At 63.3% G+C, this 49,579-nt stretch carries 38 protein-coding genes and 1 pseudogene; 24 read left to right on the top strand and 15 right to left on the bottom strand.

What is annotated here, in order from left to right; all coding sequences use genetic code 11:
* The coding region (locus tag AACY45_RS24925) for a retention module-containing protein (RefSeq protein WP_339548009.1) at positions 1-985 on the bottom strand (985 nt) is incomplete at its 3' end.
* 357 nt (positions 986-1,342) lie between these two features.
* Between AACY45_RS24925 and AACY45_RS24920 the strand changes: the two genes are divergently transcribed.
* The 8 genes from AACY45_RS24920 (at position 1,343) to AACY45_RS24885 (ending at position 12,353) form a co-directional block, all read left to right on the top strand.
* Positions 1,343-2,695 (top strand): TolC family outer membrane protein, encoded by a 1,353-nt coding sequence (locus AACY45_RS24920; protein WP_339548007.1) that lies wholly within the window; start codon positions 1,343-1,345, stop codon positions 2,693-2,695.
* 40 nt (positions 2,696-2,735) lie between these two features.
* Complete coding sequence (locus AACY45_RS24915; protein ID WP_339548005.1) at positions 2,736-4,892, top strand: type I secretion system permease/ATPase; 2,157 nt, start codon at positions 2,736-2,738, stop codon at positions 4,890-4,892.
* Positions 4,882-6,249, top strand: coding sequence for an HlyD family type I secretion periplasmic adaptor subunit (locus AACY45_RS24910; protein ID WP_339548003.1), 1,368 nt, complete (start codon positions 4,882-4,884; stop codon positions 6,247-6,249). Before AACY45_RS24915 ends, AACY45_RS24910 begins: the two co-directional genes overlap by 11 nt.
* Before the next feature lie 256 nt (positions 6,250-6,505).
* On the top strand, positions 6,506-7,156 hold the full coding sequence (locus AACY45_RS24905; RefSeq protein WP_339548001.1) for a TonB family protein: 651 nt from the start codon (positions 6,506-6,508) through the stop codon (positions 7,154-7,156).
* 55 nt (positions 7,157-7,211) lie between these two features.
* Positions 7,212-8,141, top strand: a complete 930-nt coding sequence (locus tag AACY45_RS24900; RefSeq protein WP_339547999.1) for a LysR family transcriptional regulator — start codon at positions 7,212-7,214, stop codon at positions 8,139-8,141.
* Positions 8,142-8,246: 105 nt separating this feature from the next.
* Complete coding sequence (locus AACY45_RS24895) at positions 8,247-9,785, top strand: MFS transporter (RefSeq protein ID WP_339547997.1); 1,539 nt, start codon at positions 8,247-8,249, stop codon at positions 9,783-9,785.
* A 25-nt stretch (positions 9,786-9,810) separates the two neighbouring features.
* Complete coding sequence (locus AACY45_RS24890) at positions 9,811-10,881, top strand: HlyD family secretion protein (protein ID WP_339547995.1); 1,071 nt, start codon at positions 9,811-9,813, stop codon at positions 10,879-10,881.
* Positions 10,878-12,353 carry an efflux transporter outer membrane subunit gene (locus tag AACY45_RS24885; protein WP_339547993.1) on the top strand — a complete coding sequence of 492 codons (1,476 nt, stop codon included), beginning with the start codon at positions 10,878-10,880 and terminating at the stop codon, positions 12,351-12,353. Before AACY45_RS24890 ends, AACY45_RS24885 begins: the two co-directional genes overlap by 4 nt.
* Before the next feature lie 15 nt (positions 12,354-12,368).
* Here AACY45_RS24885 and AACY45_RS24880 read toward each other — a convergent pair whose 3' ends face one another.
* Both AACY45_RS24880 and AACY45_RS24875 read right to left on the bottom strand, forming a co-directional pair.
* Positions 12,369-13,127 carry a slipin family protein gene (locus tag AACY45_RS24880; protein ID WP_339547991.1) on the bottom strand — a complete coding sequence of 253 codons (759 nt, stop codon included), beginning with the start codon at positions 13,125-13,127 and terminating at the stop codon, positions 12,369-12,371.
* Between the two features lie 2 nt (positions 13,128-13,129).
* Positions 13,130-13,687 carry an NfeD family protein gene (locus tag AACY45_RS24875; protein WP_339547989.1) on the bottom strand — a complete coding sequence of 186 codons (558 nt, stop codon included), beginning with the start codon at positions 13,685-13,687 and terminating at the stop codon, positions 13,130-13,132.
* Positions 13,688-13,877: 190 nt separating this feature from the next.
* On the opposite strand from AACY45_RS24875, the gene AACY45_RS24870 reads away from it, so the two are divergent.
* The 14 genes from AACY45_RS24870 (at position 13,878) to AACY45_RS24805 (ending at position 29,170) form a co-directional block, all read left to right on the top strand.
* Positions 13,878-14,339, top strand: coding sequence for an aminoacyl-tRNA deacylase (locus AACY45_RS24870; protein ID WP_339547987.1), 462 nt, complete (start codon positions 13,878-13,880; stop codon positions 14,337-14,339).
* Positions 14,340-14,362: 23 nt separating this feature from the next.
* Complete coding sequence (locus AACY45_RS24865; RefSeq protein ID WP_339547986.1) at positions 14,363-14,608, top strand: DUF2789 domain-containing protein; 246 nt, start codon at positions 14,363-14,365, stop codon at positions 14,606-14,608.
* 302 nt (positions 14,609-14,910) lie between these two features.
* Entirely contained in the window at positions 14,911-15,339 is a 429-nt protein-coding gene (locus tag AACY45_RS24860) for a MarR family winged helix-turn-helix transcriptional regulator (RefSeq protein ID WP_339547985.1), read from the top strand.
* The gene (locus tag AACY45_RS24855) at positions 15,336-17,417 is read left to right on the top strand and encodes an FUSC family protein (RefSeq protein ID WP_339547983.1); all 2,082 of its coding nucleotides are present in this window, start codon (positions 15,336-15,338) and stop codon (positions 17,415-17,417) included. The genes AACY45_RS24860 and AACY45_RS24855 overlap by 4 nt, the downstream gene beginning before the upstream one ends.
* A complete protein-coding gene (locus tag AACY45_RS24850) occupies positions 17,414-17,623 on the top strand; it encodes a DUF1656 domain-containing protein (protein ID WP_093426042.1) in 210 nt (69 codons plus the stop codon). Before AACY45_RS24855 ends, AACY45_RS24850 begins: the two co-directional genes overlap by 4 nt.
* Positions 17,620-18,510 (top strand): HlyD family secretion protein, encoded by an 891-nt coding sequence (locus tag AACY45_RS24845; protein WP_339547979.1) that lies wholly within the window; start codon positions 17,620-17,622, stop codon positions 18,508-18,510. The genes AACY45_RS24850 and AACY45_RS24845 overlap by 4 nt, the downstream gene beginning before the upstream one ends.
* Positions 18,507-19,955 carry a TolC family protein gene (locus tag AACY45_RS24840; RefSeq protein WP_339547978.1) on the top strand — a complete coding sequence of 483 codons (1,449 nt, stop codon included), beginning with the start codon at positions 18,507-18,509 and terminating at the stop codon, positions 19,953-19,955. The genes AACY45_RS24845 and AACY45_RS24840 overlap by 4 nt, the downstream gene beginning before the upstream one ends.
* 83 nt (positions 19,956-20,038) lie before the next feature.
* Positions 20,039-20,674, top strand: coding sequence for an NADH:ubiquinone oxidoreductase subunit N (locus AACY45_RS24835; protein WP_339547977.1), 636 nt, complete (start codon positions 20,039-20,041; stop codon positions 20,672-20,674).
* A gap of 198 nt (positions 20,675-20,872) precedes the next feature.
* Positions 20,873-22,384 (top strand): YdgA family protein, encoded by a 1,512-nt coding sequence (locus tag AACY45_RS24830; RefSeq protein ID WP_339547975.1) that lies wholly within the window; start codon positions 20,873-20,875, stop codon positions 22,382-22,384.
* A gap of 232 nt (positions 22,385-22,616) precedes the next feature.
* Positions 22,617-25,085, top strand: coding sequence for a poly-beta-1,6 N-acetyl-D-glucosamine export porin PgaA (gene pgaA, locus AACY45_RS24825; RefSeq protein WP_339547973.1), 2,469 nt, complete (start codon positions 22,617-22,619; stop codon positions 25,083-25,085).
* A 12-nt stretch (positions 25,086-25,097) separates the two neighbouring features.
* Complete coding sequence (gene pgaB, locus AACY45_RS24820; protein ID WP_339547972.1) at positions 25,098-27,098, top strand: poly-beta-1,6-N-acetyl-D-glucosamine N-deacetylase PgaB; 2,001 nt, start codon at positions 25,098-25,100, stop codon at positions 27,096-27,098.
* A gap of 1 nt (position 27,099) precedes the next feature.
* On the top strand, positions 27,100-28,458 hold the full coding sequence (gene pgaC / locus AACY45_RS24815; protein ID WP_339547970.1) for a poly-beta-1,6-N-acetyl-D-glucosamine synthase: 1,359 nt from the start codon (positions 27,100-27,102) through the stop codon (positions 28,456-28,458).
* The gene (gene pgaD / locus AACY45_RS24810; protein ID WP_339547968.1) at positions 28,455-28,898 is read left to right on the top strand and encodes a poly-beta-1,6-N-acetyl-D-glucosamine biosynthesis protein PgaD; all 444 of its coding nucleotides are present in this window, start codon (positions 28,455-28,457) and stop codon (positions 28,896-28,898) included. The genes pgaC and pgaD overlap by 4 nt, the downstream gene beginning before the upstream one ends.
* A gap of 89 nt (positions 28,899-28,987) precedes the next feature.
* Positions 28,988-29,170: a hypothetical protein gene (locus AACY45_RS24805; RefSeq protein WP_339547966.1), complete on the top strand. Its 183-nt coding sequence runs from the start codon at positions 28,988-28,990 to the stop codon at positions 29,168-29,170.
* Between the two features lie 3 nt (positions 29,171-29,173).
* Here the strand turns inward: AACY45_RS24805 and AACY45_RS24800 are convergent, their stop codons facing one another.
* Positions 29,174-29,746 carry a transglycosylase SLT domain-containing protein gene (locus AACY45_RS24800; RefSeq protein ID WP_339547965.1) on the bottom strand — a complete coding sequence of 191 codons (573 nt, stop codon included), beginning with the start codon at positions 29,744-29,746 and terminating at the stop codon, positions 29,174-29,176.
* Positions 29,747-29,968: 222 nt separating this feature from the next.
* Here AACY45_RS24800 and AACY45_RS24795 point away from each other — a divergent pair, with 222 nt between their 5' ends.
* Positions 29,969-30,973 (top strand): DUF4434 domain-containing protein, encoded by a 1,005-nt coding sequence (locus tag AACY45_RS24795; protein ID WP_339547963.1) that lies wholly within the window; start codon positions 29,969-29,971, stop codon positions 30,971-30,973.
* Between the two features lie 19 nt (positions 30,974-30,992).
* On the opposite strand, the gene AACY45_RS24790 is transcribed toward AACY45_RS24795, so the two are convergent.
* The 11 genes and pseudogenes from AACY45_RS24790 to wecB all read right to left on the bottom strand — a co-directional run bounded on the left by AACY45_RS24790 (position 30,993) and on the right by wecB (position 46,541).
* Positions 30,993-32,120 (bottom strand): acyl-CoA dehydrogenase family protein, encoded by a 1,128-nt coding sequence (locus AACY45_RS24790; protein WP_339547961.1) that lies wholly within the window; start codon positions 32,118-32,120, stop codon positions 30,993-30,995.
* An 8-nt stretch (positions 32,121-32,128) separates the two neighbouring features.
* The gene (locus AACY45_RS24785) at positions 32,129-32,794 is read right to left on the bottom strand and encodes an alginate O-acetyltransferase AlgF (RefSeq protein ID WP_339547959.1); all 666 of its coding nucleotides are present in this window, start codon (positions 32,792-32,794) and stop codon (positions 32,129-32,131) included.
* Positions 32,791-34,263 carry an AMP-binding protein gene (locus AACY45_RS24780; RefSeq protein ID WP_339547957.1) on the bottom strand — a complete coding sequence of 491 codons (1,473 nt, stop codon included), beginning with the start codon at positions 34,261-34,263 and terminating at the stop codon, positions 32,791-32,793. The genes AACY45_RS24785 and AACY45_RS24780 overlap by 4 nt, the downstream gene beginning before the upstream one ends.
* A 35-nt stretch (positions 34,264-34,298) precedes the next feature.
* Entirely contained in the window at positions 34,299-34,544 is a 246-nt protein-coding gene (locus AACY45_RS24775; protein WP_339547955.1) for an acyl carrier protein, read from the bottom strand.
* 25 nt (positions 34,545-34,569) lie between these two features.
* Complete coding sequence (locus tag AACY45_RS24770) at positions 34,570-36,150, bottom strand: MBOAT family O-acyltransferase (protein WP_339547953.1); 1,581 nt, start codon at positions 36,148-36,150, stop codon at positions 34,570-34,572.
* Entirely contained in the window at positions 36,140-37,255 is a 1,116-nt protein-coding gene (locus AACY45_RS24765) for an alginate O-acetyltransferase AlgX-related protein (RefSeq protein ID WP_339547952.1), read from the bottom strand. The genes AACY45_RS24770 and AACY45_RS24765 overlap by 11 nt, the downstream gene beginning before the upstream one ends.
* A gap of 3 nt (positions 37,256-37,258) precedes the next feature.
* The gene (locus AACY45_RS24760) at positions 37,259-38,254 is read right to left on the bottom strand and encodes an alginate O-acetyltransferase AlgX-related protein (protein WP_339547951.1); all 996 of its coding nucleotides are present in this window, start codon (positions 38,252-38,254) and stop codon (positions 37,259-37,261) included.
* A gap of 26 nt (positions 38,255-38,280) precedes the next feature.
* Complete coding sequence (locus AACY45_RS24755) at positions 38,281-41,100, bottom strand: NfrA family protein (protein ID WP_339547949.1); 2,820 nt, start codon at positions 41,098-41,100, stop codon at positions 38,281-38,283.
* A 53-nt stretch (positions 41,101-41,153) separates the two neighbouring features.
* Positions 41,154-42,797 (bottom strand): annotated as a pseudogene (locus AACY45_RS24750) (glycosyl transferase family protein); the annotation flags it as partial.
* Positions 42,798-42,815: 18 nt separating this feature from the next.
* The gene (locus AACY45_RS24745) at positions 42,816-45,023 is read right to left on the bottom strand and encodes a hypothetical protein (protein ID WP_339547947.1); all 2,208 of its coding nucleotides are present in this window, start codon (positions 45,021-45,023) and stop codon (positions 42,816-42,818) included.
* A 354-nt stretch (positions 45,024-45,377) separates the two neighbouring features.
* Positions 45,378-46,541: a non-hydrolyzing UDP-N-acetylglucosamine 2-epimerase gene (gene wecB / locus AACY45_RS24740; RefSeq protein WP_339547945.1), complete on the bottom strand. Its 1,164-nt coding sequence runs from the start codon at positions 46,539-46,541 to the stop codon at positions 45,378-45,380.
* Between the two features lie 909 nt (positions 46,542-47,450).
* On the opposite strand from wecB, the gene AACY45_RS24735 reads away from it, so the two are divergent.
* Positions 47,451-49,579, top strand: a 2,129-nt coding sequence (locus AACY45_RS24735; protein ID WP_339547943.1) for an Ig-like domain-containing protein, incomplete at its 3' end; no start/stop codon positions are given.

Below are 49,579 nucleotides of genomic sequence, written 5' to 3'. Positions count from 1 at the left end.
CGACCACCACGGTACCGGTGGATTTACCGGCTTCGATGGTGATGACCGAGCCATTGCTCAAGGTCACGGTCACCGGCGTCTGTGCCGGGTTGGTCAAGGTCGCGGTGTAGGTGATCTGGCCGCCTTCAGTGATTGTCGGTTCCGCGGTCAGTGTGGCCGTGGTCGTGTCGATGGTGTCGGTGACCTGGGTGACGGCAGGCGTCGGGTCGACGGTCAGTACCAGGCCGCCGCCACCGGTGGTGCCGGTCACGGTGACGGTAATCTGCGACGGGTCGGTGTAGACGCTGTCGTTCGGGTCCAGGGGAACGTTGATGCTGCCAGTGACCTGGCCAGCAGGGATGACAATGATCGCGCCATTGGACAGGGTAATGGTCAGGTCGCTCAGGGGCGCCTGGGTCACGTTCGCGGTGTAGACCAGTACGCCGCCCGCTTCGGTGATGGTCGGCGTGGCGCTCAGGGTCAGGGTCGAGCCACGCAGCAGATTGTCGTTACTGCGGTTGTCCTGGCCGCCGGTGGTGTCTTCCACGGCGGTGAAGGCTGAATTGATGCCAGCCGTCGGAAAACCAATGGTCGGATCAACCCGGCCAGCGGTGGCATCCAGCATCACAAAGCTGTGGCCACCCCCAGCGGCGCCCCCGGTACCTGCGGCGCTTTGGCCGGCTGCGGTGGCTTCCAGTTCGGTGGTCGGGTCGGCGCCCGCGACGATGGCTTGCTGCAGTTCTTCTACCGACGGTGCGGCCTGCGCGGTGGCTTGTGCCAGATCGGTACTGGAGTCCGGAGCGCTGCCGCTCCATTGGCTGTCGCGGCCCAGGTCCAGCAGGCGGCCGTCAGCCAGCTCCAGGGTCACGGCGCCCGCCGGGCCTGTATCCAGCTGGTCGCCTATGAACAGTCGATCACCTTCAACCAAAATGCGTCGGATGCCCTCTGGGGACACCGCGAAAACTTGACCGACAATGCTTTTGACGATGGCAACAACACTGCTCATTAAGGACTCTCCGGTGTTCCGTTCAGTAGGCTTTCCATAGACCTGAAAGGGCGTTTTGCCGATTCAGCCTGGACGTACATAAAAATAAAAGACGTACAAATGACGCGCTTTTTAGTCAATAATTTGGCTATAACTTTTCGCAATTAACTTAATGCCAAACTATTGACCTTCTTCAGGGCATCCTAAACAATTGGCCCGGTAATGTCACATTGATATTTACGCGGCGACCTGTCCTGCAGCGTGTGATCCAGTTCCTGTTTCGAGCTATCTGACATACGGCCATTCCGGTTGCCATTTTCCGCCGCAGCATCTGCTTTTGCTGTGATTTGAGACATGAAGTCCTGGGAAATCTTTTTTATGCTTTCGCACCTGTTCAAGGCTCTACCGTTTGCTCTCGCCGCCAGTTTTGTAAACGCCCAAACCCTGCCTCAAGCCATGCAACAGGCTCTGGATGTCCACCCGGAAATTCAGGCCGGTGTGAACAACCGCCTGGCCGCTGATTATCAACTCAGAGCAGCAGAAGGTGGATACCTGCCTAAGGTCGATCTGCTAGGCGGTTATGGTCGCGAAGGCACTGACAGCCCGAGCACCCGTGCGGGTACTGGCCGCAACGATTGGGAAACCTTGAGCCGAGGCGAGTCGAGTTTGCGCCTGCAACAAATGGTTTTTGACGGTTTTGCGACGTCCAGCGAAGTCGGGCGTCAACAAGCCACCGTCAATTCCCGTGCCTATTCCTTGCTGGGGACCTCCGAGCGCACCGCGCTGACCGTGGCCCAGGTTTACCTCGATGTGTTGACCCGTCGCGAGTTCGTGCAACTGGCCGAAGACAACCTGCGCAATCACGAGCGCATCTTCGATCAGATCAAACTGCGCACCGAGCGCGGTGTTGGCCGTACCGCCGACCGTGACCAGGCAGAGGCGCGCCTGGCCCAGGCCCGCAACAACCTGATCACCGAGCAGACCAACCTGGCCGATGCCCAGACCAATTACCTGAGCTCCGTGGGCCAGCTGCCGGACCAACTGGAGCGTCCTGCGCCGTTCCTGGCAATGCTGCCAGCCGACCTTAATGAAGCGCGCCAGCAGATGCTGGACAACAGCCCTATCCTGCGTTCCGCGGAATCGGACATCGTTGCCGCCGAGAAGCAGTACGACACCGCCAAGTCGGCGTTCTACCCGCGTTTTGATGCGGAGCTGGGCCGCAGCGCCGACAACGACCTGGACGGCCAGAACGGTCACAGCAATGAATGGCAGGCAATGTTGCGCATGCGCTTCAACCTGTATGCCGGCGGCAGCAACAAGGCTGACCTGGAATCCAAGGCCTACCAGTCCAACCAGGCACTGGATATCCGCAACAATGCCCTGCGGGTGCTGAACGAGGAGCTGGGCCTGGCCTGGAACGCCTTGAACAACGCCAATGCCCAGGTGCCGATTGCCCAGAAGTATGTCGACTACAGCACCAGCGTGCGCAGTGCCTACCAGCAGCAGTTCAGTCTTGGCGAGCGGACCCTGCTCGACCTGCTCGACAGTGAGAACGAATTGTTCAGCGCTTCCCGCCGCCTGGCGGAAATCAAGAACATTCAGTTATTTACTCAGTATCGAATCAAGGCGACCATGGGCGAGTTGCTCAAGAGCCAGGGAGTGGTCGCACCAATGGCCTCCGTCGTGCAGAACGACGTGAAGCCAAAAGTCCAGCTACCTGGCATGAATTGAGCTTTATTTAATGTTCAATTGATAGCCAAGAGTACCGAGCGTGGAATCAGAAGCCAGTCGAGTTCATCTCAGTCATGATCCACGCGCGATGCACGATGATCCGTTGCTCGACGGATTATTGGCGCTATGCGCCTTGCACCAGAAACCCGCCAGCGCAGCCATGCTGACCACCGGGTTGCCATTGCCCAAGCAGCGCCTGAGTGTCGATCTGCTGCCCCGTGCCGCGGCGCGTGCCGGCCTGCAAGGGCGGGTACTGCAACGCAAGCTGGACAAGATCCCCGCGATTGCCATGCCGGCGCTGTTGCTGCTCAAGGATGACCGCAGTGCGGTCCTCCTGGGCTGGCAGGGCGAGGACCAGGCACGCTTGCTGCTCAGCGAAAGCGATGGCGGCGAAGTACTGGTCAGCCGCGAAATGCTCGCGGACGATTACACCGGGCAGGCGTTCTTCGCCCAGCCCCAGCATAAATTCGACGTGAACCACGGCACCCTGATCCCGCGTGCCCGCTCCTGGTTCCGCGACACCCTCAAGCGATCGCGCTGGCTGTACGCCGACGCCATCGCCGCCAGTTTCCTGATCAACATCATCGCCATGGCCGCGCCGCTGTTCGTGATGAACGTCTACGACCGTGTCGTGCCCAACCAGGCTGAAGCCACCCTGTGGGTGCTGGTCATCGGTATCACCGGCGCCTACCTGTTCGACCTGATCCTCAAGAGCCTGCGCAGCCTGTGCCTGGACCTGGCCGGCAAGAAAACCGACCTGATCATCTCCGCCACCCTGTTCGAGCGGATCGTCGGCATGTCCATGAAGTACCGCCCCGCCCGGGTCGGCAGCTTTGCGCAGAACATCCATGAGTTTCAGAGCCTGCGCGACTTCCTCGCCTCGTTGACACTCACCAGCCTGATCGACCTGCCGTTCACCCTCCTGATTTTCCTGGTCATTGCCTTGCTGGGTGGGCATCTGGTGTGGATTCCGATGCTGGCCTTCCCGATCGCCCTGTTGATCGGCTATGTCTTGCAGAAGCCGTTGCAGGCGACCATGGAACGCACCATGGCCCTGGGCGCAGAGCGCCAGTCGAGCCTGATCGAAACGCTGGCCGGCCTGGATGCGGTCAAGGTCAACAACGCCGAGAGCGAACGCCAGTATCAGTGGGAGCAGACCATCGGCACCCTCAGCCGCCTGGAACTGCGGGTAAAAATGCTCTCCGGGTTGTCGATCAACATCACCTTGCTGATCCAGCAACTGGCCGGGGTGATCATGATTGCCTTCGGTGTGTACCAGATCATCGCCGGCAACCTGAGCATGGGCGGCCTGATCGCGTGCTACATGCTCAGTGGCCGGGCACTTAGCCCGCTGGCCTCGCTGTCCGGCCTGCTGACCCGCTATCAACAGGCGAAGGTCACCATGGGGTCGGTCGACCACATGATGGAGCTGCCACAAGAGCGCAACTTCGAAGAGCGCCCGCTGAGCCGCCGGGTGGTGCAGGGCGCCATCGAATGCCGCCAGTTGAACTTCACCTACCCGGGGCAACAGAACCCGGCGTTGAAGAACATCAACCTGGTGATCAAGCCGGGCGAGAAAATCGGCATCATCGGCCGCAGCGGCTCGGGCAAAAGCTCCCTGGCCAAGCTGCTGGTCGGTCTGTACCAGCCGGGTGACGGCGCCTTGCTGGTCGATGGCGTGGACATCCGCCAGATCGACGTCAGCGAGCTGCGCCACAACATCGGCTACGTGCCGCAGGACATCCAACTGCTGGCCGGGACCCTGCGCGACAACCTGGTCTCCGGTGCCCGCTACGTGGAAGACGAGATGGTGCTGCAGGCGGCCGAACTGGCGGGCGTGCACGAATTTGCCCGTCTGCACCCGCAAGGTTACGAGCTGCAAGTGGGCGAGCGTGGGCAAAACCTTTCCGGCGGCCAGCGGCAGAACGTGGCCATGGCCCGTGCGCTGCTGCTCAATCCGCCGATCATGCTGCTCGACGAACCGACCAGCGCCATGGACAACACCGGTGAAGAACGCTTGAAACAACGCCTGCAAGCCGTTATCGAGAACAAGACCGTGTTGCTGGTCACGCACCGGGCCTCACTGTTGTCGCTGGTCGATCGGTTGCTGGTCATCGACCGTGGGCAAATTCTCGCCGATGGTCCAAAAGCCGTGGTCATGGAAGCGTTGAAGAAGGGGCAGATCAGTGTTGCTTAAGTCCGGTATGCGCGACTCGATCCGTCGTTATTTCAAAGGCTCCGACTCACTCGATGGGCAACCCCTGCCCGAGGTCAAGAAGGCGCTGATCGAAGACGCCCCGCGCGTGGTGCGATTGACCATCTGGGGCATCATCGGCTTCTTCGTCTTCATGCTGGTCTGGGCCAATTTTGCGGTGATCGATGAGGTCACCCGTGGCGACGGCAAGGCGATTCCCTCGTCCAAGCTGCAGAAGATCCAGAACCTGGAGGGCGGGATCGTTGCCGAGTTGTTCGTTCGCGAAGGGCAGATCGTCGAAGCCGGCGCGCCGCTGATTCGCCTGGACGACACGCGTTTTGTGTCCAACGTCGGCGAAACCGAAGCCGATCGGCTGTCCATGCTGCTGCGTGTGGAACGCTTGAGCGCCGAGGTCGATGACCGCCCGCTGGCCTTCCCGGAAGACGTGATGAACGCCGTGCCGGTGCAAGCTGCTAGCGAAGAGTCCTTGTACATCAGCCGCCGCCAGCAACTGAACGATGAAATCGGCGGCTTGAAGGAACAACTGATCCAGCGTCAGCAAGAACTGCGCGAGTTCACCTCCAAGCAGGCGCAGTACCGTCAGGCCCTGGGCTTGCAGCGCCAGGAAATCAACATGTCCGAGCCCCTGGTGGCCCAGGGCGCGGTGTCTCCGGTGGAAGTGTTGCGCCTCAAGCGGGCGGAAGTCGAAACCCGTGGCCAACTGGATGCCACCACCCTGGCGATCCCCCGTGCCGAGTCGGCGATCAAGGAAGTACAGCGCAAGATCGACGAAACCCGCGGCAAATTCCGCAGTGAGGCGCTTACCCAGCTCAACGAGGCGCGCACCGACCTGAACAAGGCCCAGGCAACTGGCAAGGCGTTGGAAGACCGCGTCAGCCGCACCCTGGTGACCTCGCCGGTGCGAGGCATCGTCAAGCAATTGCTGGTCAACACCATCGGTGGGGTGATCCAGCCCGGCAGCGACATGGTGGAAATCGTCCCGCTGGACGACACCCTGCTGGTCGAGGCGAAGATTCGCCCGCAAGACATTGCGTTCCTGCACCCGGGCCAGGAAGCCATCGTCAAGTTCACCGCCTATGACTACACCATCTACGGTGGCCTCAAGGCCAAGCTGGAGCAGATCGGTGCCGACACCATCACGGACGAAGACAAGAAAACCACCTACTACATGATCACCCTGCGCACCGACCGCAGCCATTTGGGCACCGATGAAAAGCCGTTGCTGATCATCCCGGGCATGGTGGCTTCGGTGGACATTATCACCGGCAAGAAATCCATCCTCAGCTACCTGCTCAAGCCGATCATCAAGGCCCGGGCCGAGGCGTTGCACGAGCGCTGATCGCCAGGCTTGCGCTTGACTTGTAGGAGCGAGCGCCCGCTTGCGGCTTGCTCGCGATGGACGTCAACGATGACGCGTTAAGCCTGGTGCACCGCGCCGTCCTTGCGTCCTTGCGTCCATCGCGAGCGAGCTCGCTCCTACAATGGGTTTCGATCGCCCACCCCATCCCGTGGGTAAAGATGAGAATGGTTGTCCTTTGCCAAGGAGGTGCGCGACAATCGTTGCCCCTGTTCTGGCGCCTCTAAAAGGACTTTCCATGCGTCTACTCCTGCTCGGTGCAGCCCTGCTGTGCTCGTTCAACGCGGTGGCGGCATTCCCTCCATCCTCAGACACGGCCTACATGCCCAAACCCGAGTACCCGGCGGAACTGGCCAATGTGGTGGGGGATGCGCGGATCAGTCTGAACATTCATAACGACGGTGCTGTCACCGACGTAAAAGTCCTCAGCGCCACCCACGAGGCGTTTGGCGTGGCGGCGAAAGCGGCGGCCGAGCAGTGGCGGTTCCAGCCCTGGAAGGTCACGGCGAACACGCCGGCAGTGGTCGATGCACAGAACACCATGATCTTCTCGCCGGCGCTTACGCCGGATCCGTTCCCCGATGCCCAGAGTGTCATGCACAACATGCTGTTCCAGCCGTGCAGCGCGCTGAACGAGGAGTTGGCGCTGTTTCGCAAGAGCTATCCCAAGCAGCCTTTGAGCAGCGCCCCGACGTTCGCCAAGACCAGTGCGGCGCTGCTGCTCCCGGTATTCGCCAGCGAGCCCGAGTCGCAGGAAGGCATGAAGCTCAACCGTCAGTTGATCGATGCATTGCCGGATATCGTTCGGCGCTGTCAGGAACAGCCGGCAAGGATGTACAGCAGTGTGCTGCCCAAAGACCTGCAAAAGGTCTTTGGCATACCCGGGTAGCAAAGGCTGCTAGCATTGCGTCTGACTCAACTCTGATCAGCCATGAGTGCTTAGCATGCAGCTACCGGACATGAACCTCTTGGTCGCCCTCGATGCCCTGCTCGACGAAGGCAGCGTGGTGGGCGCCGCGCGGCGGATGAACCTGAGCCCGGCGGCCATGAGCCGGACCCTGACCCGGGTTCGTGAAGCGCTCGGCGACCCGATCCTGGTGCGTGCCGGGCGTGGCCTGGTGCCGACACCCAAGGCCCTGGAACTGCGGGCCCAGGTGCGGGATCTGGTCGAGCAGGCGGCACTGCTGTTCCGCTCGGCTGATGAGGTGGACCTCGGCACCCTGCGCCGGCGCTTCAGCGTGCGCGCCAATGATTTTTTCGTGGGGGTCTATGGCGGTCGCCTGATCGATACGCTGAATCACCAGGCGCCCCACTGCGAGTTGCGTTTTGTGCCTGAGGGCGACGGCGACGATGAGGCGCTGCGCGAAGGACGGATCGACCTGATGATCAGCAACACCCGCCCGCGCACCCCGGAAGTGAAGGTACAGAACCTGTTCACCACGCACTTTGTCGGGCTGGTGCGCGAAGGCCATCCGCTGCTGGAGGGTGAGATCAGCGCAGAGCGCTACGCCAGTTTTTCCCACATCAGCATATCCCGGCGGGGTATTGCCCGCGGGCCGATCGATACCGCGCTCAACGCCTTGGGGCTGGAGCGTCGAGTCGCCTTGATCGCGCCGAGCTTCCACGCGGCGATGTTCGTGCTGCCCGATTCCGACCTGATTCTGCCGGTACCCAAGGAAGCCTTGCTCAGCATCTCGCGCCTGGGCTTGCGCCTGCGCTCGTTTACCCTGCCGATCGCGCTGCCGACCCTGATGCTGACCCAGGCCTGGCACCCGCGCTACGACAAGGACCCGGCCCATCGCTGGTTACGCGAAACGGTGAAAGCCAGTTGTGCCGACACCTGGCGGGCAGCCCAGCCCCCACCGGAAACATAATTGCTGCGTCTGATGCACTTATAAGCTGTCGATAAGTCAGTTTTCGTCAGCTTTCGGTGTTTCTAAACTGCTCCGGTGTTTCTGTTATCCGGAGCTGTTCCTGCCATGACTTCCCTCGCTGTTCCTGCCCCGCTCGAGGCGGCCAGCACCCCCAAGGTAGTGGCGCCGCCGACATTCGGGCCGCGCATCATCATCGGCCTGGTTGGCGTGTTGCTGGCCGTGCTGGTCTCGGGCCTGAATGAAATGGTGACCAAGGTCGCCCTCGCCGATATCCGGGGCGCCATGGCGATCGGTTACGACGAGGGCACCTGGCTCGTCGCCAGCTATAGCGCGACCTCCGTGGCGGCGATGGCGTTCGCCCCCTGGTGCTCGGTGACCTTTTCCCTGCGTCGTTTCACCTTGTGTGCCATTGGCCTGTTCACCTTGTTGGGGTTGCTGATCCCCTTCGCCCCCACTTATGAAAGCCTGCTGGTGCTGCGCACCGTGCAAGGCCTGGCCGGTGGTGCGTTGCCGCCGATGTTGATGACCGTCGCCCTGCGGTTCCTGCCGGCCAACGTCAAACTCTACGGCCTGGCCGGTTACGCCCTGACGGCCACCTTCGGCCCCGGCCTGGGCACGCCGCTGGCGGGCCTGTGGACCGAGTATGTGAGCTGGCACTGGACCTTCTGGCAAATCATCGTGCCGAGCCTGCTGGCGATGGCGGCGGTGGCCTATGGTCTGCCGCAGGACCCGCTGCGCCTGGAGCGCTTCAAGCAGTTCAACTGGCGTGGCCTGCTGCTGGGTTTTCCGGCCATCTGCATGCTGGTGATCGGCATCCTGCAAGGCAATCGCCTGGACTGGTTCGAGTCGAGCCTGATCTGCTGGTTGTTGGGGGCGGGCGTGGTGTTGCTGGTGCTGTTCCTGGTTAACGAATGGTCGCAGCCGGTGCCGTTTTTCAAGTTGCAGATGCTCGGCATCCGTAACCTGAGTTTTTCCTTGCTGACCCTTGCCGGGGTGTTGGTGGTGCTGCTGGCGGTGATCATCATCCCCTCCAGCTACCTGGCACAGGTGCAGGGCTACCGGCCGATCCAGACCGCCCCGGTGATGCTGCTGATGGCCGCCCCGCAACTGATCGCACTGCCCTTGGTCGCGGCGCTGTGCAACCAGCGCTGGGTCGACTGCCGCTGGGTGCTGGGCATCGGCCTGGGCATGCTGGCGCTGTCCTGCATCGGCGGTTCGCAGTTGACCTCGGTGTGGATCCGCGACGATTTCTACCTGCTGCAATTGCTGCAGATCTTCGGCCAGCCGATGTCGGTGCTGCCGTTGCTGATGCTAGCGACCGGCAGTATCAGCCCGATGGAGGGCCCTTTCGCCTCGGCCTGGTTCAACACCGTCAAAGGCCTCTCGGCGGTGCTCGCCACCGGCTTGCTGGAAACCCTGACCACGGTGCGCCTGCATTTTCACTCGACGATGCTGGTGGACCGCCTCGGCAACTCACCCCTGGTCGATGGCGATAGCGCCAGCCTGGCGCGACGCCTGCACCAGCAAGCCGTGGTGTTGACCTCCTCGGACTTGTACCTGTGCATGGCCGGGATCGCGCTGGCGCTGATCCTGCTGATTTTCTGGCTGCCGACGCGGATGTATCCGCCGCGCGCGCCGACTTGAATGTTGACTGAAACAGAAGGTTTTTATGACGATCTCTAGCAAGCAAAAACTCATTGGCGCAAGCGCCGCGGTGTTGGCAGTGGGCGTACTGGTTTACCTGCTGGCCCCTGGGGTGTTCGGCAAGAAGCCGCAGCAGAGCACCAACGACGCGTTTGTCAGTGCCGACTTCACCCTGGTGGCACCGCGCGTCGCCGGATTCATCAAGGAGGTGCTGGTCGAAGACAACCAGCGAGTCCAGGCCGGGCAATTGCTCGCGCTGATCGATGACCGCGACTTTCGCGCCGCCGCGCAAGCCGCCGATGCCGATACGCTGGTGGCCAGGGCGCAACTGCAAAACGCCCGGGCAACCCTCGAGCGCCAGGCGTCGGTGATCGCCCAGGCCCAGGCCACGGTGGTGGCCGCCAAGGCGGAACAGGCCTTCGCCGAACATGAACTGAATCGCTACAACCACCTGGCGGGTGTCGGGGCCGGTACGGTGCAGAACGCCCAGCAGGCACGTACCCGCATCGACCAGGCAGGCGCCCGCCTGGCCAACGCCACGGCGGCACTGGCGGCGGAGCGCAAGCAGGTGGAGATCCTCACGGCCCAGCGCGACGCCGCTGAAGGCAGCCTCAAGCGGGCGCAGGCGGCCCTGGAAATGGCCAGCTTCCAGCTGTCCTACACGCGCATCGTCGCCCCCGTGGACGGCATGGTCGGCGAACGCGCGGTGCGGGTTGGCGCCTACGTCACCCCGGGCAGCAAGATCCTCGCCGTGGTGCCACTGGCGCAGGCCTATGTGCTGGGCAACTTCCAGGAAACCCAATTGACCGATGTGCAGCCGGGGCAGGACGTCGTGGTCCACGTCGACAGCCTGGGCGGCGAAACCCTGACCGGCCGGGTCGAGAGCATTGCCCCGGCCACTGGGGTGACCTTTGCGGCCGTCAAGCCGGACAACGCCACCGGTAACTTCACCAAGGTGGTGCAGCGCATTCCGGTGAAAATCATCCTCGACCCGGGCCAGCCCCTGGCCCAGCGGTTGCGCGTCGGGATGTCGGTGGAGGCCAGCATTGACACCACAAGCTCGCAAACCAGCGTGCGCGAGGTGACGCAGCGATGAGCCATGGCATTCCCCACAAACACCTGTTACTCGCCCTTGGCTTGCTGTCATTGAGCGCTTGCACCCTGGGCCCGGATTTTGTCCGGCCGCAGGCACCCCAGGTCAAGCAGTGGTTGAAAGCGCAACAGGCGGCGGCCAGCGAGGCGGTGAGCAGCGAAATGGATGAGCGCTGGTGGGAGGTGTTTGCTGACCCACAACTGTCCGCCCTCAGTCGCCGCGCACTGACCGACAACCTTGACCTGCAGCTGGCCAGCAGTCGCCTGCAACAAAGCCTGGCGGTGCGGCAGGTGGTCACGGCCGAGCAGTACCCCAGCACCGCTGCCACGGGCAGTTATGCCCGTAAACGCAACAGCGGCGAAGGGCTGAGCGACCCGTCCGGGCATAACGGCCACTCAGCGTTCAGTGTGTGGGAGGCGGGTTTCTCTGCTTCCTGGGAGCTGGACTTCTGGGGCCGCGTGCGGCGGCAGACCGAAGCCGCCGACGCCACCCTGGAAGTGGCGCAAAACGATCGCCGCGGCGTACTGCTCTCGGTGCTGGCGCAAACCGCCCAGGACTACATCCAGTTGCGTGGCGTGCAGAGCACCCGCGCGGTCACCGAGCAAAACCTCGAGGTGGCCCGGCATAGCTTGAAGTTGTCGCAACTGCGCCTGGCCGACGGCGTGGCCACCGACCTGGACGTGGCTGAAGCGGCCGCCCAGGTGGCGGCCATCGAAGCGCGCCTGCCGGCGTTGCAACAGCGCCAGGCGCAGTTGATCAACGCCTTGAGCCTGTTGCTGGGTGAGCGGCCGCAAGCCCTGCAGGCCGAGCTGGCGCACGACGGCCCGGTGCCGCAGACCCCGCGCCAGGTGGCGATCGGCTTGCCGTCGCAACTGGCCGAGCGTCGCCCCGACATCCGCCAGGCCGAGGCCCGCCTGCACGCCGCCACGGCCAGCATCGGTGTGGCCAAGGGCGATTTTTACCCGCGCATCACCCTGTCCGGCAACTTCGGCTCCCAGGCCATGCAATTGAGCGATTTCGGCTCCTGGGGCTCGCGCCAGTTTGGCATCGGGCCGCAGTTCAGCGTGCCGCTGTTCGACGGCGGTCGCCTGCGCGGCATGCTTGAGTTGCGCGAGGCACAGCAACAGGAAGCGGCACTGGCCTACCAGCAAACCGTGCTGCGCGCCTGGCATGAAATCGACGACCAGTTGACCCGCTACAACGCCAGCCAACTGCGCCGCGACAGCCTCGCCGAAGCGGTGCGGCAGAACCAGATCGCCCTGCGCACCGCGCAACAGCAGTACGTCGAAGGGGTGGTGGATTTCGTCAACGTCCTGACCGTGCAAGGCGAACTGCTGGCGACCCAGGAACAACTGGTGGACAGCGCCACCAGCGTGTCACTGGCCATGGTCGGGCTGTACAAGGCGCTGGGCGGTGGATGGCAGTCGGTGTATCCGCTGGCGCAGGTCGAGGCTGCCGGCCACGGGCGTGGCTGAGTCAAAACGGGTGACTCAGTCCTTGGGGGACAAGTCCGCCATGCCCTTGAGCAACTCGATCGGCAGCGGAAAGACAATGGTTGAACTCTTGTCCCCGGCAATCGAACTCAGGGTCTGCATGTAGCGCAATTGCATGGCACCTGGCTGGCGACCGAGCATTTCGGCGGCCTGCATGAGTTTTTCCGAGGCTTGCAGTTCGCCTTCGGCGTGGATCACCTTGGCCCGGCGCTCCCGCTCGGCTTCGGCTTGCTTGGCGATGGCGCGGATCATCGATTCGTTGAGGTCGACGTGCTTGATCTCGACATTGGCCACCTTGACGCCCCAGGCATCGGTTTGCGCGTCCAGCACCTGCTGGATATCGACGTTCAAGCGCTCGCGTTCGGCCAGCAACTCGTCCAGCTCATGTTTGCCCAGCACCGCGCGCAGGGTGGTCTGGGCCAATTGGCTGGTGGCCATGAGGAAGTCTTCGACCTGGATAATGGCTTTCTGTGGGTCGAGCACACGAAAGTACAGCACCGCATTGACCTTCACCGAGACGTTGTCGCGAGTGATCACGTCTTGCGCCGGTACATCGAGCACCACGGTGCGCAGGTCCACGCGAACCATCTGCTGGACCACCGGAATCAGCAGGATCAGCCCCGGCCCCTTGACCTGCCAGAAGCGTCCGAGCTGGAACACCACCCCACGTTCGTATTCACGCAGGATGCGAAAAGTCGACCCCGCCAATGCAATCAGCAGCACCAGCAGCGCGGCAAAACCCAGTTGCAGGCCCATGGTCATTCTCCCTGTGGCGCCGCGTCAGTTGCGGCCACTTCCAGCGTCAGCCCCTTGCGCGCCACCACTTGCACCCGTTGCCCCGGTTGCAGTGGTGTCGTGCTGCGCACCTGCCAGCGCTCGCCCTGCAGATGGACCCAGCCGTGGTAGACGCTGCCGGGTTGCAGGGCAATCACCGGGGTGATGCTGCCAAACAGTTCGGTATCGCCGCTGACCGTGTGCCGCGGTCGGGTTTTCAGGGCGTGGATCAGCAAGGCCAGCAACAGCAGGGCGCTGATCAGTGCCAGGCCGATGATCAGCGGCGTCGGCACCTCGTTGTTGCCCAGCATCACCGCACCGATCACGAACATCAGGATGCCGCCCAGGCCGATCACGCCGTAATTGGGCAGCAGGGCTTCGGCCACCAGAAAGGCGATGCCAACTATCATCAACCAGACCGCGAACGGGTTGGTGGCCAGCACCATGACCGCGTCCGCCGCGAACACAGAACTGCTCACGCCCGCCACCCCAACCACCGCACACCAACCACCGATGTTCACTTGACCCTCCGGGAGAGCCATCCGTCCGCGAGCCTCACGCAGGCCCTGTCTACAGTCTAGTTGAGCCTCGGGTTGAACGAAATCTGAGCAGTGCAGGTCGACTGCTCCAGTGGGCAGATTTTCCTTCGCTACTTGGCAGCCGACCTAGACTTTGAAGTGAGAACAGAAGGTTTAACCATGGTCCGCCAGACTGCGGACACCGAGGTGCATCATGCGTATGGCAAGAACCCTACAGCGCAGCCTGGAAGAGGCGCACTGTGAATTTGACGTAGTGTCTCACCCGCATTCGGCCAGCAGCCTGGAAACCGCCCGGGTCTCGGGCATTCCAGCCGAGCGCGTGGCCAAGTCAGTGATCCTTGACGACCGCCACGGGCACTACCTGATGGCGGTATTGCCGGCCAGCCGGCACCTGGACCTGAGCAAAGTGCGCGGCAGTGGCGAATGGCAGGTCACCCGCGAAAGCACCCTGGCCCACCTGTTCAATGACTGTGAGCGTGGCGCCGTGCCGGCCCTGGGCGAGTCTTATGGCCTGGCCATGGTCATCGACCCCTTGTTGACTCGTCAGAAAGAGATCTACGTTGAAGCCGGCAACCACAACAACCTGCTGCACATGAGCATGGAGCAGTACCTGAAAATGGTGCCCCATGCCGAAGTTTGCGAGCTCAGCCATTAACCCCCTTCACCAGGAGAGTCCCCATGGAAGCACCGACCCACAGCCTGCCCAGCTTGTTCAAGCAACTTGGCCTGGAGAATGACGCCGAGAGCATCGACAAATTCATTGCCAGCCATTCCCCCCTCAAACCCAGACTGCACCTGGCCGACGCCTATTTCTGGAGCGAAAGCCAGGCGCAGTTCCTGCGTGAAGAAATTCGCGACGACGCCGATTGGGCAGAGGTGGTCGACCAGTTGAGCGTGCTGCTGCACAAGGGCCGCGGGGCATAACCCTGTAGCAGCTGCCGAGCCCGCGAGGCTGCGTCCGACTGCGAAGCAGTCGCAGAAGTCGACTAAGGTGTACCTACCCATAAAGTGCGCGAGGACGTTGTCCTCGGACGCAGCCTCGCGGAGCTCGGCAGCTGCTACAGGCTAACGCGAGGGTGAAGGTGAGCGCCGGAGGAGTGAATTTCGCTGCTCATCAGCAAATTGTTTCAAAACTTGACTGAATTTCCTTTCCGATGCGATATTGATAGTTAGCAAACTAACAGTGTGCGAATTCTCCTGTGCCCCAGACCCTCGACGCCCTTCAAATGAACATCAGCAGTGCCATGGTGGTGGCCGCGCGGCATTGGCGCAAAATCTGCCAGACCACGCTGGTTAACGTTGGTATCTCTGAAGCCTGTGCGGTCCCGTTGTTGATGATCGGGCGCCTGGGTGAGGGGGTGCGCCAGGTGACTGTGGCCCAGGCCGCCGGGATGGAGAGTCCTTCACTGGTGCGCCTGCTCGACCAGTTGTGCCAGGCCGGGTATGTCTGCCGGACTGAAGACGCCCACGACCGGCGCGCCAAATGCCTGAGCCTGACCGACTCCGGTCGTGAGCTGGTGCAGGCGGTGGAGGTGGAGTTGGTGCGCCTGCGCCGTGAGGTGCTCGAAGGGATCGATCCGGCGGACCTGGAAACGGCGCTGCGGGTGATTCGCGCGTTCGAGACCGCCGAGCAGGCAGCGGTGACTCCATCTTGAACGGATTTTTTGCTGGCATGCCGCCAGCCCGCGACTGGTTCTATGGGGTACGGACGTTCTCGGCGTCGATGATTGCGCTGTACATCGCCATGCTCATGCAGATGCCGCGGCCGTACTGGGCGATGGCCACGGTCTACATCGTTTCCAGCCCGTTCGTCGGGCCTACCAGCGCCAAGGCCCTGTACCGCGCCATCGGCACCTTTACCGGCGCGGCGGCGGCCTTGCTGTTCGTGCCGATGTTTGTGCAGAGCCCCTATGTGCTGGTGGTGGTGATTGCGTTGTGGACCGGCACCCTGTTGTTCCTCTCCATGCACCTGCGCACCGCCAACAGCTACGCGCTGATGCTCGCCGGTTACACCTTGCCGCTGATCGCCCTGCCGGTGGTGGATAACCCGCTGGCGGTGTGGGATGTGGCAGAAGCGCGCACCGAGGAAATCTTTCTCGGCATTGTCTGCGCGGCGGTGGTGGGCAGCCTGTTCTGGCCCCGGCGCCTGGCCCCGGTATTCGATGACGCGGTGAGCAAGTGGTTCGCCAGCGCCGTGACCTACAGCCAGCGCTTCCTCAGCCGTGAGGTCCAGCCTGGGGAAATCAGCACACTGCAGGCATCGATGGTTGCCACCTTCAACTCCCTGGAGCTGATGATCGGCCAACTGCCCCACGAAGGTGCCCGGCCGCAAACCGTGCGCAACATCAAGGAACTGCGCGGGCGGATGATCCACCTGCTGCCGGTGATCGATGCCCTGGACGATGCGCTGTACGCCTTGCAGCGACGTACCCCGGAGTGGGTCGACAAGTTTGCGCCGATCCTCACCGCATCCCTGCAATGGCTCCAACACAGCGATGCCTCGGTCGAGCGCTGGGAGGCCTTGCGCGCGCAACTCCAGGCCCTGCAACCCAGCGCGCAAGCCCTGGATGATCGCAAGCAACTGCTGTTTTCCAACGCGCTGTACCGCCTGGGCGAGTGGATCGACCTGTGGCAGGACCTGCGCAGCCTGCAATACGCGATTCACACCGACAACCAGGACAACTGGCGGGCGGTCTACCGGCACTGGCGTCTCGGCCGCCTGACACCCTTCCTCGACCGGGGGTTGATGCTGTACTCGGCGACCTCCACCGTGCTGGCGATCATCGTGGCCTCGCTGCTGTGGATCGCGCTGGGCTGGCCCGATGGCGGCAGCGCGGTGATCCTGGCGGCGGTGGCGTGCAGCTTCTTTGCGGCGATGGACGACCCGGCGCCACAGATCTACCGGTTCTTCTTCTGGACCGCCCTGTCGGTGGTGTTTGCCAGCCTCTACCTGTTCCTGATCCTGCCCAACCTGCATGACTTCCCGATGCTGGTGCTGGCGTTCGCCGTGCCCTACATCGTCGTCGGTACCCTGACGGTGCAGCCGGCGTTCTACCTGGGCATGCTGCTGACCATCGTCAACACCTCGTCCTTCATCAGCTTGCAAGGCGTCTACGACGCGGACTTCCTGAGCTTCGTCAATTCCAACCTGGCCGGCCCCATCGGGTTGTTGTTTGCCTTTGTCTGGACCCTGGTGGCGCGGCCATTCGGTTCGGAGCTGGCGGCCAAGCGCCTGACCCGCTTCAGTTGGCACGACATCGTCGGCATGACGGCGCCGGCCAACCTGGCCGAGAGCCGCAAACTGGGGGTGCAGATGCTCGACCGCTTGATGCAGCACCTGCCGCGTCTGGCCATGACCGGCCAGGACACCGGCATCGCCCTGCGCGAAGTGCGGGTGGGGCTCAACCTGCTGGACATCCTGGCCTACGCGCCACGGGTGCTGGGGGTGCCCAATGTGTTGTTGCGCCAGGTGGTGGCCGAGGTCGGCGAGTACTTCAAGGCGTGCCTGAAGGCCGGCGAACGTTTGCCGGCGCCGGCCTCGCTGCAGATGACCATGGACCGCGCCCGGCGTGCGCTCAATGGCCAGGGCCTGCAAGGCGACGATGACACCCGCCTGAACCTGTTGCATGCCCTCAGTGGCTTGCGCCTGGCGCTGTTGCCGGGCGTGGAATTCCTCGGCACGGGGGCGCTGGAAGAAGCGCTACCCCATGGCATTGATGGAGCGCCTTTATGATCGGTGACCTGGACGTCAGCGGGGTGTTCCTGCCCACCCTGCTGGTGCTGATGGGCATTACCTACGTGCTGTACCTGCTGGTGCACGGGGTGCTGACGCGCTTGCACTTTTATCGCCTGGTCTGGCACCGGGCGTTGTTCAACGTGGGCCTCTACGCCTTGCTGCTCGGCGCCGTGGACTCACTCAGTCGATACCTGATGACATGAAAAAACCTTTTTTGACCCTCGGCCGCGTGGTGCTGACCCTGCTGATCGTGACGCTGGCCGTGTTCGTGGTGTGGCGCATGGTGGCGTACTACATGTTCGCCCCATGGACCCGTGACGGCCACATCCGCGCCGACATCGTGCAAATCGCCCCGGACGTTTCCGGGTTGATCCAGCAGGTCGATGTGCGCGACAACCAGCCGGTCAAGCGCGGCCAGGTGTTGTTCGCCATCGACCCGGACCGCTTCAAGCTGGCGCTGCGCCAGGCCAAGGCCGCTGTCGCCGACCGCCAGGAAACCCTGGCCCAGGCCCAGCGCGAAGCCAAGCGCAACCGCGGCCTGGGCAACCTGGTGCCGGGTGAGCAACTGGAAGAAAGCCAGTCGCGCGTGGCCCGTGCCGAGGTGGCGCTGATGGAGGCCCAGGTCGCGGTGGACAGCGCCCAGCTCAACCTCGACCGCTCGGTGATCCGCAGCCCCGTCGACGGCTACGTCAACGACCGCGCACCCCGGGTGCAGGAGTTCGTCACTGCCGGGCGCCCGGTGTTGTCGGTGGTCGACAGCAACTCGTTCCACATCGATGGTTATTTTGAAGAGACCAAGCTGGGCGGCATTCATGTCGGCCAGCGCGTCGACATCCGGGTGATCGGTGACAACGCGCGCCTGCGTGGGCACGTCGAAAGCATCGTCGCCGGGATCGAGGACCGCGACCGCAGCAGCGGCGCCAACCTGCTGCCCAACGTCAACCCGGCGTTCAGTTGGGTGCGGCTGGCCCAGCGCATTCCCGTGCGCATTGCCTTTGACGAGGTGCCGCAGGACTTCCGCATGATCGCCGGGCGTACCGCGACCGTGTCGATCATCGCCGACCAGCCCGCCTGGGAGCCGGCCCAATGAAGGCAGCCGGCGGATTAGTCACAGTGGGCCTGGGCCTGCTGCTGTCGGCCTGCCAGGTGGTCGGCCCGGATTACCAGGTGCCCAAGGACGCGGCGGTGCAGCGTGCGGACTTGCGGGGCAAGCTGCCGATCGATGCTCACAACGTGGTCTCGGCACCGGTGCCGGCGGACTGGTGGCGCCTGTACCAGGACCCGCGCCTGGATCAATTGGTGCAACAGGCCTTGGCCTCCAACACCGATTTGCGGGTGGCGGCGGCCAACCTGTCCCGTGCTCGCACGCAAGTCGAGCAGGCCGAGTCGGCCGGTGGCTGGAGTGCTGGGGTCAAGCTGGGCGCCCAACGCTTGCAGGAGTCCGGGGAAGCCTTCTTGCTGCCGGAAAAAGTCCCGGTGGCCAACGTCGGTGACGTGGCCCTGACCACGTCCTATCAGTTCGATCTGTTCGGCACCTTGCAGCGCGGTATCGAAGCGGCCAAGGCCAATGCCGATGCCACCCAGGCCGCGGCCGATACGGCACGCATCACCGTGGTCGCCGATGTGGTGCGTGCCTACACCCAGGTGTGCGCGGCCAACGAAGAGCGCGAGATCGCCGAGCATTCCCTCGACCTGCAAAGCCAGAACACCCAGTTGATCCAGCGCCTGCGCGATGCCGGGCGCGGCGACGAAACCCAGGTCACCCGCTCGTTGACCCAGTTCAAGTCCTTGCGCGCGGAAATGCCGCGCTATGAAGCGGCGCGCCAGGCGGGCTTGTTCCGCCTGTCGATGCTGCTGGCCAAGCCGGTCGACCAGTTGCCGGCCGGCACTGCCAGTTGCCATGAACTGCCCAGGATCACTCAACTGCTGCCGGTGGGCGATGGTGCCACCCTGCTCAAGCGGCGCCCGGACGTGCGCCAGGCCGAGCGCCGGCTGGCGGCGGCGACCGCGCAAATTGGCGTGGCCACCGGTCAGTTGTACCCGGACATCAGCATCGGGGCGACGGTCGGTACCGTCGGGATCCTCGATCACCTGGGCGAGTCCCAGACCAATCGCTGGGGCTTCGGCCCGTTGCTGACCTGGAGCGTACCGACCAACGGCGCCCGGGCGCGCGTGCATGAGGCCGAGGCCCTGAGCCAGGGCGCGCTGGCGCACTTCGACGGGGTGGTGCTCAACGCCATTCGCGAAACCCAGACCGGCCTCACGCAGTACGCCGCGCTGTTGCAGCGCCGCGATGCCCTGGCCGACGCCGAGCAATCGGCGCAAGTGGCGGCAGACCAGACGCACCGCTTCTTCCAGGCCGGTCGGGCATCATTCCTCGCCGACCTGCAGGCCACCCGCACCTACACCGACGTACGGGCGCAAGTCGCCATGGCCAACACCCAGGTAGCCATGAGCCAGATCGATCTGTTCCTGGCCCTGGGCGGCGGCTGGGAAAGCGGACGAACGCAAGCGGCAAAACCGACGAAACCCTGAGGCCGTTGCTATGCTTTGACATGTCGGATCCGCGCGGGCGGGTCCGGCGATCAAGGCTCGCACAGGTCATGGGGAGTCCAATAATGAAAAACCCTTATGCTCCCGGCTTCTGGTGCGCGATCGCCGCACTGGTGTTGCTGTCTGCTACCTACTTTTATGGCGTCATGCTGGCTCACCAGCTCGACAAAGCCCTGCTCTTTCTCGACAGCGCCAGCGCGATGATTGGCGTGCTGTCGATCGCGGTGGTCGCCTGGGCCTCGCTGCAAGGCCAGCGGATCAAGAAAAAACAACTCCAACAAGGCAAGACCCTGGTGCAGATCTGGGACACCAAGGTGGCGTTGCGCCGGGTCGAAACGGTGTTCGATCGGTATTTCTGGGGCAGCTACTGGCAGCCGGGCCGTACTTTCCAGGAAGTCATGGGCGAGCTGACCGGCACCCCGCTGGAAAAAAGCCTCGAAGCGCTCAAGGTGCAATGCCGGGCCCTCGACCAGCAGGTGACCGGCGAAGGCTGGCACTGGCTGAACAACGCCCGGGAACTCGCTGACGTCGCCACCGCCATGGCCCGCGAACGCTACCAACTGGATGTCTGCGACCCACGTTTCGATTCACCCGACGGCACGGTAATCAATCGCGACTTCGAGGTGCTGGTGTACACCTGGACCGCGCGCCTGAAAAGCTTTGATCATCAGCTCGACGAGATGGAGATGGAATATTCCTGAGGCGCAAGCCGCTCCTGCAACGGTGCGGGCGTGGCCGCGACTTGTCGTGGTCACTGGACACTCTTTTACCCTTATTCATTGGGTTGCCATAGACAGCTAATGCTAATCTGCTGCGCAATTTGAACGAAGTCGCGCCACGGCCTGTCATGGGTTCAGGGAAGACGACCCTTTCAACAACGGACAATGATCAGGTAATTCATGAATAAATCAGCAGGTGTGCTTCTTGGAATCGTAGTGGCCATTGGTGCAATCAGCGCCGGCGGCGCGTGGTACACCGGCACCAAGCTGGAAGGGGTGTTGCAGACGTCCATCGCCGACGCCAACCAGCAGTTGCAAGCGGCCATGGTCGGCTCCAACGGCACCGCGACCCTGGAACTGGTGTCGCTGGATCGCCAGCTGTTCAGCAGCACCGCCCATTACCGCCTCAAGGGCCAGGGCGAGATGTTTGGCGAACACGCCGATGGCGTAGAACTGCTGTTCACCGACCATATCGAACACGGCCCGCTGCCGTTCTCCCGACTGGTATCGCTGAAATGGCTGCCGGTCATGGCCACCAGTCATTACTCCCTGGAAAAAACCCCGCTGACCGCCAAATGGTTCGCCGCCACCAAGGACGTGTCGCCGCTCAAGGGTGTGATCAACCTTGGCTATGACCGTGCCGTCAGCGGCACCCTTGAGTTGTCGCCCGTCGACACCGTACTCGACGACCAGTCGACACTGAAGTTTTCCGGGCTGAACCTTGAGCTCTCGGCCAGCGCCGAGGCGCAGAAGGTCAAGGCCAACGGCTACATGGACAGCCTGACGCTGACCAGCGTCGCCGAGGACCAGTCGCCGGTCAAAGTCGAGCTCAACGGCCTGACCCTGGCCAGCAACCTGACCAAAAGCACTTTCGGCTACTACCTGGGCGATAACACCGTCGAGATCAGCAGCAGCAAAACCACCTTTGGTGACAAGCAGGCGGTGCTGCACCTGAAGAAACTGGAAATGAAGACCGCCACCAGCGAATCCGGGACCAACGCGGCGGGCCGTGCCGATTACAAGATTGCCGAGATCACCCTCAACGACAAGGCGCTCGGCTCGGCCAAAATGGCCTGGAGCATGAAAAACCTCGACATCCCGTCGACACTGTCGCTGGTGCAGATCTACCAAACCAAATTGCAGCCGTACGAAGAGGCCGCCGCCGCAGCCGCTGCAGCAGGGCAACCCGTGCCGGAGCTGGAACTGAGCGACGCCGAGGAAACACAGGTCAAGGCTGACCTGGAAAAACTGCTGGCCGCCCAGCCGCAAATCGCCCTGGAGAACCTCTCGTTCACCACCGCCAACGGTGAAAGCAAGGCCAGCCTGGTGCTCGACCTGACTAAACCGAAGTCGATGGACCAGCCGACCGATCAAATGGTGCGTGAGCTGATTGCCCTGCTGGACTTCAACCTGCAGGTCTCCAAACCGATGATCACGGACCTGGTGAGTGCACAGGCCCTGGCCGACGGCCAGACAGACGCCAAGGCCATTGCCGAGGAAGCCCTGGCCACCGGCGATATGTTCAGCAGCATGGCGGTTGGTACCCAACTGGCGACGTTGGAAGGCAATAACATCGTGTCCAAACTGCACTACGCCAACAACCAGGTGGAGTTCAATGGCCAGAAAATGACCGTCGAACAGTTTGTCGCCTTCGTCATGAGCAAGCTCGGTGCCACGGGCGAAGTTCAGTAAGCCACTGGCACCACCGCCTCACCCAAACGCCCAGCCTGTGCTTACGCCCGGTTGGGCGTTTTGTTTTGTAGGACGATTCTGAAGAAATGTGCGGATTCGTCTTTTACCTACCCTCGCCATGGAAGACTGCATCGCAGGATAGCTTGGCCGTGTCATCAGGCACTGGCCGCCTGATGGTGTTGCCATCAGGGGGACCCATCGCTCCAGCTTTCCTCGTACAGGAAACCTGCGAATGTTGCGTACCCTCCATCCCCACCTGCGCCCGATTTTTCGCGTAGCGCTGTGCAGCCAGTTGCTCTGGCCGATCCTGGCGGCTGCCGACACGGCATACGATGGCCTGGTGCGCCAAGCCCGGGCGGGCAACTACGGGCCGGCATTGAGCGTGCTGCGCGAGGTTCCCGACAATCAGTTGTCCACAGGCCAGCTCAGTGATCATTTGCAGATCGCCAGTTGGGCGGGCCTCGACAGCGAAGTCGTCAACGTTTATGAGACCCAGGCCCACCAGCGCAAATTGCCCCTCCAGGCGCTGACCGCCACCGCACGTGCCTACCGCAATCTGCACCGCTGGGATGAAGCCGCAGCGCTGTATCGCAGGGCGCTGGAGCGCGACCCCGCTAACGCCGACGTGCAGGTGGGGTTGGCGCTGACTCAGGCGGATGCCGGTCAACCGAGTGAAGCGGTCAACCGCGCCAACGCATTGGTGGCCGCCAAGCCCGGGGATCCGAATCGCCGACTGGCACTGGCGTATGCCCTGACCCGGGCGGGGGCGACCTACGACGCCTTGTTCGAGTACGGCCAGGCGTTCGTCCGTGCCGGTAGCAAGCCTGAAGTCGCCCGCGAATATGTGTTCGCCCTGCAACGTGCGCGTTTGCCGGAACCGGCGCTGCGCCTGGCGCGCCAGCGTCCGGGGCTGATCGAACCGACACTGTTGCGGCGTATCGAGGGCGATGTGGCGGCCGAGCGCGTGCGCCTGGCGGAGCTGGCCACGCGCAGCGAGAAGGAGCGCTACGTGATTGCCGACCGTGCCCTGGCCGACTACGACCAGCTCATCAGGACCTGGAGCGCCGACGCCCAGGCAGACGATGACGTGCGGCGCTGGCGTATCGACCGCTTGGGTGCGCTCAAGGCGCGTGCGCGTACCGCCGAGGTTATCCATGACTACCAACAACTGATAGGTGAAGGCGTGCCAATTCCCACCTATGCGCAGCGCTGGGTGGCCGGCTCCTATCTGGATCAGCGTCAGCCGGAAGTGGCCGTCGATAGGTACCGCCATGTCCTGGCGGCACCCGATGCCGATTCGGGTGATCGCCTGGAAGACAGCACGGCGCTGTACTACGCCTTGCTGGAAAACGATCAACCGGTGCAAGCGCGCGAGCTCGCCGACAGCCTGGCCCAGAGCCAGAGTCCACGGGTCGAGCTCAAGGGCTTGGCGGTGGGCAACCCCAATGATGAGTGGATGGACGCGCAGCAACTGGCGGCCCAGGCCGGTACCTATGGTGCGGATTTACCCGGGGCTGAGCAGCGCCTGGCGGCCTTGGTCGAAAAGGGCCCGGGCAATATCGGCCTGCGCCTGGCCCAGGCAGACCTGTACCGCGCCCGTGACTGGCCACGGCGTTCGGAATCCCAGCTCAAGGAAACCGAAAGCATGGCGCCACGGGACGTGGGCCTGGAAGTCGGGCAGGGTCATACCGCGCTGGACTTGCAGGAGTGGCGGCAACTGGACGCGTTGACCGACGACGTGGTGGCGCGCTATCCGGACAACCGCCAAGTCCAGCGTCTGCAGCGTCTGCGTGAAGTTCATGACATGGCTGAACTGCGGGTCTCGGCCTATGGCGGCAAGAGCTATGGTGGCGGTGACAACGGTGCCGGCGCGGTCAGCGGCAGCCGCGACCTGGGCATTGAAACAGTGCTCTATAGCCCACCGATCGATGAGGATTGGCGACTGTTCGGCGGTGCCGGCTACGCCACCGGCGACTTTCAGGAAGGCACCGGTCACCATCGCTGGCAGCGCGTGGGTGTGGAGCGGCGGACTCGCGACATGACCCTGGAAGCGGAAGTGTCCAACCACTCATACGGCTACGGCAACAAGACCGGTGCACGCCTGGCGGCGGCTCGCGACATCGACGATCACTGGCAGTACGGCGCTAGCCTCGACTACCTGTCGGCCAATACGCCGCTACGGGCCCTGAACAGTGACATCACGGCCAATGGGGGCAGTGCTTTCCTGCGCTGGCGTGGCAATGAAAGTCGCGAGTGGCAGCTGGCGCTCAGCCCGTCGCGGTTCAGTGATGGCAATCGCCGGATCGAAGCGTTGTTGACGGGGCGCGAGGGCGTGTACAGCACGCCAGGCCTGCAAGTCGACGCGGCGGTGGAAGTGGGCAGCAGCCACAACTCGAAGAACGCCGATGTGCCGTATTTCAACCCCAAGTCCGACCTCAGCGTGTTGCCGAAGCTGAGCGCCAATCACGTGCTCTATCACCGTTACGAAACCGTCTGGAGTCAGCAGTTTCAGGCCGGTGCCGGTACCTACAGCCAACGTGATCACGGCACGGGTGCTATCGGTCTGCTCAGTTACGGCCAGCGCGTCAGTTGGAACGACGTATTCGAGGCGGGTGCCGCGTTGAGCTGGCTGAACCGGCCCTATGACGGCGATCGCGAGAGCGATCTGCGCTTGATCATCGACCTCACCTACCGCTTCTAGAAGAGTTTGCTCATGCTTGCAATCACACGTTGCATCCTGCTGCAGGGGGTCCTGTTGCTCACCGCCTGTGCCCAGCAGGCCCCAGCATTTGTGCCGCCCTCACAACGAGCGCTGGCCGCGAGTGAACAGCCCTGGCCGAAAAACCATGTGCTGGGCATTGCCTATCACGATGTCGAGGACCGCGATCCCGACCAGGCGGTGGTGGCTGTGCGCACCGAGCGCTTGATCGAGCAATTGGCCTGGCTGCGGGAAAATCACTATCAGGCGGTGACCGTCGACCAGATCATGGCGGCCCGCAAGGGTGGCCCCGAGCTGCCGGCCAAGGCGATCCTGCTGAGTTTCGATGACGGCTATTCGAGCTTCTATACCCGGGTCATGCCGGTGCTGCGTGCTTATCACTGGCCCGCCTTGCTGGCTCCGGTCGGCAGTTGGATCGATACACCGCTCAATCAACCAGTGGACTTTGCCGGCACCCCACGCCAGCGCTCGGATTTCCTGACCTGGGAGCAGATTCGCGAAGTCTCCCGTTCCGGCCTGGTGGAAATTGCCGCCCACACCGACGCCAATCACAAGGGCGTGCTGGCCAACCCGCAAGGAAATTTGCAGCCCGCGGCGGCGACCCGTCGCTACGACGCGCTGACCCAGCGATATGAGACAGAAGCACAGTTCCAGAGTCGGTTACGCAGTGACGTGGTTGCTATCTCGGAGAAAATTCGCGCGGTGACTGGTTACGCGCCAAGGGTCTGGGTCTGGCCCTACGGCGCCGCCGACGGCAGCGCATTACAGGTGGTGGGCGAGCAGGGCTACCAGATGGCACTGACCCTTGACGACGGTCTCGACAGCCTGGCTGACTTGATGAGCAGCCCGCGCTTTCTGGTGGCCTCGGACCCGGACGGCGAGCATTTCGCCAATAGCGTCGTCGGCGTGCAATCGAAGGCGCCGATGCGCGTGGTGCATGTCGATCTGGACAACGTCTACGACCCGGACCCGGCGCAGCAAGACATCAACCTCGGCAAGCTGATCCAGCGCATGGCCGACATGGGCGCGGACACCGTGTTCCTGCAAGCGTTCGCCGATCCCAAGGGCGATGGGCTGGTGCACTCGCTGTACTTTCCCAACCGCCATCTGCCGGTGCGCGCCGACCTCTTCGATCGCGTCGCCTGGCAATTGCGCACCCGGGCCAATGTCAAAGTCTTTGCCTGGATGCCGGTGCTCAGCTTTGCCCTCGATCCGGCCTTGCCACGGGTGACCCGCTGGGACCCGGCCAGCGGCCAGGCCTCGGTTGACCCCGGCCAGTATCAACGCCTGTCGCCGTTCGATCCCAATGTGCGGCGGATCATCGGTGAGCTCTATGAGGACGTGGCGCGCTTGACGTCGGTCGACGGCATTCTCTACCACGATGACGCCTTGCTCTCGGATTTCGAAGACGCCAGTCCACAAGCCTTGCAGGTCTATGCCGCCAACGGCTTGCCGGGGTCGATTGCCCAATTGCGTGGCGATCCGGCCACGATGCAGCGCTGGACGCGTTTCAAGAGCCGCTACCTGATCGATTTCACTCACGAGCTCACCGCCAAGGTCCGCGCCATTCGCGGGCCGCAGGTGCGCACAGCGCGCAACCTGTTCGCCGAGCCGATGCTCAATCCGCCGAGCGAAGCCTGGTTCGGGCAGAACCTCGACGATTTCCTGGGCGCCTACGACTGGACCGCCCCCATGGCCATGCCGCTGATGGAGGGCAAAACCCATGAACAGTCCGGTGCCTGGCTGGAATCCCTGGTGGCCACGGTCAAGTCCCGTCCCGGCGCCTTACAGCGCACGGTGTTCGAACTGCAGGCCCGCGACTGGAACCGCAGCGGTGCCAGCGCGCAATTGAGCGCTCAACAACTGGCGGACTGGATGGCGCGCCTCAAGCGCCAGGGTGCAACGAGCTTCGGCTACTACCCCGACAATTTCCTCGAGAACCAGCCGGATCTGAAAACCGTGCGCCCCGCGCTCTCCAATAAGTGGAATCCCTGACATGCTGGACAGACTGCTAGCCCTGTTGGTACTGGCGATCGTGCTGGGGATTCCCCTGGGCGTGATCTTCCTGGTCACCGGGCAATTTTTGATGGACTTCGTGTTCTTCTATCCGTTGTTCATGTCCGGACTGTGGATCGCCGGCGGCCTGTACTTCTGGCTGCACTGGGAACGTCACTGGCCCTGGGGCAAAGACACGTTGCCACCGCCACTGGCCGGTGAACCGCTGATCTCGATCCTGATCCCTTGCTACAACGAAGGTGACAACGCGGCCGATACCATTCATGCCGCGCTCGGCCAGCATTATCCGAACATCGAAGTGATCGCCATCAACGACGGCTCCAGCGACAACACCGCTGCCGTCCTCGATGCCCTGGCGGTGCAGGACTCGCGATTGCGCGTACTGCATCTGGCGCAGAACCAGGGCAAGGCGGTGGCCCTGCGCATGGGGGCAATCGCTGCGCGCAGCGAGTACCTGGTGTGCATTGACGGTGATGCGTTGCTCGCACCGGACACGGCGGCTTACCTGGTGGCGCCGATGCTGGACAACGCCCGGCTCGGTGCGGTGACCGGCAACCCGCGGATTCGCACTCGCTCGACCCTGGTGGGACGGGTCCAGGTGGGGGAGTTTTCCTCGATCATCGGATTGATCAAGCGCACGCAACGGGTGTTCGGACGGATCTTCACGGTGTCCGGGGTGATTGTTGCATTCCGTCGTTCGGCGCTGGATCGAGTTGGCTACTGGAGCCCGGACATGATCACCGAAGACATCGACATCAGTTGGAAGCTGCAACTGGATCACTGGAGCATCTTCTACGAACCGCGTGCCTTGTGCTGGATCCTCATGCCGGAAACCCTCGCAGGCTTGTGGAAGCAACGTCTGCGCTGGGCGCAAGGCGGTGCCGAGGTGCTGTTCAAGAACATCCGTGGCATCTGGCAATACCGCCATCGTTATCTCTGGCCCTTGCTGTTCGAGTACTGCCTGTCCACCGGCTGGGCCTTCACCTTCCTGCTCTCGGTGATTTTCTGGGCCGTCGGCAAATTCGTGGAAATGCCCGAAGCCATTGCCGTGCATCACTTGTTGCCACCGGCCTTCACCGGCTTGGTACTGGCGATGGTCTGCCTGCTGCAGTTCGCGGTCAGCATTCTGATCGACCGGCGTTACGAGCGGGGCCTGTGGAAAACCATGTTCTGGGTGGTCTGGTATCCCCTGGTGTTCTGGTTCATCAGCCTGCTGACGACCCTGGTGAGTTTCCCCAAGGTGCTGTTTGGTCAACACCAGCAGCGCGCGCGCTGGGTCAGCCCGGACCGTGGGATCAAACCGCTGAACGACGACGATGACGAGGTGCTCGAACAATGAAAATCATCAGAACCCGGCAACGGCCGTTCCTGGTCGTGGTCGACGCTTTTTTCACGCTGCTGGCCTGGATCGGCCTGATCTACCTGCTGGTGCGCGGCCTGTGGCCGTTGCTCAATACACACACTGGACCGCGCATTGAAGTCTCGGTGCTCGACGCCCTCGGTACGTTGCAACTCTACGTGTGGGTCGCCCTGCTCAATGCCGTGCTGCTGATTGCCTGGGCCCGTTACCAGCAGCACAAAAGCAAAGGCTTCGCGCGTCGCCGACAAGCGGCACCGGTGGTGGGCGACCATGGCTTGCAGACGTGTTTTCGCCTGAGCAACGAGCTCCTGATGCAGCTGCGTCGTCCTGGGGTCATGGTGATCCATAACGACGAGGCCGGTGATGTCAGCCAGGTGGTCACGGGTTATTTACGTCTCGATCAGCGCAATTACCCATAGATACCCGGGCAACTGAACGCACAGGGATTGGCGTCGATCGGTGAAAGCGCGCACTATCGAGTCAAATCCTGGCGAGTTGGAGGCCAGCTGTGACACAACGTATCGACCGCATTGCCCAATTGCTCAATTGCCCGGTCAAGGGCGAAGAAATGCGCCGGGCAATCACTGAAGCCCGCAAGGACTTTCTGCTGGATGACGATGAGGAGGATGACGATGACGACACGCCATCCTGCGAGCCGGACGCTGGCGATGATCCTGCCCCCCAGGCCTGATCCTTACCACCAACTGCGATTGCTCTCCAGTTCGGCCCGGCATTGCTTGAGTTGCCAGCCGTAGTTTTTCGCCTGTTGTTCGACCTTGCGTGCCACCTGCATCAGCCAGGGTTTTTGCCGGTAACTTTGGCGGCTGAACCCGCCGCGCCCCTCATGGTAGGCCAGGTACTGACTGTAGGTATCCCACTTGGAAACCCCCAGTTGGCGCTGGGTGCCGGCGGCGTACCAGCCGACGAACATCACCGCGTCATCGAAGTTGTCCCGCGAACCGCCATTGCCGGTGGCGCTCTTGTACTCGCCCCACACCGGATCCTGCGCCTGGGCATAGCCATAGGCCGAGCTGACCCGACCCCAGGGAATCACCCACAGCAAATAGTCGCGAGGGGGCAGGGCGTCCTCCACGAAGCTGCTTTCCTGCTTGATGATCGCCATCGCCACATGGGGTGGCAGGCCCCAGGCTTGCTCCATCTTCAGTGTGTCTTCATACCAGTCGGGGTACTGGCGGTAGATGCTGCAGATGTTGCCCTGATCCCGCGGCGGCGTGGTCGAACAGCCGGCCAGCAGGGCCAGGGCCATGAGTACTGCGAAAAACCGTCCGTGCAAAAATCACTCAATTGGCGACGGGCCAATCCTTGTTGGTTGAAAGGTGTCGGATTCACCATCCTGTTTGGGTTCAGGCGCGATGATTGCCTGGCCCCTTGGCAAGTCTGGCAATGGCCAATCATAACCGCCTGATAGACGCTATGATGACTCCCTCTGCATACACGTGCATTTACAGCCCCAGTCAATGAGACCTCAATGTCCACTCCATTGAACCCTCCCTGCCAAGGTCGGCGGCAGCTCTTGCGGCTGGCGGCGTGTGCGCCGGTGCTGGCTTTGCTGGGTCCACTGGCAGGCTGCTCGCGCAAGCCGCAGATGGACGCCACCTTCCTGCAGATCTGGAAAAGCCACGCCGAGCTGAGTCGAGATGAGTGGTCGACGCGCATGGCGGCCATGGCTGAACTGGGCTGTGATGAGCTGGTGCTGCAATGGGTCGGGCTGCTGGGTGGGGGCGAGCCGGACTGGATGCTGCCGGATCCGGTGATGCAGACCTTAATGGACACCGCCGGCGAGCACGGGATGAAAGTGCGCATCGGCCTGCCCTATGACAATGGCTGGTGGCAGGCGCTGTCGGCCACCGACGAACCCACCCAGGCCGCATTCTTCAGCGGGTCTTTGCAGGGGGCGAGCCGCTACATGCGCGAGGCGCCGTGGTCCACGCATGGGCAGTTTGCCGGCTGGTACATCCCGTACGAAATCGAGCAGTACCACTGGAGCGAACCCGCCCGACAGGAGCGCCTGGGCAAATGGCTGACGGCCTTGTCGGGGGTGTCGCAGAACGCCGGTCATGGTGTCCCGGGCATTTCCACCTACTACAGCACCCTGCAGACCGACGGCAGCCTGGTGCAACTGTGGCAATCGCTACTGGCCCGCACCCAACTGCGGCCCATGGTGCAGGACGGCGTGGGGGTGGCGGGCTGGAATAACCTCAAGGCGATCGAGCCGCTGCTGCAGTACCTGCGCCAGCGCGGGGTGAAGTTCGAGGTGATTGTTGAATTGTTCGAGCAACTGCCGTCAGCGCGTAACGACGGCACGGACTTCAAGGCAGTCTCCGCAGACTACCCGCGGGTCCAGCGTCAGTTGGAATGGGCCCAGACCACAGGCGCGGATCGCATCATCGCGTTTGCCGTCGACCCCTGGGCGACCGGCACCGACCCCCAGGCGCAACGCTTGCGCCAGCAGTGGCTCAAGGCGCGCTCCTGAGGTTGGCGCTGCGGGGGGCTCAGAGTGAGCGCCCGATGATCTCGCGCATGATTTCACTGGTACCACCGAAGATCCGCAGTGCCCGTGCATCAGCCCAGGCGCGGCCAATGCCGTACTCGGCGCTGTAGCCATAGCCGCCATACAACTGCAGCAACTCATCGAGAATCTGCCCCTGTATCTCAGTGGCATTGAGCTTGGCCATGGCCGCGATCACTGGGTCCAGGTTGCCCTCCATCAACTGCAGCGCGCAGTCGTCGAGGAATACCCGGAGCATGGTCAGGCGTGCCTTGGCATTGGCCAGGACAAAACGGTTGTTCTGGTAGTCGATGACGCGCTTGCCGAACACCTTGCGACCCCGGGTGTATGCCTTGGCTTGTTCGAGCATGCCTTCGGTGGACGCTGCGGCCCGCAGGGCGATGGCCAGGCGTTCACGGGACAGTTCGTGACTCATGTATTCAAAACCGGCATTCAGTTCGCCGAGCAGGCAATCGGCCGGCACTCGCACTTCATCGAAGAACAGCTCGCAGGTGTCCTGGGCATGCTGGCCGATCTTGCGCATGGCCGGGCCCTTGCTGAAGCCGGGCAAGCCTTCCTCGACACAGAACAACGACAGGCCGCGAGCGCCCAGATCGGGGTCGGTGCAGGCCAGTACGATCACCAGGCCGGCGTTGACTCCGTTGGTGATGAAGGTCTTCTGCCCGCTGAGCACGAAGTCCTCGCCATCGCGTACCGCACGGGTGCGGATCGCCTTGACGTCGCTGCCGGCACCGGGCTCGGTCATGGCAATCGCGCCGATGACTTCGCCGCTGGCCATCACCGGCAGCCAGCGGTCTTTCTGCGCCTGGGTGCCGAGGTTCCAGAGATAGGGCGAAACCATGTCCGAGTGAATCGAGAAGCCGATGCCCAGGCAATTGGCCCGCGCCAGTTCCTCGATGACCACCACGGCGTGGCCGAAGTCACCGTCGGCGCCATAGGGGGCCGGCAGCGCGGAATTGAGCAGGCCTTGCTCGCCGGCCTCACGCCACAGTTCACGCGGGGTCACCCCGGCGGTTTCCCATTGGTCGTAGCGCGGCAGGATGCGCTCGGCGATGAAGCGTTGCACCTGTTCGCGAAACAGCAGGTGGTCTTCGCGGAATATCTTGCGCATGGGGAGGCCTATTTCGCGTAGAGGTCGGTGCTGCTCAGTTGCCCGCGCAGCACGGGCGCCGCGGCGCTGCCGGTGAGGAACAGGCTGTAGTGATCGCCGGGCTTGAGTGGCGGCAACGCCAGTTTCTCGGCCGTGGCCGTGCCACAGCCGGCGCTCAGTGACGCGCTCACCGGGTTGATGGCTCGCGCGGTGGTGCTGCGGGGCGCGACATCGGCAAACAGTACCGGCCCGCCGTCAGCCACGGCCAGGCTGCCTTTGGGGCAATCGCTCGCCAGGTTGTAGAAACGCAGTTCGGCTTTCAGGGCGTCATCGCTGCCGGCGCTGTCGTCCAGCACCTGCAACGTGCCGTCCTGCGGCACCAGGGTATTAAAGCTGTCCGGCGCCACTTGCAGTTGGCCTGCGGGCTTGCCGTCGAGGGTCACGCTGAAGGTTTCGTTGCCCTTGACGATGGCGTAGCTGCTGGCCAGTTGGCTTGGGCCGATCGCTTGTACGGTGCCGTTGCTGATTTGCACCTTGAGGCTGTCGGCACTCGGGTTGACCACCCGGACAAAGGCCGAGCCCGCCGGAGGACGAGGGGCGTACAGCTGGGCCAGGACGCCTTCGGCCAGGGCCGGGCCGGCCACGCAAGCACCGAGCAGCAGGGTGGCGCGAAGGCAAAGGGTACGCGGATTCATGGTTGCTCCTTGGTGGGTTTCATGCGCGTTGCCCGGTATTGGGACTCCAGGCGCTTGCGGTCGACCTTGTCGGACACATTGGTGGGGAACAGTCCGCAGGCCACCAGCTCCGAGGGCACCATGTAGTGCGGCAGGCGTTCGCCCAGGGCTTGCTTCCAGTTGTGCAACTGCTCCGGCAAGGGGCCGATCACCCCCGGCTCCAGGGTTTCGGGGGAGGAGACGAAGCCGATCATGCGCACCAGGCTGCCATCGGGACGGCGCAGGGCAATGGTGGCGGCCGCGTGGACGCCAGGCAGGCTGGCCAGCGCGGCATCGATTTCACCCAGCTCGATGCGGTAGCCGTTGAGCTTGATCTGGTCGTCGCGCCGGCCATGGAAGTACACCAGGCCCTGCTCGTCGATTTCGCCAATGTCGCCGGTGCGATAGGCGCGCTTGCCGTTGTGCAGGAACAAACTCTTGGCAGTCAGGTCGGGCCGTCCGAGGTAACCGCGCATGACGTGGTCGCCGGCGATACAGATCTCCCCGTCGTCGAGGAACACCTCGGCATAAGGCTTGGCACGACCGATCGACAGCGGATTGCGCGCGCCGTCGAGGGGGCGCTTGATTTCCACCCAGGTGGTCGAACAGGTCGCTTCGGTCGGGCCATAGGAATTGATGATGCGCGCGTCGGGAAAGCGCGCCCAGAGCTGCTCGGCCATGGCCGGCGACAGCGACTCGGCGCCAAACACGAAGACCCCCAGCTGCGGCAGGTGGGCCTGGTTGAAATCGTCATTGAGGAACTGCTGGCGGACGAAGGCCGGCGTCGACGCCCAGACCTGCACCCCGGTATCGGCCAGGTAACGCACGAAGGCGTCGGGCGCGGCGATGGTCTCCCGCGGGCAGAGCACGCAGGCGCCACCCAGGGCCAGGGCGCCGCACAGGTCGAACAGTGAGAAGTCGAAGCTGAACAGCATCTGGTTCATGAACGCCGGACGCGGTCCCAGTGCCAGGCAGTCGCGGATCCAGCTGGCGAACAGCGCGACGCTGTCGCGGCCGATTTGTACGCCCTTGGGTTCGCCGGTGCTGCCCGAGGTGAACATGATGTAGGCGATGCCCGGCTCCGCCAGCGGCGCGGACACGGCGGCACCGTTGTCGAAACGATTGAGGGTGGCGTTGTAGCACTGGGTGGCAGCGACCCGTTCGGTGATCAGCTTCAGGCGCTCAGGCGGGTTGATGCTGTCGACGGGCACGTAGGTGATGCCCAGGCGCAGGCAGCCGAGCATGGCCACCACAAACTCGATTTCCTTGTGCCCGGTGATGACCAGTGCGTGGCCCGGCAGCACGCCAGCCGCCAGCGCGCGCGCCTGCCAGGCATCGGTGGCCGCCAGCAACCCGGCCCAACTGATCTGGCGCTGGGCGTCGCTCAGCGCGGGCGCCGTGCTGGCCTGATCCTGCTCGGCGAAATCACAGCGATCAAAATCAAAATACATACAGCCCCCTGCGTGTTGAGAAACGGCGTGGGCCGTCAGGCGTTCTGGTGTTCCTCGACAAAGGCCGCCAGAGCGTTGACCGATTTCAGGTGTTCTTCGATTTCGGTGGGTGGCACCTTGCAACCGAAGGCGGCCTGCACGGCCAGCACGATATCCACGGCCGTCAGCGAGTCGACCATGCCGGACTCGATCAGCAGATCTTCCGGCTCAACGGTGGTCTGGATAACGTTGGCGACGATCTCGCTCAGTTTAGTTACGAGTGCTGCATTGGGTGTGCTCACGAGGTCATGCTCCGCTAGTCATTGATCAGAATTGGAAGTACAGGAAGCGCGCTTCCTTGTGCAGGTTCATCAGGCACAGGAACAGCAACGCTGCCAGGATCACCAGCCATTTGAACGTTGGGGCCCAGCGCAAGAATACCGGCCCGGTCGGCTGTGCCTTGGCCAGGGCCGGCGAGAACGTGCCCATGATCTGGTGCGAGTTGGGCAGGAACCAGACCACGCACAGCAGGGCGACGATATGGAAGATATCAAGGTGGCGGCCCATGAACATCCGCCAGGCGTCGCCCCAGGCGATCTGCGCCGGGTAAACCATGTTCGGCAGGCTGTCGAATCCGCGCAAGCCGAGCATGCCCTCGACCAGTCGCAGCGCATCCTCGGTATCGGCGGCGCGGAAGAACGCCTGGGCGATGATCACCACGGCGAAGGTCAAAAGGACGTAGCCGGCTTCCTTGAGGCGGTTGTTCTTGCGTTCGGCAACCGGTGTGCGGCCGACCACGAAGATGCGCCAGGCGTGGTTGATCGACAGGTAGGCGGCGTGCATCAGGCCGAAGATCAGGAACTGCAACCCGGCGCCGTGCCAGATGCCGGCCAGACCCATGGTGAAGGCGGTCGGCAGGACGATCGTGGCGGCAAACCCGCCCAGGCTCGACACGCCCTGGGTGCCCACCGGCAAGTTGCGCTTGGTGCGGTAGCGCGACACCGCCATGGCCACCGGATAGTAGAGGTAGGCCGTCAGGTAGCGGGTCAGGGTCATGTGCCAGCGCGCCCAGAACTCGATGATGCTGCTGGCCTTGTACGGCGAGTTGAAGTTCAGCGGGAAGCGGATGCCGAACATCTTCGCCAGCCCCAGGGCCATGTCCGAGTAGCCGGAAAAGTCGAAGTACAGCTGCAGCGCATAGGCCAGGCCCGTGCCCCAGGCGGCCCAGAACTGCAGCTCGCCCGGTTGGGCGAACCCGGCATCGGCGTAGGGGGCGATCGGATCGGCCAACAGCACTTTCTTGGCCAGGCCGATGACGAACAGCATGCCACCGACACTGAGGTTCTCGGCGTTGAAGCGGTAGGTTTCGCGCTTGGCGAACTGCGGCATCATTTCCTTGTGATGCAGGATCGGCCCGGCGATCAGGTGCGGGAAGAAGGTCACGAACAGCACGTAGCTGAGCAGGCTGCGCTCCTTGACGATGCCGGCGCGGCAATCGAGCAGGAAGCCGATCTGGGTGAAGGTGAAGAACGAGATGCCCAGCGGCAGGATGATGTCGTCCAGGCGACCGCTGCCAAACCCCCAGTCGTGGGCGAAGTTCATCAGGGTGACGAAGTACTTGTAGTGGATCAGCAGGGCGATGTCCGCCGCCACCCCGACCGTGGCCACCGCCAGTTGCAGGCGTGGGCGGTGGGCGGTGCTGAGGATGACCTGGCTGATCGCATAGTTGAAGGCGATCGAGCCGATCAGCAGCATCACGAACTGCGGGTTCCACCAGCCGTAGAACACCAGCGAGGTGATGCACAGCCAGACGGCGGCCAGCCGCGGGCTGATCGAGGCGAACAGGTAGTGGGCCGCCAGGGTGACCGGTAGAAACAGGAAGAGGAAGAGGTAGGAGTTAAAGAGCATGGTCGTCCTGTTGCTTAGGCAATGTGGCCAGCACGGCGCGTTCGTCGGCCGTCAGCGGCAGGGATAGGGCCATCTCGGAAAACTCCCAAATGACCAGCTTGAGGCTGGTAGGCCATTTGTCACGTTTGTTCAGGGCCGCGAGCAACGCGCCGGAGAACTGGCCACCGTCCATGCTCTGGTTCCACACCTGGCGCCCCAGGGTCATCCCCAGGCGTTCGGCAAACTCGCTGCGTCGGCCGTTGGAGCTGCCGGCCAGCAGCACTTCCACGGGGGGTGTTTCATCCAGCAGGCCACCGCTGCGCTGTGGCTCGATACTCACCGGCTGCGCCATGTCGAGGGCGGGGCGCCAGGCCGGGCTGGCCTTTTCCAGGCCGGCCAGGCTGATCAGGTCACCCATGCGCGGTACGGCGGCGCCGGGGGGGGAGACGTTGAAGGCCTGGCTGCCCTTGCTGCCCAGCAGCTCCACGGCCTGGGCCCCGACCACTTCGGCGGCCGCCTGTGCGCCGACCGCCGTCATGTGTACGTCCGTGTGGAAAAAGCGCGGCTCGTTGCCTTGGGCCAGTGCGGGATAAAGGTCGCTGTGGGGCACCCCGGCACGCGCCAGGCGGGCGTGCCAGCCCTGCAGGCGGGCCTGCAATTGCGCACTCTGTTGCAGGCCGCAAAGGCCTTCGGTCTGCACCCGCGACTTGTCCGGCACCGTCACCACCAGTACTTGCAGGCCGCGTGCGCGCAGGTCGCCGACCCAGTGCTGCATCAGGCGCACCCGGGCTTCATAGGCGTCGTGCACCCCGGGTTGCGCGCGCAGGCCGTCGCGGTAGAACAGCCAGTTCGGGCAGCCCTGGACCACCTGCGCGCCCAGGTCGCCGAAGAAGCGATACCGCACCGCCGAGCTGAGGGTGTCGGCCTCGTCCTGCAGCGGCAGTTTCATCACACGCCCCAGCACCTGGCCGGCCGAACCGTCGACCCAGGCCGAGGGCTTGAGTTGCCCTGGCTCGAGCTTGGCGTGCAGCAGCATCCAGATACCGACCGCCTGCCCGACCACCAACAGGCCGATGATCGCGACGGCGCTCATGCGGTGCGAGACCGGCTTTTGCTCGTTTGCCATCGATCAGCGTCCCAATGCGCCATGCAGGCGTTGGCGCCAGGCGTTGTCGCTCATGATCGAGGCGTTGTCCCACATGCCCGACGCTTGCGGACCGTAGGAATAGCTCGGCTCAAACATCTGCCACACCAGCACCTGGGGCGGGTTTTTCTTGAAGTCGGCTGATTCCAGGTATTCCAGCAGCATGGTCCAGTGACCGATGTTGCCCGGCTTCCAGTTCACCGACACCGGGCGGTCGAGGGCATTGGACAGTTTCTGCGGGAAGCCGAAGTACGGCTGCACCATGCTGTGTCCGGTGACATGCACCGGTGCCGGTGCGGCATCCAGCAGGCCGCCGGTGGTGTCCTGGCGGCGCACGACAAAGGTTTCGCGGCCGGTGGCCTTGCGTTGCTCTTCGGTCAGGAAGCGCTCGGCGAGGTCGCCATAGCGGCGCTCCTTGAACTCACTGCCCAGGGCCATGCCAGTGCCGGGATTGCCCTTGAGGTTCGGCACGTCGTGCTTGATCTGCTCGGCGGTGGCCACGGCGGTGGCGTCGGCGGCCGGCTGGGTCCAGTGCTGGTCGGTGCGGTAGAACACGTCCTTGCCCGAGTTTTTCAGTTGGCTCAGTACGGCGGCGGCGTCGAATGTCGAGATACCGGCCTGCTTGAGCTTGCCGAGAATGGTCTGGTAGCGCTGTTTGACTGGCGGGCTCAGGGCTTTGTCGGCCGGCAGCTTGTCCTGATAGAACAGGGTCTTGTCCGGCAGCAGCAGTACCTGCAATTTCACCCCGCGGGCGGCCAGGGCCTGGCGCGCGTCATTGATCAGCGCGGTGTTGGCGTCGATGGCCTTGCTGTCGACCACGGTCAGGCTGCCCCAGCCGGGAAACAGCCAGCCTTCGCTGCCGCGAATCACCAGCGCGGAGCCTTCGGCGTGCGCGCCGGCCATCGACAGAGCCAGCGTCACGCCGAGCAGGGGGGCGCCCAGACGTTTGAGTGGGTGGGTGACCAGGCGTGCAAGTGACATGGCAAAGGTCCTTATGACGAGGGGGCTCAATAGGAAAAAATCAGGTTCATGAACAGCCCTTTGGCCCGTTCCGTAGCGCCGCCGCCAATCGGGTAGCGGTACTGCATGGACCAGCTCAGGGAGGAGCGTGGAGCGTTGTAGTGGTCTTCGCGGAACCAGTAGCGAACCGCGACGCCGGGGCCGACCCCCATGGACCATGAGGTGGCGTCATTGGTCAGTGACCAGTCCTGGCTGACGTTGCTCAGGTCGATCTGATCGTTCTTACCGAAGTCCAGGCCGGTGGCCTGGTCTTTCTGCCAGATCCAGTCCACGGCGCCGACGATGTGCGGGAACACCACCACGTTGGGCCCCAGCTCGTCGAACCGCAGGCTGCGGCCGACCCGCACCTCACTGCTGGCGAACACTTGCTGGCGCTTGAGCTGGCCATCGGTCTTGGCCAGTTGCCGGGTGCGACTGCCCTGGCTGTCCACGTCGTAGGCGGTGAAGGTCGCGTCGTTGTCTTCCCAGGCATACCCCAGCTGTGCGTAGCCATCCATGGTGAACCAGTTGGATTCATTGGTGCGCAGCTCAGTACCTTTGTAGAACCCGTAGGTGATGTACGAGAGCCAGCCGCCGGCATCGCTGTCCAGTTGATAGCGGGTGAGCATGCCGTTGATCGCGGGATTGTTGGCGGCCGCATTGACTCTGTTCTGCTCCTGAATAGCGTTCTGGATCGCGCATTGGTCGCCGCGCTTGGACGGGTAGACGGTGCCCTCACGGGTTGCCGAACCGAGGAAAAACCGGCGCTCCAGGCCAAAGGTGAAACCGGTGTCGGCCAACATGTAGCGCACCCCCAGCGAACCGATGGTGCTCGGGAAGCCGGAGGTGGTACTTGAACCGTTGGTGCGGTCATTGCTGTCGCGGTTGTCGAGGGTCGTCGCGCCACTGCAGGGGTCGACGAACTGGCTGGATTCGAACTCACTGCCCTCGTCATACAGGGTGTTGGTCAGGCGTCCGTAGACTTCCAGAATGCCGTTCTGGTCATTGAACTGGGTTGGCCGCCAGTACAGCTCGGAGGTGCTGAACACCGAATCACCCGCGGTGCTCAAGCCGGCACCGCTGCTGTTGGTGGTGGGTTGTGCCCCACGGTAGCCGAGCGACACGGTTGCGCCCCACTCACGGTCCAGCCCGGCAATGGCGCCACGGGTGTTATAGCGCTGCTGGTCATCCAGTTCGAGCTGGTTGGCGTCGGCCATGTCGATGGCTTGCTTGAGTTTCTTCACGGCCCCCGGGTTGTCACCCATGGCTGACTGGGCATAGGCCTCGTTGAGGATCACCGTGGGCGGCGCCTTGCCGGTGGCCCGTGCGGCGCTGAAGTCCTGCAGCGCGAGGTTCGGTTGGCGATTGCGCTGGCGCACGTAGCCGCGCTGCATGAACAGGTCGGCGTCGTTTGGCGAGGCGGCGAGGGCGCGGGTCAGGCGCTGCTCGGCCTCGGCGGCCTGGGCCGCGTTGCCCGAGGCCAGTGACGTGGTCAGCAGACGCTGGTAGTCGGGGTTGTCCGGTGCTTGTTCCACGGCCAGGCGCGATTGCTTGATCGCTTCCTGATAGTCCTGCCGGCCATAGGCGGCATAGGCTTCGGTGGCCGGGCCGGCCGGGCCGGTGACCTGGTCGGAGGGCAGCAGTTCGCATTGGGTGCCATAGGGGGTGTCATGGCATGACTGGGCGGGCGCGGGGTAGAGCGTGGTGGTCAGCCTGGCCGCGGGCTTGTTGTCTTCGGCGAGGATGTCCCGGCGCTTGAGGGCGGCTTCGTCGCTGGCGTCCAGTGGCCCGAGCAGTTGTTCGGCGCGGGCCGTATCCCCGGAGGCAAGCGCCCCGTCGATCGCGATCAGGCGCACGTTGCGCCGTTGATCGTCGTCCAGCCAGTCTTGGGCCAAGGCCTCGTCGAAGTCGCCACGGGCCGCCTCTTTCTTGCCCTGGAGCTGGCGCAGGTACGCACGCATCACCAGCATCACGGTGTTTTCGTCGTTCTGCTGCAGGGCCTCAGTGGCCGCCTGCTCGGCGGCGGCGGGCTGTTTATCCTGGAGCAGCGCGGTGACCAGCAACAAGCGCTGGCTGGTGAGGTCCGGTGCGAGGTTCACCGCCTCGCGGGCCAGCCTCGCCGCTTCGGCGGGCTGGTTGGTGATCAGTGCCTGGTAGGCCAGTTGGGTCGGTCGTACGGCCATGCGCCGCTGCAACATGGCGCGGCGGGCCTCGATGTCGCTTTTGTTCGGCGGATTCAGGGCGATCACCTGGTCGGCGGCGCTCACGGCCTCGGGCCATTGCTCCTGGGCTTCCAGCGCGTCGAGCCAAAGCAGGGCCCACGCGCCCTGGCTGGGGTCGGCGCGGAAAGCGTGCTCGCCATCCCGGGCGGCGGCGGGCATGTCGCCGGCGTTGTAGGCGGCATACCCCTTGGTCGCCAGCGGGAAGCCGCGCTGATAGGCCGCCGACGGTCCGCGGCCGGTGGCTGCGGCTGTCTTGGGTTGCAGGTTTTTCACCGTGGCGCGCAGCGCCGGGTCGTCAACGCCGCGTTTGATCGCGGCCTGCGCGGCCTGCCGGGCCTGCGTGATGCGTCCGAGCTTTTGCAGGGTATAGACCTGCAACAGATTCAGGCGCACCACCTCGGGCCGCAGTTTCAGCGCGGCATTGACCTGCTCCAGCGCATCGCGGTAACGGCCGGCCTGATAGCTCTTGTACGCCAGGTCCGCCTGTTGCCAGGCCTCGCCCTCCAGGGGCGCTTCATAGGCGGCAGCCGACACCGGCAGCGGCAGGAGCGTCGAGCTGCAGAGCAAGGCCGCGGTGAGCACAAGTAAACGCGAAGTCGGGATCATGGCGTCTCTGAGGAGCGTTGTTCAGTGGGACTGGCAGCCACTGGCTGGCCCGTATCGTTCTGGAAGGAGATCGCTTCGCTCAGGGTGGCCTGGTCGAGGTAGCCATGTTCGAGCAGGATCTGTCCCAGGGGCTTGTGCTCGGCGGCCTGGGCTTGCAGGGCCTTGGTCAGGGATTCCTGGTCGATCGCCCGCCAGGACATCAACAGATCTCCCAGGCGCAGGCGTTGCTGAATCAGTTGGTCGGCGGACGGGAAGTCATGCATGGTCTTGTCCCAGACCAGTTGCTTGCCGAGAAACAGGTGGCCCAGGTACAGGCGCCAGGCCCGTGCGGCGGCCATCGCATTGATGAAGTTGCCGATGATCATCCGGGGCGCGGACAGCAGCGCGTGTTCCCAGCCATACAGGCGGCCGACAAAGTACCCGCGCTGCAGCACGCGCAGGCTCAGCAGGATGCCGTTGGCCCACATCAACTGCATCAGCCCGCTGTGGGGGCTGAATACCGAGGGGTAGTAGGTCGTCCACCAGCCCATCGAGGTCATCGCCATGAACAGCAGATGCTGGGCGAGCAGGATGTAGGCAACAATCGCGACGAAGGAGGTGACCAGGCCTTTGCGGTCGCGAAACAGCAGGTACTTGGTGGCCAGCGAGCCTTCCCAGCCCACCTGGCTCCAGCCCTGCAGGCCGATACCCAGGGTCCAGCGGGCCTTCTGCCGATAGGCGGTGCGGAAGGTGTCGGGGAAGTATTCGCGTACGCCCAGGGGCATATGGATCGCGACCATGTTCGCTTCGCCCTGGCCGAACCACTTGGCGCGCTTGGCAATGTAGTCGACCGGGAATCTGCCGAAGATCTGTTTCATGCCGCGCCGCGCCAGGCGCGCCCCGATGTCGTAGTCCTCGGTGAGGGTGGCGGTGTTGAACGGCTGGTTGTTGGTCTCTGCCGAGAGCTGGAGCAGGGCCTTGCGCGAGAAACAGGTGCCGACACCGGCCGACGGGACCATTTTCGACATGCTTTCACGCACCACCAGGTCTTTGGTGTGCCACTCGGCGAACTCATCCATGTAGGTGCCGGCCACCAGCTCATACCAGTCCCGTTCCAGGGACGTGACCGGCAACTGGATGAAGTCGATGCGCGGCAGCAGGTAGTTGAAGTAGTGCAACTCCAGGTGGTGCAGCACGTCTTCGCTGTCATGCAGGACGACCCCGGCAAACGGCTCGGGCTGGCGCAGGTCCTGGGCGAAGATCGCCTGGATGATCCAGTTGAGGCAGTCGGCCTTGCAGGTCGGGCCATCATGGGGGACTTCGACGCGGATCAACTGCTTGTAGCGCCGGCGCATACGCTCCACTTCTTCAATGGTGCGTGCGTCGTTGCAGTAGGTGCCGACGAAGATGTAGTAGTTCTTGTACTCCAGGGAGCCGACCATGTTCTCGAGCATCGGCGCGATCACGTCGTACTCGAGCCAGGCCGGGATCATGATCGCCAGCGGCTGCTCGCGCTTGGAGCGCAGTTGTTCGGCCGTCAGCGCCTTGTAGCGGCGCTTGACCATCAGCGAACGGTACAGCTGGCGCGCCCAGTACCAGCCATCGATGAACAGGTCATCGAGGCTGGAGACCATGATCAGCACGCCCACGATGACCGTCACGATCTCCAGGATGTGGTAGTAGTCTGCAAGCAGATACGGCAGGTAGAGCGAGGACATGAGCTGTTCCCGTGGTCGTTACAAGCCTTGTTTCTTTTTGTGGCGACGCGCCAGAACACCCAGTACCAGCAGGCCGAGCAGGGCCGCGGCAAACAGCGGCAGGGCCCACGCCAGGTACTTGCGCCACTGATGGAACGGCGTTTCGCTCAGGTCCATCGACGCGATCAGCCCAGGCTCTGAGGTGTCGACCCAGGTCAGCGGTCCCTCCACACCCAGCACCACGGCATTACCCTGGTTGAACACGAACGGTGCCCCCGGGGTCAACACCTGCTCGCCCAGGGCATACCAGGCCACCCCGTGCTGGCTGTTCGAATCGACCACCGACGCCGCGCTCAATGGCTGCGGACCGGTCAGGTCGAGCAGACGCTTGTCGTCACCGCCGGCACGCAGGCGCTGCAGGTCTTTGACATCGATCAGCGGCTTGGCCCCTTCCAGCGGCACATCCAGAGACAGGAACGGCTTGCTTGGCTTGAACGGCTGGCTGCTGTCGGCCAGGGTCAACTCGGCATTGACCGGCGATATCGACGCGGCGCTGGCCAGGCGAATGATCTGGCGCAGGTTGGCGGCCGGGGTATCCAGGACGGTCTTGGGCACGATCACTTGAGCATTGCCGGCCAGCAGTGGCAGCAGGCCGATGAAGGTGCCGTCGGGCTCGGCTTCGGACGAGCGCAGGTAGCTGCTTGGCAACACGTTGACCGGATACCCCTGGGGGATTTCGGCGCAATTCGGCGAGACCGGCTGGCGCTGGAAACGTACCTGCAGGTTGTTGGTCACCCCCAGGGCATAGCCCGGGACGCGGGCGGTCAGGCGCTCGGGTTTGCCGTCGGCCTTCAGTTGCTTGGCATTGAGCAGGATTCCGTTCCACAGCACCGAGGCCACCGGCTGGGTGATCGAGGCACCGGGTGCAGCGGCCACATCCAGGATCAGTTCGCCCGGCATCCGGCCTTGGACAGCCACCGCGCTCAGCGGGAATACGGCATTCCACTCGCCGCGGGTTACTACATCAAACGCGGTGGTCGAGCCGCCCAGCGTGCCGACGCGCAGTTCACGGTCGCTGCCGTCCCCGGTTTCACCGGCCTGGTGAATGGTTGCCTCGGAGGAGACGAGCACGTTGCGCCAGTGCGAATCAAACACGCCAGCGGCCTTGGCCCCGGCGTCGGCGGCCACGCTGATCACAGCCTGATGGCCGAGGCTGACCAGTTGAATCTGTTGGCTCCCCGGGACCTTCTGGGCGGCGCTGGCATGGCGGCTACGCCATTCTCCCAGGGCCTTGACCGCGTCTTCATCGGTTTGCAATTGGTCGCGCAGAGCATCCAGCGCGGCGTTGATCTGGCCGACCAGCGCGGTGTCGGCGATTGCCAGATCTGCGCGGGTCGCAGGCGCGTCCAGCACCAGCAGGGCACCCAGTTCGGCGGCGTTGGCCAGGGTGTGGCGGTCTTTGCCGGTCAGCGCAGAGAACGGCGCAACGGTGCTCAGGGCGGCGGGAATTCTCAGTTGATCGATAGCGACCACGTCGCCCACGGCCGGGAAAGCCTTGACCTGGGCCTGTTTGGCATTGCGTTCCAGGGCCACGCCCAGGCGCCAGGCGCTGTCGAAGCTCGTTTGCTCCAGTTTGCCGGCGGCGATCAGGATCACCGGTTTGCCGGGCAGCGTGCTCCAGGCATCGGCCAAAGTGTTCAGGCCACGCATCGAATAGCGATACGTCAGCGCGGTGTCGGGCGACAGGGTCAGCACGTTGCTGCTCTGGCGAGTCGGTTCACACAAGCGTTGGCCGCTGGGCGAGCTCCAGTCGATGGTGAAGTCGACAAAGCCGGATTCATGGCGCCGGGCCTCGACGGGCAGCAGCCGGGCCAGGTCCCCCGCACGTTCGGTCACGCTCTGGGCATGCAACGGGCGACCGTCGACCGACAGGCGCAGGGCGGCGGGAGCGTCTTCGCCCTTGATGAAGTTGCCCTGGATGTTGATCGAAGCCGCATCCAGCGCAACGCCTTTGGGCACTGGCAGGAAGAACGACTGATGGTTATCGCTTTCCTGCAGCACCACCGGGTTGGTGATGCCCATGTCGGCCAGCGAAACGCTGCGCTGCACCCAGTCGTCCTGGGCCAGTGTGCGCAACGCATCGCTGCCGGGCGACGCGATGGCGAACAGGGGCGCGGCCAAAGGTGCGACGAGCACGACCTGCTTGAGGAGGGTAAGGCACTGCTGGCGATTCGTAGGAGTATTCATGCGTGGTTATCGGCCGCATCTGAAAAGTGAAAGTTCACGACTGCCCTGGGCATTCACGGCCTCGGGGAGGTGGCGTGAGTGCCGGGCAGGCGAAGTACACGGGCTCAGTGGCGGTGCTCAGCTTGGACACAAGCTGGGATATAGACCTGACAAACGGCCGGCATGAGCTCGAACAATGTCTGACAGTGCAGGAAGGGCAAATGGCCATCGGTTTTCCCTGTGGCAGCTTTGGATCCATCCCCGCATTGGCACCCACACTGTGGAGTGCCTCAACGTCATGTGTCAATATTTTGGTGTATTTTTTATTCTTTTGCGCACCTTTGCTTTGGTGCGCCGTAATTTTGACTATTCAGTTTAGCCGATGGTCGGACGGATTGCCGGAATGGGAGGATCGAACTCGCTGAACTGACGGCCAGTGAGGGCGGAAATGATTCGCGTAGTGGCGTGTCCATCCCCGTACGGATTGACGCTGTGGGCCACCCGTTGATAGTGCCCGGCATCGTCAAGAAAGGTCTGCACGGCGCTGACAATGCGTTCCTTGCGGGTCCCGACCAGCGTCACCGTTCCAGCACTCACCGCTTCCGGGCGCTCGGTGGTGTCGCGCATCACCAGCACCGGTTTGCCGAGGTGCGGGGCCTCTTCCTGGACACCGCCGGAATCGGTGAGGATCAAGTAGGCCCGCCGCATGAACCAGACGAAATCCAGGTAATCCAGCGGCTCGATGAGGTGGATGTTGGGCAAGCCCGAAAGCGTCGACATCACGACGTCGCGCACCTGAGGGTTCAAGTGCACCGGGTAGACGATCTGCACATCCTCGCGCTTGGCCAGCTCCGCCAGGGCCGAGCAAATCTGGATGAAACCATCGCCGAAGTTTTCACGCCGGTGGCCGGTCACCAGCACCAGGCGTTGGCCCGGGTCGACCCAGGCATAACGCGCGGCCAGGCTGGCTGCCATGTCCGGGTTGTGCTCGAGTTTGCGCAGCGTCAGTTCCAGGGCATCGATCACCGTGTTTCCGGTGACATAGATACGGCCCTCGAGGTTTTCCTTGAGCAGGTTGTCGCGCGAGGTCACGGTCGGCGCAAACAGCCATTTGCCCATGACGTCGACCACTCGCCGGTTCATTTCCTCGGGAAACGGCTGGGTCAGGTCGCCGGTGCGCAACCCGGCCTCGACATGCCCGATCGGGATGCGTCGGTGGAACGCGGCCAGGCTGCAGGCGGTTGCCGTCGAGGTGTCGCCGTGCACCAGCACACAATCGGGCTTGACCTCTTCGAGCAGGGCATCGACCCGGGTCATCAAGCGCGCGAACAGGCCATTGAGGGTTTGCCCCGGGAGCATCACGTCCAGGTCGTGGTGGACCTGGATATCAAACAACTGCAACACCTGGTCGAGCATGTGCCGGTGTTGGCCGGTGGTGCAGACGATGCTCTCGATGCCTTCGGTACCGGCCAGGCCATGGACCAACGGGGCCATCTTGATGCCTTCAGGACGGGTACCGAACAACGACAGGACTCTCATGTTTTCTCTATCTCCATACAGGGAATGGCCCCGGCATGTCGTCCCTCGAGGTACGCCATGCCAGGGTCGAAGCAAACGACACCTGTTGCTGCGCTTGACTGCTACTTCCATTGAGCTGCGCAGCGCTTCTAATGTTGGTGGTCGCCGGACGGTTTTTGTTCCGTATCCCGCTTGAAAGGTTTTTTTGAAAGGAGGTGGTGAGTGGGGTAGAGGTCTGCCCGACCCGTGCAGTCGAGTGTATGTCCTGGCAAATATATTTCCAAATGTAACAGGTCTAAGTGCTTAATGCTTTGTGCATGTTTTTGCTCTTCAAGAGTGTTGAAAATCTACGTGGGTACTATTATATGATAATGAAATTATCATCCAGTGATTTCTGCTTTTAATGCATCTAACATCCGCGCCCAATCTTCTTTGCCGTTATTTTAATGTGGGTATCGACGGCTTGAACTTTTTTCTTTGACGCCAACTTTTTGCTGGTTAGTATCCTTGTAAGCGATACCGTTTCAGTGTGCTGGGAACGTTCTATCACCACGGTTTCGCTTACTTCTCGCAGCTTTTCACAAGCGTGCTCGATACGTTTGACGAAAGGATGCAAACCCCGATAGTGGGCATATGACAGGGAGCGTCTACGGTGATCAATCCTCTCCGCAAGCGCTGGTTATTCTGCTTTAAACCCCTGCAGCATGGCGCTGTAGTTCCCCTGTGCGAGTCCAGCTTCCCACGTTCCGGTCAGGTTAAATACCTTGCTCCCAGTGAGCGCTCCGGTGTGGGTTGAGTACTACTTCTGGATTAAAACTTTTACATAACTTTCGCTCATTCGAATGCTCAGCCTCTGTTTAAGAAGCTGCGCCCGCGTTCGAGCCGATTTTGTTATGGGGTTCGACTAGCTGATATAAAAACAGGTGTGCGATGAAGAATATTGTAATTGTCGACAAGGCGACGGGGGCGGCTACCGAACAAGCGTTCGGTAATGTCGCCCTGAACGGAACCAGTATTGTAAAAGTGCCTATTAGCCCGAGTAGCGTCCAGTCGATGCAACAGTCGGGCAAGAACCTGGTCATCACGCTCAAGTCCGGCGGTACGGTCACGGTCCACAACTTCTTTGTGGTCGGCAGCGATGGCGAACCCAACCAGTTGGTACTGGAAGATAACGACGGGACCCTGTTCCTGGGGAGCTACTCTTCGCCCTATTCCGGTTTTACCTTTGGCGAAATCGGCACCCTGGAAGACCTGATGGCCGCCACGGCGGCGGGCAGCACCACGCCTGACTGGCTGGCCTGGGGCTTGAGCCTGCTGGGTGTCGGCGGTGCAGCAGCGATATTCTTTGGTGGTCATGGCGGCAGCGGTGGTGGCGGCAGCGACCCCGACTCGACGCCTCCAGACGCACCCACCGGCCTGGCCTTCAACACCACCGGTACGGTACTCAGTGGCCGTGGCGAGCCGGGTTCGACGGTGACGGTCAAGGACGCCAGTGGCCGCGTCATCGGCACCGGCACCGTGGGCGCAGATGGCAACTTCCAGGTCAACCTGGACACCCCGCAAACCAACGGCGAAACCGTCGAGGTCAGCCTCACTGATGCTTCGGGCAATGTCTCTGCTCCCGGCACCATTACCGCTGGCGACACCACGGCCCCCGCCGCACCGAGCGATCTGGCCGTCAGTGCCGATGGCAGTACCGTCAGCGGCAAGGGTGAACCCAACACCACGGTCACCATCAAGGATGCCAACGGCAATGTGATTGGCACCGGCACCGTCGGCGCCGATGGCACCTTCGTCGTCAGCCTGTCCCCAGCGCAAACCAACGGCGAAACCCTGACGGCCACCTTGACCGACGCGGCGGGCAACGTCTCGGCACCGGCCAGCGTCGACGCCAGCGACACCAGCGCGCCGGCGGCCGCGACTGATCTCGCCGTCAGCACCGACGGCAACACCGTCAGCGGCAAAGGCGAACCCAACACCACCGTGACCATCAAGGATGCCGATGGCAACGTGATCGGCACCGGTACAGTCGGCGCCGATGGCACCTTCGTGGTCACGCTCGACGCCCCGAAAACCAACGGTGAAACCCTCACCACGACGCTGACCGATGCCGCCGGCAACGTGTCTGCGCCAGCGAACGTCAATGCCCACGGCGTCGTCGTCGAAGAGCGGGACGTCACACCACCCGATGCCCCGACCGACCTGGCAGTCAGTCCCGATGGCACCACCGTCACCGGTAAAGGCGAGCCCAACACCAGCGTCACCATCAAGGATGCCGACGGTAATATCATTGGTACCGGAACGGTCGGCACCGATGGCAATTTCGAAGTTGTGCTGACTACGCCGCAAACCAACGGCGAAACCCTGACTGCGGCCCTGACTGATGCCGCCGGCAACGTCTCCGCCCCGGCAACCGTCGATGCAGGCGACAGCACTGCACCGGCGGCACCCACCGACCTGGCAGTCATGGCCGATGGCACCACCGTTACCGGTAAAGGCGAGCCTAATACCAGCGTCACCATCAAGGATGCCGACGGCAACACCATTGGTACCGGAACGGTCGGCACCGATGGCAACTTTGAAATTGTGCTGACTACGCCGCAAACCAACGGCGAAACCCTGACCGCAACACTCACCGATGGTGCAGGCAACATCTCTGCCCCGGCCACTGTCGACGCAGACGACTCCACCCCTCCTGCGCCACCGACCGACCTGGTGGTCAGTGCCGATGGCACCACCGTCACCGGTAGAGGCGAGCCAGAAACCACGGTCACCCTCAAGGATGCCGACGGCAACACCATAGGCACCGGCACCGTTGGCACCGACGGCACCTTCGAAGTCGTGCTGACCACCCCACAAGTCAACGGCGAAACCATCACGGCGACGCTGACCGATGCTGCAGAAAACGTCTCAGGCCCGACCGAAGTAACTGCTCCGGATATCGATGATACGGACGCTGATGCTGATGCTGATGCCGACGCGGATGCCGACGCGGATGCCGATGCCGATGCCGATGCCGATGCGGACGCTGATGCGGATGCCGACGCCGATGCTGATGC

The sequence above is a fragment of the Pseudomonas sp. RA_35y_Pfl2_P32 genome (assembly GCF_963970735.1).
GTDB lineage: Bacteria > Pseudomonadota > Gammaproteobacteria > Pseudomonadales > Pseudomonadaceae > Aquipseudomonas.
Note: the sequence above shows the minus strand (reverse complement) of the source record. Positions and strands in the feature narration are given on the sequence as shown.

Coding starts and splice junctions, on each gene's coding strand:
- AACY45_RS24770 (WP_339547953.1), bottom strand. CDS start 36,150: ATGCTCTTTAACTCCTACCTCTTCCTCTTCCTGTTTCTACCGGTCACC.
- AACY45_RS24870 (WP_339547987.1), top strand. CDS start 13,878: ATGCGTATGGCAAGAACCCTACAGCGCAGCCTGGAAGAGGCGCACTGT.
- AACY45_RS24920 (WP_339548007.1), top strand. CDS start 1,343: ATGCTTTCGCACCTGTTCAAGGCTCTACCGTTTGCTCTCGCCGCCAGT.
- AACY45_RS24785 (WP_339547959.1), bottom strand. CDS start 32,794: ATGAATCCGCGTACCCTTTGCCTTCGCGCCACCCTGCTGCTCGGTGCT.
- AACY45_RS24880 (WP_339547991.1), bottom strand. CDS start 13,127: ATGGGCCTGCAACTGGGTTTTGCCGCGCTGCTGGTGCTGCTGATTGCA.
- AACY45_RS24860 (WP_339547985.1), top strand. CDS start 14,911: ATGAACATCAGCAGTGCCATGGTGGTGGCCGCGCGGCATTGGCGCAAA.
- AACY45_RS24830 (WP_339547975.1), top strand. CDS start 20,873: ATGAATAAATCAGCAGGTGTGCTTCTTGGAATCGTAGTGGCCATTGGT.
- AACY45_RS24905 (WP_339548001.1), top strand. CDS start 6,506: ATGCGTCTACTCCTGCTCGGTGCAGCCCTGCTGTGCTCGTTCAACGCG.
- AACY45_RS24790 (WP_339547961.1), bottom strand. CDS start 32,120: ATGCGCAAGATATTCCGCGAAGACCACCTGCTGTTTCGCGAACAGGTG.
- AACY45_RS24835 (WP_339547977.1), top strand. CDS start 20,039: ATGAAAAACCCTTATGCTCCCGGCTTCTGGTGCGCGATCGCCGCACTG.
- AACY45_RS24895 (WP_339547997.1), top strand. CDS start 8,247: ATGACTTCCCTCGCTGTTCCTGCCCCGCTCGAGGCGGCCAGCACCCCC.
- AACY45_RS24840 (WP_339547978.1), top strand. CDS start 18,507: ATGAAGGCAGCCGGCGGATTAGTCACAGTGGGCCTGGGCCTGCTGCTG.
- AACY45_RS24760 (WP_339547951.1), bottom strand. CDS start 38,254: ATGTCACTTGCACGCCTGGTCACCCACCCACTCAAACGTCTGGGCGCC.
- AACY45_RS24845 (WP_339547979.1), top strand. CDS start 17,620: ATGAAAAAACCTTTTTTGACCCTCGGCCGCGTGGTGCTGACCCTGCTG.
- AACY45_RS24800 (WP_339547965.1), bottom strand. CDS start 29,746: ATGGCCCTGGCCCTGCTGGCCGGCTGTTCGACCACGCCGCCGCGGGAT.
- AACY45_RS24850 (WP_093426042.1), top strand. CDS start 17,414: ATGATCGGTGACCTGGACGTCAGCGGGGTGTTCCTGCCCACCCTGCTG.
- AACY45_RS24795 (WP_339547963.1), top strand. CDS start 29,969: ATGTCCACTCCATTGAACCCTCCCTGCCAAGGTCGGCGGCAGCTCTTG.
- AACY45_RS24875 (WP_339547989.1), bottom strand. CDS start 13,687: ATGGCTCTCCCGGAGGGTCAAGTGAACATCGGTGGTTGGTGTGCGGTG.
- AACY45_RS24755 (WP_339547949.1), bottom strand. CDS start 41,100: ATGATCCCGACTTCGCGTTTACTTGTGCTCACCGCGGCCTTGCTCTGC.
- AACY45_RS24780 (WP_339547957.1), bottom strand. CDS start 34,263: ATGTATTTTGATTTTGATCGCTGTGATTTCGCCGAGCAGGATCAGGCC.
- pgaC (WP_339547970.1), top strand. CDS start 27,100: ATGCTGGACAGACTGCTAGCCCTGTTGGTACTGGCGATCGTGCTGGGG.
- AACY45_RS24890 (WP_339547995.1), top strand. CDS start 9,811: ATGACGATCTCTAGCAAGCAAAAACTCATTGGCGCAAGCGCCGCGGTG.
- AACY45_RS24745 (WP_339547947.1), bottom strand. CDS start 45,023: ATGAATACTCCTACGAATCGCCAGCAGTGCCTTACCCTCCTCAAGCAG.
- pgaD (WP_339547968.1), top strand. CDS start 28,455: ATGAAAATCATCAGAACCCGGCAACGGCCGTTCCTGGTCGTGGTCGAC.
- AACY45_RS24900 (WP_339547999.1), top strand. CDS start 7,212: ATGCAGCTACCGGACATGAACCTCTTGGTCGCCCTCGATGCCCTGCTC.
- AACY45_RS24765 (WP_339547952.1), bottom strand. CDS start 37,255: ATGGCAAACGAGCAAAAGCCGGTCTCGCACCGCATGAGCGCCGTCGCG.
- pgaA (WP_339547973.1), top strand. CDS start 22,617: ATGTTGCGTACCCTCCATCCCCACCTGCGCCCGATTTTTCGCGTAGCG.
- AACY45_RS24865 (WP_339547986.1), top strand. CDS start 14,363: ATGGAAGCACCGACCCACAGCCTGCCCAGCTTGTTCAAGCAACTTGGC.
- AACY45_RS24885 (WP_339547993.1), top strand. CDS start 10,878: ATGAGCCATGGCATTCCCCACAAACACCTGTTACTCGCCCTTGGCTTG.
- pgaB (WP_339547972.1), top strand. CDS start 25,098: ATGCTTGCAATCACACGTTGCATCCTGCTGCAGGGGGTCCTGTTGCTC.
- wecB (WP_339547945.1), bottom strand. CDS start 46,541: ATGAGAGTCCTGTCGTTGTTCGGTACCCGTCCTGAAGGCATCAAGATG.